The organism is Streptomyces jeddahensis, assembly GCF_001642995.1.
In the GTDB taxonomy this organism is placed as follows: domain Bacteria; phylum Actinomycetota; class Actinomycetes; order Streptomycetales; family Streptomycetaceae; genus Streptomyces; species Streptomyces jeddahensis.
In genome coordinates, this window is sequence record NZ_LOHS01000041.1 from 1 (window position 1) to 55,866 (window position 55,866).

The 55,866-nt window shown below is 71.5% G+C and carries 56 protein-coding genes and 1 riboswitch; of the genes, 25 read left to right on the forward strand and 31 right to left on the reverse strand.

What is annotated here, in order from left to right:
- Positions 1–103: 103 nt before the first annotated feature.
- On the forward strand, positions 104–511 hold the full coding sequence (locus tag STSP_RS05275; protein WP_067272711.1) for a CoA-binding protein: 408 nt from the start codon (positions 104–106) through the stop codon (positions 509–511).
- Positions 512–606: 95 nt separating this feature from the next.
- Here the strand turns inward: STSP_RS05275 and STSP_RS05280 are convergent, their stop codons facing one another.
- Positions 607–1,164 (reverse strand): YbaK/EbsC family protein, encoded by a 558-nt coding sequence (locus STSP_RS05280; RefSeq protein WP_067272713.1) that lies wholly within the window; start codon positions 1,162–1,164, stop codon positions 607–609.
- Positions 1,165–1,251: 87 nt separating this feature from the next.
- Positions 1,252–1,824, reverse strand: a complete 573-nt coding sequence (locus STSP_RS05285) for a helix-turn-helix domain-containing protein (protein WP_067272716.1) — start codon at positions 1,822–1,824, stop codon at positions 1,252–1,254.
- A gap of 92 nt (positions 1,825–1,916) precedes the next feature.
- Here STSP_RS05285 and STSP_RS05290 point away from each other — a divergent pair, with 92 nt between their 5' ends.
- On the forward strand, positions 1,917–2,783 hold the full coding sequence (locus STSP_RS05290; protein ID WP_067272718.1) for a DMT family transporter: 867 nt from the start codon (positions 1,917–1,919) through the stop codon (positions 2,781–2,783).
- A gap of 23 nt (positions 2,784–2,806) precedes the next feature.
- Here the strand turns inward: STSP_RS05290 and STSP_RS05295 are convergent, their stop codons facing one another.
- From STSP_RS05295 to STSP_RS05310, 4 genes are all read right to left on the reverse strand, one after another.
- A complete protein-coding gene (locus STSP_RS05295; RefSeq protein ID WP_232789527.1) occupies positions 2,807–3,712 on the reverse strand; it encodes an acyltransferase in 906 nt (301 codons plus the stop codon).
- A 74-nt stretch (positions 3,713–3,786) separates the two neighbouring features.
- Positions 3,787–4,371 carry a gamma carbonic anhydrase family protein gene (locus STSP_RS05300; protein ID WP_067272722.1) on the reverse strand — a complete coding sequence of 195 codons (585 nt, stop codon included), beginning with the start codon at positions 4,369–4,371 and terminating at the stop codon, positions 3,787–3,789.
- 133 nt (positions 4,372–4,504) lie between these two features.
- Positions 4,505–5,203, reverse strand: coding sequence for a DedA family protein (locus tag STSP_RS05305; RefSeq protein WP_067272725.1), 699 nt, complete (start codon positions 5,201–5,203; stop codon positions 4,505–4,507).
- 199 nt (positions 5,204–5,402) lie between these two features.
- Positions 5,403–5,855: a DUF4442 domain-containing protein gene (locus STSP_RS05310; protein ID WP_232789528.1), complete on the reverse strand. Its 453-nt coding sequence runs from the start codon at positions 5,853–5,855 to the stop codon at positions 5,403–5,405.
- A gap of 254 nt (positions 5,856–6,109) precedes the next feature.
- Here STSP_RS05310 and STSP_RS05315 point away from each other — a divergent pair, with 254 nt between their 5' ends.
- Positions 6,110–7,450 (forward strand): MFS transporter, encoded by a 1,341-nt coding sequence (locus STSP_RS05315; protein WP_408646230.1) that lies wholly within the window; start codon positions 6,110–6,112, stop codon positions 7,448–7,450.
- On the opposite strand, the gene STSP_RS05320 is transcribed toward STSP_RS05315, so the two are convergent.
- From STSP_RS05320 to STSP_RS05330, 3 genes are all read right to left on the reverse strand, one after another.
- Positions 7,437–8,282 (reverse strand): spermidine synthase, encoded by an 846-nt coding sequence (locus STSP_RS05320; RefSeq protein ID WP_067272733.1) that lies wholly within the window; start codon positions 8,280–8,282, stop codon positions 7,437–7,439. The genes STSP_RS05315 and STSP_RS05320 overlap by 14 nt on opposite strands.
- A gap of 375 nt (positions 8,283–8,657) precedes the next feature.
- Positions 8,658–9,863 (reverse strand): elongation factor Tu, encoded by a 1,206-nt coding sequence (tuf, locus tag STSP_RS05325; protein WP_067272735.1) that lies wholly within the window; start codon positions 9,861–9,863, stop codon positions 8,658–8,660.
- Positions 9,864–9,996: 133 nt separating this feature from the next.
- Positions 9,997–10,437 carry a hypothetical protein gene (locus tag STSP_RS05330; RefSeq protein WP_232789529.1) on the reverse strand — a complete coding sequence of 147 codons (441 nt, stop codon included), beginning with the start codon at positions 10,435–10,437 and terminating at the stop codon, positions 9,997–9,999.
- Between the two features lie 215 nt (positions 10,438–10,652).
- On the opposite strand from STSP_RS05330, the gene STSP_RS05335 reads away from it, so the two are divergent.
- From STSP_RS05335 to STSP_RS36645, 3 genes are all read left to right on the forward strand, one after another.
- A complete protein-coding gene (locus tag STSP_RS05335; protein ID WP_067272739.1) occupies positions 10,653–11,396 on the forward strand; it encodes a TVP38/TMEM64 family protein in 744 nt (247 codons plus the stop codon).
- 170 nt (positions 11,397–11,566) lie between these two features.
- Positions 11,567–12,484 (forward strand): cation transporter, encoded by a 918-nt coding sequence (locus STSP_RS05340; RefSeq protein WP_067272741.1) that lies wholly within the window; start codon positions 11,567–11,569, stop codon positions 12,482–12,484.
- A gap of 340 nt (positions 12,485–12,824) precedes the next feature.
- On the forward strand, positions 12,825–12,992 hold the full coding sequence (locus STSP_RS36645; RefSeq protein ID WP_332835348.1) for a class I tRNA ligase family protein: 168 nt from the start codon (positions 12,825–12,827) through the stop codon (positions 12,990–12,992).
- A 63-nt stretch (positions 12,993–13,055) separates the two neighbouring features.
- On the opposite strand, the gene STSP_RS05345 is transcribed toward STSP_RS36645, so the two are convergent.
- Positions 13,056–13,559, reverse strand: coding sequence for a class I SAM-dependent methyltransferase (locus tag STSP_RS05345; protein ID WP_232789530.1), 504 nt, complete (start codon positions 13,557–13,559; stop codon positions 13,056–13,058).
- A 138-nt stretch (positions 13,560–13,697) separates the two neighbouring features.
- Entirely contained in the window at positions 13,698–15,161 is a 1,464-nt protein-coding gene (locus tag STSP_RS05350) for a flavin-containing monooxygenase (RefSeq protein ID WP_067272744.1), read from the reverse strand.
- A gap of 418 nt (positions 15,162–15,579) precedes the next feature.
- Here STSP_RS05350 and STSP_RS05355 point away from each other — a divergent pair, with 418 nt between their 5' ends.
- A complete protein-coding gene (locus STSP_RS05355) occupies positions 15,580–18,537 on the forward strand; it encodes a SpoIIE family protein phosphatase (protein WP_232789531.1) in 2,958 nt (985 codons plus the stop codon).
- Between the two features lie 81 nt (positions 18,538–18,618).
- Here STSP_RS05355 and STSP_RS05360 read toward each other — a convergent pair whose 3' ends face one another.
- Positions 18,619–19,389 (reverse strand): hypothetical protein, encoded by a 771-nt coding sequence (locus STSP_RS05360; RefSeq protein ID WP_067272745.1) that lies wholly within the window; start codon positions 19,387–19,389, stop codon positions 18,619–18,621.
- Positions 19,390–19,539: 150 nt separating this feature from the next.
- On the opposite strand from STSP_RS05360, the gene STSP_RS05365 reads away from it, so the two are divergent.
- A complete protein-coding gene (locus tag STSP_RS05365; RefSeq protein WP_067272748.1) occupies positions 19,540–20,043 on the forward strand; it encodes a potassium channel family protein in 504 nt (167 codons plus the stop codon).
- 160 nt (positions 20,044–20,203) lie between these two features.
- On the opposite strand, the gene STSP_RS05370 is transcribed toward STSP_RS05365, so the two are convergent.
- Positions 20,204–21,130: a DMT family protein gene (locus tag STSP_RS05370; RefSeq protein WP_067272750.1), complete on the reverse strand. Its 927-nt coding sequence runs from the start codon at positions 21,128–21,130 to the stop codon at positions 20,204–20,206.
- 235 nt (positions 21,131–21,365) lie between these two features.
- Here STSP_RS05370 and STSP_RS05375 point away from each other — a divergent pair, with 235 nt between their 5' ends.
- From STSP_RS05375 to lnt, 4 genes are all read left to right on the forward strand, one after another.
- The gene (locus STSP_RS05375) at positions 21,366–22,502 is read left to right on the forward strand and encodes an MFS transporter (RefSeq protein ID WP_067272753.1); all 1,137 of its coding nucleotides are present in this window, start codon (positions 21,366–21,368) and stop codon (positions 22,500–22,502) included.
- A gap of 265 nt (positions 22,503–22,767) precedes the next feature.
- Positions 22,768–23,643: an undecaprenyl-diphosphate phosphatase gene (locus tag STSP_RS05380; protein WP_067272846.1), complete on the forward strand. Its 876-nt coding sequence runs from the start codon at positions 22,768–22,770 to the stop codon at positions 23,641–23,643.
- Between the two features lie 83 nt (positions 23,644–23,726).
- Entirely contained in the window at positions 23,727–24,233 is a 507-nt protein-coding gene (locus STSP_RS05385) for a nuclear transport factor 2 family protein (RefSeq protein WP_067272756.1), read from the forward strand.
- A 169-nt stretch (positions 24,234–24,402) separates the two neighbouring features.
- Entirely contained in the window at positions 24,403–26,040 is a 1,638-nt protein-coding gene (lnt, locus tag STSP_RS05390; protein ID WP_078066901.1) for an apolipoprotein N-acyltransferase, read from the forward strand.
- On the opposite strand, the gene STSP_RS05395 is transcribed toward lnt, so the two are convergent.
- Together STSP_RS05395 and STSP_RS05400 are read right to left on the reverse strand one after the other, a co-directional pair.
- Positions 25,964–26,869 carry a Gfo/Idh/MocA family protein gene (locus tag STSP_RS05395; RefSeq protein WP_067272760.1) on the reverse strand — a complete coding sequence of 302 codons (906 nt, stop codon included), beginning with the start codon at positions 26,867–26,869 and terminating at the stop codon, positions 25,964–25,966. The genes lnt and STSP_RS05395 overlap by 77 nt on opposite strands.
- Before the next feature lie 99 nt (positions 26,870–26,968).
- Positions 26,969–28,183, reverse strand: coding sequence for an FAD-dependent monooxygenase (locus STSP_RS05400; RefSeq protein WP_067272762.1), 1,215 nt, complete (start codon positions 28,181–28,183; stop codon positions 26,969–26,971).
- Between the two features lie 105 nt (positions 28,184–28,288).
- Here STSP_RS05400 and STSP_RS05405 point away from each other — a divergent pair, with 105 nt between their 5' ends.
- The 3 genes from STSP_RS05405 (at position 28,289) to STSP_RS05415 (ending at position 30,102) form a co-directional block, all read left to right on the forward strand.
- Positions 28,289–28,894, forward strand: coding sequence for a TetR/AcrR family transcriptional regulator (locus STSP_RS05405; protein ID WP_067272765.1), 606 nt, complete (start codon positions 28,289–28,291; stop codon positions 28,892–28,894).
- Positions 28,895–28,934: 40 nt separating this feature from the next.
- Positions 28,935–29,453: a DinB family protein gene (locus STSP_RS05410; RefSeq protein WP_067272768.1), complete on the forward strand. Its 519-nt coding sequence runs from the start codon at positions 28,935–28,937 to the stop codon at positions 29,451–29,453.
- Positions 29,454–29,634: 181 nt separating this feature from the next.
- Positions 29,635–30,102, forward strand: coding sequence for a hypothetical protein (locus tag STSP_RS05415; protein WP_078066902.1), 468 nt, complete (start codon positions 29,635–29,637; stop codon positions 30,100–30,102).
- 25 nt (positions 30,103–30,127) lie between these two features.
- Here STSP_RS05415 and STSP_RS05420 read toward each other — a convergent pair whose 3' ends face one another.
- From STSP_RS05420 to STSP_RS05450, 7 genes are all read right to left on the reverse strand, one after another.
- Positions 30,128–30,706, reverse strand: a complete 579-nt coding sequence (locus tag STSP_RS05420) for a tetratricopeptide repeat protein (protein WP_067272852.1) — start codon at positions 30,704–30,706, stop codon at positions 30,128–30,130.
- 190 nt (positions 30,707–30,896) lie between these two features.
- Complete coding sequence (gene ung / locus STSP_RS05425; RefSeq protein WP_067272773.1) at positions 30,897–31,580, reverse strand: uracil-DNA glycosylase; 684 nt, start codon at positions 31,578–31,580, stop codon at positions 30,897–30,899.
- Positions 31,581–31,784: 204 nt separating this feature from the next.
- Entirely contained in the window at positions 31,785–33,365 is a 1,581-nt protein-coding gene (locus STSP_RS05430; protein WP_067272775.1) for an ABC transporter substrate-binding protein, read from the reverse strand.
- 162 nt (positions 33,366–33,527) lie between these two features.
- On the reverse strand, positions 33,528–34,283 hold the full coding sequence (locus STSP_RS05435) for an SDR family oxidoreductase (protein WP_067272778.1): 756 nt from the start codon (positions 34,281–34,283) through the stop codon (positions 33,528–33,530).
- Positions 34,284–34,302: 19 nt separating this feature from the next.
- Positions 34,303–35,064 (reverse strand): 3-oxoacyl-ACP reductase FabG, encoded by a 762-nt coding sequence (gene fabG / locus STSP_RS05440; RefSeq protein WP_067272780.1) that lies wholly within the window; start codon positions 35,062–35,064, stop codon positions 34,303–34,305.
- Between the two features lie 224 nt (positions 35,065–35,288).
- Positions 35,289–35,681: a DUF3037 domain-containing protein gene (locus STSP_RS05445; RefSeq protein WP_067272782.1), complete on the reverse strand. Its 393-nt coding sequence runs from the start codon at positions 35,679–35,681 to the stop codon at positions 35,289–35,291.
- Positions 35,678–36,535 (reverse strand): HipA family kinase, encoded by an 858-nt coding sequence (locus STSP_RS05450; protein ID WP_067272785.1) that lies wholly within the window; start codon positions 36,533–36,535, stop codon positions 35,678–35,680. Before STSP_RS05450 ends, STSP_RS05445 begins: the two co-directional genes overlap by 4 nt.
- Positions 36,536–36,715: 180 nt before the next feature.
- Here STSP_RS05450 and STSP_RS05455 point away from each other — a divergent pair, with 180 nt between their 5' ends.
- Complete coding sequence (locus STSP_RS05455) at positions 36,716–37,195, forward strand: Rieske (2Fe-2S) protein (RefSeq protein WP_067272788.1); 480 nt, start codon at positions 36,716–36,718, stop codon at positions 37,193–37,195.
- 10 nt (positions 37,196–37,205) lie between these two features.
- Here the strand turns inward: STSP_RS05455 and STSP_RS05460 are convergent, their stop codons facing one another.
- Positions 37,206–37,850, reverse strand: a complete 645-nt coding sequence (locus tag STSP_RS05460; protein ID WP_067272790.1) for a cysteine hydrolase — start codon at positions 37,848–37,850, stop codon at positions 37,206–37,208.
- Positions 37,851–38,125: 275 nt separating this feature from the next.
- Between STSP_RS05460 and STSP_RS05465 the strand changes: the two genes are divergently transcribed.
- Positions 38,126–38,593 (forward strand): pyridoxamine 5'-phosphate oxidase family protein, encoded by a 468-nt coding sequence (locus STSP_RS05465; protein WP_067272793.1) that lies wholly within the window; start codon positions 38,126–38,128, stop codon positions 38,591–38,593.
- Between the two features lie 7 nt (positions 38,594–38,600).
- Here STSP_RS05465 and STSP_RS05470 read toward each other — a convergent pair whose 3' ends face one another.
- The gene (locus tag STSP_RS05470) at positions 38,601–39,503 is read right to left on the reverse strand and encodes a LysR family transcriptional regulator (protein WP_067272794.1); all 903 of its coding nucleotides are present in this window, start codon (positions 39,501–39,503) and stop codon (positions 38,601–38,603) included.
- 75 nt (positions 39,504–39,578) lie between these two features.
- Here STSP_RS05470 and STSP_RS05475 point away from each other — a divergent pair, with 75 nt between their 5' ends.
- Positions 39,579–40,574: a DMT family transporter gene (locus STSP_RS05475; protein WP_078066903.1), complete on the forward strand. Its 996-nt coding sequence runs from the start codon at positions 39,579–39,581 to the stop codon at positions 40,572–40,574.
- A 179-nt stretch (positions 40,575–40,753) separates the two neighbouring features.
- On the opposite strand, the gene STSP_RS05480 is transcribed toward STSP_RS05475, so the two are convergent.
- Positions 40,754–42,085, reverse strand: a complete 1,332-nt coding sequence (locus tag STSP_RS05480; protein WP_067272797.1) for an aminotransferase class I/II-fold pyridoxal phosphate-dependent enzyme — start codon at positions 42,083–42,085, stop codon at positions 40,754–40,756.
- A 136-nt stretch (positions 42,086–42,221) separates the two neighbouring features.
- Here STSP_RS05480 and STSP_RS05485 point away from each other — a divergent pair, with 136 nt between their 5' ends.
- Positions 42,222–42,884, forward strand: coding sequence for a pyridoxamine 5'-phosphate oxidase family protein (locus STSP_RS05485; RefSeq protein ID WP_067272799.1), 663 nt, complete (start codon positions 42,222–42,224; stop codon positions 42,882–42,884).
- A 142-nt stretch (positions 42,885–43,026) separates the two neighbouring features.
- Here STSP_RS05485 and STSP_RS05490 read toward each other — a convergent pair whose 3' ends face one another.
- Both STSP_RS05490 and STSP_RS05495 read right to left on the reverse strand, forming a co-directional pair.
- Entirely contained in the window at positions 43,027–44,100 is a 1,074-nt protein-coding gene (locus STSP_RS05490) for an EamA family transporter (protein WP_078066904.1), read from the reverse strand.
- 148 nt (positions 44,101–44,248) lie between these two features.
- Entirely contained in the window at positions 44,249–44,764 is a 516-nt protein-coding gene (locus STSP_RS05495) for a Clp protease N-terminal domain-containing protein (RefSeq protein WP_232789532.1), read from the reverse strand.
- 337 nt (positions 44,765–45,101) lie between these two features.
- On the opposite strand from STSP_RS05495, the gene STSP_RS05500 reads away from it, so the two are divergent.
- A complete protein-coding gene (locus tag STSP_RS05500; protein ID WP_067272802.1) occupies positions 45,102–45,530 on the forward strand; it encodes a type II toxin-antitoxin system Rv0910 family toxin in 429 nt (142 codons plus the stop codon).
- Between the two features lie 104 nt (positions 45,531–45,634).
- Here the strand turns inward: STSP_RS05500 and STSP_RS36650 are convergent, their stop codons facing one another.
- Positions 45,635–46,273, reverse strand: coding sequence for a PadR family transcriptional regulator (locus STSP_RS36650; protein WP_078066905.1), 639 nt, complete (start codon positions 46,271–46,273; stop codon positions 45,635–45,637).
- A gap of 203 nt (positions 46,274–46,476) precedes the next feature.
- On the opposite strand from STSP_RS36650, the gene STSP_RS05510 reads away from it, so the two are divergent.
- The gene (locus STSP_RS05510; protein ID WP_067272807.1) at positions 46,477–47,286 is read left to right on the forward strand and encodes a PhzF family phenazine biosynthesis protein; all 810 of its coding nucleotides are present in this window, start codon (positions 46,477–46,479) and stop codon (positions 47,284–47,286) included.
- A 158-nt stretch (positions 47,287–47,444) separates the two neighbouring features.
- On the opposite strand, the gene STSP_RS05515 is transcribed toward STSP_RS05510, so the two are convergent.
- The gene (locus STSP_RS05515) at positions 47,445–48,245 is read right to left on the reverse strand and encodes a CPBP family intramembrane glutamic endopeptidase (protein WP_067272809.1); all 801 of its coding nucleotides are present in this window, start codon (positions 48,243–48,245) and stop codon (positions 47,445–47,447) included.
- Between the two features lie 344 nt (positions 48,246–48,589).
- Here STSP_RS05515 and STSP_RS41125 point away from each other — a divergent pair, with 344 nt between their 5' ends.
- Positions 48,590–48,721, forward strand: a complete 132-nt coding sequence (locus tag STSP_RS41125) for a hypothetical protein (protein WP_408646231.1) — start codon at positions 48,590–48,592, stop codon at positions 48,719–48,721.
- Between the two features lie 112 nt (positions 48,722–48,833).
- On the opposite strand, the gene STSP_RS05520 is transcribed toward STSP_RS41125, so the two are convergent.
- Complete coding sequence (locus STSP_RS05520; RefSeq protein ID WP_067272810.1) at positions 48,834–50,351, reverse strand: glutamate--cysteine ligase; 1,518 nt, start codon at positions 50,349–50,351, stop codon at positions 48,834–48,836.
- A 482-nt stretch (positions 50,352–50,833) separates the two neighbouring features.
- Between STSP_RS05520 and STSP_RS05525 the strand changes: the two genes are divergently transcribed.
- A complete protein-coding gene (locus STSP_RS05525) occupies positions 50,834–51,451 on the forward strand; it encodes a hypothetical protein (RefSeq protein ID WP_067272812.1) in 618 nt (205 codons plus the stop codon).
- A 300-nt stretch (positions 51,452–51,751) separates the two neighbouring features.
- Positions 51,752–51,958, forward strand: a complete 207-nt coding sequence (locus STSP_RS05530) for a DUF5999 family protein (protein WP_067272814.1) — start codon at positions 51,752–51,754, stop codon at positions 51,956–51,958.
- Positions 51,959–52,098: 140 nt separating this feature from the next.
- Here STSP_RS05530 and gcvP read toward each other — a convergent pair whose 3' ends face one another.
- A complete protein-coding gene (gene gcvP, locus STSP_RS05535; RefSeq protein ID WP_067272816.1) occupies positions 52,099–54,984 on the reverse strand; it encodes an aminomethyl-transferring glycine dehydrogenase in 2,886 nt (961 codons plus the stop codon).
- A 175-nt stretch (positions 54,985–55,159) separates the two neighbouring features.
- A riboswitch (glycine riboswitch) is annotated at positions 55,160–55,255 on the reverse strand.
- A gap of 149 nt (positions 55,256–55,404) precedes the next feature.
- On the opposite strand from gcvP, the gene STSP_RS05540 reads away from it, so the two are divergent.
- Positions 55,405–55,782 carry a PRC-barrel domain-containing protein gene (locus STSP_RS05540; RefSeq protein WP_067272818.1) on the forward strand — a complete coding sequence of 126 codons (378 nt, stop codon included), beginning with the start codon at positions 55,405–55,407 and terminating at the stop codon, positions 55,780–55,782.
- Positions 55,783–55,866: the final 84 nt, after the last annotated feature.

Genomic DNA, 55,866 nt, shown 5'->3' on the forward strand with positions numbered 1-55,866 from the left:
CGTCAGAGTTGGATAACCGGCCGCCGACGGGGACCTCCAGGGAATCGCCCGCAGCATCCCCGTGTTCTCCTCACACGAGTGCCGGACCCACGGAAGGCGGAGCATGCACGGCGACACTGAGACCGTTCGCAGGATCCTTACCGAGCACGGTGACACCTGGGCCATCGTCGGCCTCTCCTCGAATCAGCGGCGCGCCGCATATGGAGTCGCAGCGGTCCTTCAGCGCTTCGGCAAGCGGATCGTCCCGGTGCATCCGAAGGCCGAGACGGTGCACGGCGAGAAGGGGTACGCCACTCTGGCGGACATCCCCTTCGACGTGGACGTCGTGGACGTGTTCGTGAACTCCCATCTCGCCGGCGCGGTCGCCGACGAGGCCGTGGCGAAGGGCGCGAAGGCGGTCTGGTTCCAGCTCGATGTGATCGACGAGGCGGCGTACGAGCGGACCCGCGCGGCTGGCCTCGACATGGTCATGGATCGCTGCCCCGCCATCGAGATTCCGCAGCTCGGCTGAGGTCACCGGCGCCGCTGAGGTCACGGCGGGGCTGGGGCCGCGGCGGGGCTGGGGCCGCGCCCCGGCCGGGGGTCCGCCCGTCGGGCCGTTCTGCGTCAGCCGACGCCGAGCCCCTCGAGCACCACCGCGCCCGGGAGCTCCGCGATCGCCTTGCCCGGCACGATGAGCTTGCCGCGGCGGCGGCCGCTGCCGATCAGGACATGCGGCAGGTCCACGACGGCCGCGTCGATGAGGAGCGGCCAGTCGGCGGGCAGGCCGATCGGGGTGATGCCGCCGTATTCCATGCCGGTCTCGCCGGTCGCGGTCTCCATGGGTGCGAACGAGGCCTTGCGGGCGCCCAGTTGGCGGCGTACCACGCCGTTGACGTCGACCCGGGTGCGGGAGAGCACGAGACAGGCGGCGAGGCTGGTCTCACCCGCGCGCTTACCGGCCACCACCACGCAGTTCGCGGACGTCTCCAGCAGGTCCTGGCCGTAGTGCTCGACGAAGACGGCGGTGTCGGCGACGGCCGGGTCGCTGTCCACGTAGAGCATCTGCTGCGCGGGCACGGAGCCGCGCCAGTGGCGTACGGCGTCTGCGACGGGCGAGGGCAGCAGTTCCAGGCTGTCGGGAGCGGTCCGGACGTCGTCGAAGTGGCCGATGGGTGCACGCATAGTGGCACGCTAACAGCCGCACCGGCGGCGGCGATCGGCCCATCGAGGCCGCGCGGCACGCCCACGCGACCCGGCATGCGATCCGTCTCAGCGCACGGCCGGCACCGACACCGTCATGGTCATCTCCAGCGGCTCGTCGCCCTCGTTGCGGTACGCGTGCGTGGCGTTGGCCTCGAAGGAGGCGCTCGTGCCCGCCGGTACGCGGTACTCCGTGCCGTCCACGACGAGGGTGAGTTCGCCCGCCGTGACGTGGATCAGCTCGACGGTGCCGGCCGGGTGCGGATCGGAGCTGCTGCCCTCGCCGGGCATCAGCCGCCACTGCCACATCTCCAGGGGGCCCGGCGCCTCCGTGCCGGCCAGCAGCCGGTTGAAGCTGCCCGCCTCGGTGTGCCACAGGCGCACGGCCTGCTCGGGCGGCACGATCCGGACCTTGGGTCCCTGCTCGTAGTCGAGCAGGGTCGTGATGCTCACGCCGAGGGCGTCCCCGATCTTGACGACCGTGCCGAGGCTGGGGTTGGTACGGGCCTGCTCTATCTGGATGAGCATGCCGCGGCTGACTCCGGCGCGGGCGGCGAGGGCCTCCAGGGTGAAGCCCCGCTCGCTGCGACAACGCTTGACGTTGCGCGCCAGGGACTGGGTCAGCAGGTCGAGGTCCGACACATTCCGTCCAATATCCTGGATGACAGAGTTCAATCTAATGAACTACGGTGTAGTGCACCCGATGTTCACTGCACTGTACTGCGAGGTCGACCATGACAGCACTCTTCGCCCTGGCCACAAGCCTCCTGTGGGGGCTGGCCGACTTCGGCGGCGGGCTGCTGACGCGGCGCCTTCCGGCTCTCACGGTGGTCGTCGCCTCGCAGGCGATCGCCGCGGTCGTCCTCGGCGCCATCGTGATCGCGACCGGGGGCTGGAGCGAGGCGGGTCCGCAGCTGTGGTTCGCCGCCGCCGCGGGCCTGGTCGGTCCGGTCGCCATGCTCTCCTTCTACAAGGCGCTCGCGCTGGGGCCGATGGGTGTCGTCTCTCCGCTCGGCACCCTGGGCGTCGCCGTTCCGGTGGGCATCGGGCTGATCCTCGGCGAACGGCCGGGGCTGCTGCAGTACGCGGGCATCGCCGTGGCCGTCGCCGGGGTCGTGCTCGCAGGCGGGCCGCAGTGGCGCGGGGCGCCGGTGCAGCGGCAGACGATCGCCCTGACCCTGGTCGCGGCCTTCGGCTTCGGCACGGTGATGGTGCTGATCGCCGAGGCGTCGACGACGATCACCGGTCTCTTCCTGGCGCTGTTCGTGCAGCGGCTGACGAATGTGCTCGCGGGCGGCGCGGCCCTGTACGCCTCTGTGCGGCGCGGCGGCAGGGCGCTCCCGGAGGGAGCCGGATGGGGAGCCCTGTGGCCGGCGGTCCCGGCGCTGGCCTTCGTCGGTCTGGCGGATGTCGCGGCCAACGGCACGTACTCGCTCGCGGCCCAGAACGGTCCGGTCACGGTGGCCGCGGTCCTCGCCTCGCTCTATCCCGTCGTCACCGCTCTTGCCGCGCGCGGTGTGCTCAGTGAGCGGCTGCGCGGCGTGCAGGCGGCGGGGGCGGGCCTTGCCCTGGTCGGTACGGTGCTGCTGGCGAGCGGCTGATCCGGCCGACACACCGGGGCCCCTCAAGCCGACGTGCCGCTGCCCGACTCCGCAGGCGACGCGCTGTCCGCCGACCGCGTGTCACGCCGCCCCTCGGCCGACCGCGCGTCTCGCGGATCCTCCGCCGACCGCGTCTCCGGAACACCGCCACCGAGCCCCGCCACCGTCTCGGTCTCCGCCGAGCCCTCCTCAGGACTCGTCTCCAAGTCCGCCAACGCCAGCAGTTGCTCCGGAGTGACCCCCTCCGGGATCGGCACGGGGGCGGGGGTGCGCAGCGGCGGCTGCCAGCCCTCGTCCGGGTACCAGCGGCGTACGACACGGGCCGGTGCGCCGGCCACGACCGCGTGGTCGGGGACGGACCCGCGTACGACCGCGCCCGCCGCGACCACGACGTTGCGGCCGATGCTCGCGCCCGGCAGGATCACCGCCCCGGTCCCGATCCAGCAGCCCGGACCGATCTCGACGGGCTCCATGCGCGGCCACTGCTTCCCGATGGGCTCGTGCGGGTCGTCGTACGAGTGGTTGGTGGACGTGACGTACACGTAGGGCCCGAAGTAGCAGTCGGAGCCGATGGTCACCGTCGTGTCGGCGATGACATGACTGCCGCGGCCGAGCACCACGCCGTCGCCGATACGCAGGATGGGGTCGGGCCCGAGGTCGAGGTCGGGCATCAACCCGGCCGTGAGGGTGACCTGTTCGCCGATGATGCAGTGGTCGCCGAGGTGGATCCAGGGTTCGCCGAAGACGGTTCCCTGCGGGAAGGCGAGCCTCGTGCCGTGTCCGAGCGCGCCGAAGCGGAGTCTGCCGGGGTGTTCGGCGGTGACGGCACCCGTCCGCTGTACCCACGCCCATCCCGCGTGGACGGCGCGCTGCGCGACGCGGCGCCGCCACGCGGTCAAGGACGAGAACATGTTCTTGTTGTTCGGCACTCGCACACGGTACTCAGCGCGGGGTACGGGCCAGGGGGCGAACGGCTGTGATCTTCACCCCATGACGCCGGTCTTCACACCGCGCCGCTCTCGTCGTCCGAGAAGGCCACTCGATGCCGCTTCGCCAGATCCACGTACACCGCGGCGTTCAGCTTGATGCCGTCGAGCTCCTCGTCGGTCAGGCTGCGCTTGACCTTGGCGGGCACGCCCGCGACCAGCGAGCCGGGCGGCACCTGCATGCCCTGGGGGACGAGCGCCTGGGCGGCGACCAGCGAACCCGTGCCGATGCGCGCGCCGTTGAGCACCGTGGCGCCCATGCCGATGAGGACGTCGTCCTCCACCGTGCAGCCGTGCAGGACCGCGTTGTGCCCGACGGACACGCGCTCCCCGATCGTGACCGGGAAGCCCGGGTCCACATGCACGGTCGAATTGTCTTGGATGTTGCTATCCGCCCCGAGAACGATCGGGCCGCCGTCGCCGCGGAGCACGGCCTGGTACCAGACGCTCGAGCCCGCCGCCATGACGACGTCGCCGAGCACGACGGAGGTCGGAGCGGCGAAGGCGTCCGCGGCGACCTTCGGCTCCTGTCCGCCGACTCCGCGAATCAGCGCCTGCGCTGCCTGGGGTCCATGCTCTGAGCGCCCTGCCCGACCTGTCATCTCCGACTCCTTACCGCTGGTACGCCTTACCTCTGGTGCGCCGCGCCCAGAGCACCGTAGGGGACATGGGCGCGTACCGGCGCCGGCTGGGGCGAAGATCACAAACGGGCCCGATTGATCGAGCGCGGGGCAGTCAGTCGCCGGCCGGAACCGGCTGCGGCTCGGTGGACTCCGGTGCCTGCGTCTGCGGCTCTCCCTGCCCCTGTGCCTGTGCCTGTGCAGTCCCCGACGCGGCCTCCTTCGTCTTCCGCTTGAGGATCAGCATCGAGACGAGGCCGATGAGCAGGGCCACGACGAGGCCGAGCCACGAGAACCGCTTCAGCCAGGACTCGGCGACGATCCCCACGTAGTAGATGACCGCGGTGGTCCCGCCGGCCCACAGGATCCCACCGAGCACGTTGGCGATCAGGAACTTCCAGTACGGCATACGCAGGACGCCGGCGAGCGGGCCGGCGAAGATGCGCAGCAGGGCGACGAAGCGGCCGAAGAACACGGCCCACATGCCCCACTTCTCGAAGGACCGCTCGGCGGTCGCGACGTGGGCCTCGCTGAAGTGCTTCGGGAACCTGCAGCCGAGCCAGGCCAGCAGGGGCCGGCCGCCCTTGCGCCCGATCGCGTAGCCGATGGAGTCGCCGATGATCGCGCCCGCGGTGGCACAGATGCCGAGGACGACCGGGTCGATGTCCCCGTGCTGGGAGGCGAGCAGCGCGGACGAGACGAGGATGATCTCGCCCGGCAGCGGGATGCCCAGGCTCTCCAGACCGATGACCACACCCACCAGGGTGTAGATGCTGACCGCCGGCACCGTCTCGAGCCATTCCTGGACGTGCAACGCCGGTCCCTCCCGTTCTGTGCGTCGACCCGGCAGACGCTCCCGCCTGTCCGGGGCGCGCGTGCGGGCAGCCTACCTGCTGACTCCGGTCACTCGACCGCAGCCCGGTCCCTGGAGACACCCGCACCACAGTCCCGTCGGCTGCGGTCCCTGGAGGCACCCGCAGCACAGTCCCGCCGCGCCACCGGCGCCGCGGACGTCAGCCGTTGGGACGGAGCGTCCAGACGACGGTCATCTCGCCCGTGACGGCGCCGTCCTCGCGCTGGATGGCGATGGACACCGGGAACTCGGGCCGCTGCCCGGCATCGAGCTCGGCGATCACGTCGGCGGCCGGACGGCCGAGGGACGCGGTCGCGGTCACGCGTCCCATGGCGAGCTTCTTGTACGCGATGTCGGCGCTGACGGCGAGCGGCACGGCCCGGGTGAGCTGGTCCCCGAAGGCCGCGAGGACGATCGCCCCGCTGGCGGACTCGCCCAGCGTGAACATCGCGCCAGCGTGCGGCCCGCCGACGTGGTTGTGGTAGTCGCTCTGGTCCGGCAGGGCCACCACGGCCTTCTCCGGCGAGGTCTCGAGGAACTCGAGGTTCAGGGTGCGGGCCATCGGCACCGTGGCGGCGAGCATCTCGCCGATCGACATCTGGTCAGCGCTCATGAGGCGGGATGTTACCCATGGGTAGCACGTCTTGGCCAGGGAAACGGCCAGGGAAGTGGCCGGGGAGGCGGCCAGGGAAGTGGCCGGGGAGGCGGCCAGGGAAGCGGCCGGGGACGCGCCGCCATCCGCTGCCGTCGCGGCGCCGCCGACGGACAGGCGGATCCGGCCACGCCCGTCGAGAATCTCCGGCCACGCCCCCGTATCGGCGAAAAATCGGTTTGGCAAGTCGACCCGGCGGCGGCGATAGTCCCCCGGTGAAGATTGCCGCCGCCTCTGCCTCTCGCAGACGTCTCCGCCGCCCCGACTGGGCGGGTCGCAACTACGCTCTGCTGACCGCCGCCGCGGTCGTGACGAACCTGGGCAGCCAGGGCGCGCTGATCGCGGCGGCGTTCGCGGTCCTCGACGCGGGCGGCGACGGCGGCGACGTGGGTCTGGTGGCGGCGGCCCGCACGCTCCCCCTCGTGGTGTTCCTGCTGATCGGCGGGGCCGTCGCGGACCGACTGCCGCGGCACCGGGTGATGGTCGCAGCCAACGCGCTCAACTTCGTGTCGCAGGGTGCCTTCGCCGTGCTCGTCCTCGCAGGCGATCCGCAGCTGTGGCAGATGATGCTGCTGACCGCGCTCGGCGGCACGGGCCAGGCCTTCTTCAACCCGGCGGCCGAGGGCATGCTGATGTCGTCCGTCAGCGGGGAGCAGGCAGGCCGGGCCTTCGCGCTGTTCCGCATGGCGATGCACGGTGCGGGTCTCGGCGGCGCGGCACTCGGGGGTGCGATGGTCGCGGCCGTCGGTCCCGGCTGGGTGCTCATGGTGGACGCGGCGGCGTTCGCCGTGGCCGGGGCGCTGCGGGCATTCCTGGACGTGAGTCACATTCCGCCGCGCGAGCCCGGCGGGGGCATGCTGGCGGATCTGCGGGAGGGCTGGCGGGAGTTCGTCGGACGGCCCTGGCTGTGGTCGATCGTGGCTCAGTTCTCGGTCGTGGTGGCGGTCGTCGGCGCCGCCGAGTCGGTCTTCGGTCCGCTGGTCGCCCGGGACGAGCTGGGCGGGGCGGGCCCGTGGGGCCTGGCGCTCGGCGCGTTCGGAGCGGGCACGGTCGGCGGTGCGCTGCTGATGATGCGGTGGAAGCCGCGGCGGCTGCTGCTCGCCGGGACCCTGTGCGTGTTCCCGCTGGCCGCGCCGTCCGCCGCGCTCGCGGTGCCGCTGCCGGTGGCCGGGCTGGCCGCGGTGATGTTCCTCAGCGGCGTGGCCATCGAGGTGTTCGGCGTCTCCTGGATGACGGCGCTGCACCAGGAGATCCCCGAGGAGAAGCTGTCCCGCGTCTCGGCCTACGACTGGTTCGGCTCGATCGCCATGGTCCCCCTGGCCACGGCCCTGGCGGGCCCGGCGGAGAGCGCCTTCGGCCGTACGGCGTCCCTGTGGGGCTGCGCGGCTCTGGTGGTCCTGGTCACGGCGGCGGTGCTGTTCGTACCGGACGTACGGAACCTGACGCGGCGTACGAAGGAGGTCGTGCAGGGTTCCGGCACGGGGTCCGGGAGCCGGGCCAGGGCCGAGGCGGAGGCTTCGGATGACGTGCCGGGAGCGCGGGTCAGCCCACGCTGAAGGCGCCGGCCGGTGGTTCGGGCGATGCCACCGCGTCCTCGTCGCGCACCGGTGTCGCGTCCCCGATGAAGGCGCGTAGCGCGGGCCCGTGTTCGACGCGTGCAGGGAAGGCGTCGGCGGCGGAACGCCGCGACAGTGACGCGATGTCGATCGGCTCCTGGGACGCCACGAGCACGGCGTTGCCGAAGCGGCGGCCGCGCAGGACGGCCGGCTCGGCGATCAGCGCCAGCTCCGCGAAGACCGCGGCGAAGGTCGCGAGTTGGGAGCGGAGGAAGGCGAAGGGCGCCCCGTCGGCGAGGTTCGCCGCGTAGACGCCGCCGCGCCGCAGCACCCGCTCGGCGGCTCGCGCGTACGCGAGCGAGGTGAGGTGCGCCGGGACGCGTGACCCGCCGAACACGTCCGCGACCAGGATGTCCGCGGAGGCGAGCGGGGCCCTTTCCAGCCATGCGCGGGCGTCCGCGCCGTGCACCGTGATGTCCGCGCCGTCGGGGAGGGGCAGGTGCTCGGTGACGAGCGCGAGCAGCCCGCGGTCTGCCTCCACGACGTGCTGACGTGAGCCGGGCCGGGTGGCGGCGAGGTAGCGGGGCAGGGTGAGCGCGCCGCCACCGAGGTGCAGTACGTCGAGGGGCTGACCCGGTTCCGCGGCCGTGTCCAGGACGTGCCCCAGCCGCTGTGCGTACTCGAACTCCAGGTGCTGCGGCTCGTCGAGGTCCACGTACGACTGGGGCGCCCCGCCGACCGTCAGCAGCCACGCCCGCTCCCGGTCCACGTCGGGCAGCAGCTTGGCTTCGCCGTGATCGACGGGGCGGGTGACGGGTATCGGCTCTTCCACGGGTTCATTGTGCCGCGCGGGCGGCGATGCGGGGGGCGCGTCGCCGCGCCGGGCGGCGTGCCCGCCGCCGCGCCGGGCGTGCCCGCCGCCGCTGCGGGCAGTCGTGCCTCCCCAGTGCCTTAAGGGCCTGGGAGGTGCCCCCAGGGCGGCACGGGTGGGCGCAGCGGCACCCCGACGGCGGGCAACGCCTGCACGCTTGGGCAACCCCGACGGCGGGCACCGCAGTCCGAAGGGCACCCGCCGTCGTGGGTTGTGCCCACCCTCCCCCACTGCCTTAAGGGCGTGGGAGGTGCCCCAGCCCTGCGGAACGCCTGCCCACAACGGCGGCCTGCGATGCGGCACGGCGGCGGGGCCGTCGAGCCGCGGCAACCGTCGTCAGAGCGTCGCCGGGGCCGTCACGACCGCGCCCGTGTCGCCGACCGCCGTGACCGTCCCTGCTCCGACCGTGCGTCCGCCCTCGCGGATGGCGAAGCCGAGGCCCGGCTCGAGCGGGATCTCGCGGCCCAGTTCGACCGTCATGGTGACGGTGTCGCCCGGGCGGGCGACCGCTGTCACGCCAAGGTCGATGTCGCCGACCACGTCCGCGGTACGGATGTAGAACTGCGGCCGGTATCCGGTCGCGACAGGCGTCGTACGGCCGCCCTCGCGCGCCGACAGGACGTACACCTGTGCGGTGAAGCGGCGGCTCGGTGTGACGCTGGCCGGCGCGGCGACGACGTGACCGCGGCGCACGGCGTCGCGCGGCACGCCGCGCAACAGCAGCGCCACGTTGTCCCCGGCCTGCGCCTCCGTCATGGGCTTGCCGAAGGTCTCGAGGCCGGTCACCACGCTCTCGGTGTCCGCGCCGATGACCTGCACGCGGTCGCCGACCCGCACGGTGCCCCGCTCGACGGCGCCGGTGACGACGGTGCCGCGGCCCGTGATGGTGAGGACGTTCTCCACGGGCAGCAGGAACGGCGCGTCCACGTACCGCTCGGGCATCGGGACGTACGTGTCCACGGCGTCGAGCAGCGCCTCGATCGCCGCCGTCCACTGCGGGTCGCCCTCCAGGGCGCGCAGGCCGGACACCCGCACGACGGGTAGCGAGTCGCCGCCGTACCCGTGCGCGGTGAGCAGCTCGCGGACCTCCAGCTCCACCAGGTCGGTGAGCTCGGGGTCGCCCGCGTCCGCCTTGTTCAGTGCGACGACGATGTGGTCGACGCCGACCTGGCGGGCCAGCAGCACGTGCTCCGCGGTCTGCGGCATGATCCCGTCGAGCGCGGAGACGACGAGGATCGCCCCGTCGAGCTGGGCCGCGCCGGTGACCATGTTCTTCACGTAGTCCGCGTGGCCGGGCATGTCGACGTGCGCGTAGTGACGGGTGTCCGTCTCGTACTCGACGTGCGCGATGTTGATGGTGATGCCGCGCTGCGCCTCCTCGGGCGCGCGGTCGATGCGGTCGAAGGGCACGAAGGTGCCGGTACCGCGCTCGGCCAGGACCTTGGTGATGGCGGCGGTCAGGGTGGTCTTGCCGTGGTCGACGTGGCCCATCGTGCCGATGTTGAGGTGCGGTTTGGTGCGTACGTATGCCGTCTTGGACATGGCTGGGTGTGTTCCTCTCCGGAACGCGAAAGCGGTGGCCCCAACCGGCCGTAGGCATGGCGGAGTTGGGACGTGGACCCCAGGGCCTTGCCGACCCTCCCCCTGCGGGGTCCGCCGGACTTTCCGGGAAGGGTCAGCTTCGGGCGCCGTCGAGGGGCGCCGCGGCGGTTGCGGCTGCGGCTGCGACAACGGCAGGCGCGGCAACAGCAGCCGCGGCTGCGGCGGTTGCGGCGATTGCCGCGGCGGTGACGGTGGCGACACCGGCCGGCGCGGATGCGGCCGCGGTGGCGGCGACGAGGGCAGCCTTCGGCGCGTCCGCGACTGCGGACGGCGCTGCGAGGAAGGCGTGCCGGAACATGTCGCCGATCATCGCCCAGTCGCCATCGGCACGTCGACCGAATTTCCGCGGGCGGGCGTTTTCCTGCCGTGCTTCGTCGTGGCGGGGGCCGTTGAAGTCCGAGGCCCGCACGGTCGCCCTCTGGGCGGCCGTCGGCAGCCGGGCGCCGGGAGCGCCGGTCGGCCGCACCGGGATGGCGGCGGCGAGGCTCGGCGGCACTGGTCTCGGCGAGTTCACTGCCGCCCACGGCGCTGAGCGTTTCCGAACCTGTGACGCTCGTGAGACGCAGCATACGGCGAATGCTCACCTGGGTCGGTTAGTCTCCCCGGATGCTCGACCCCGCCGCCGACCGACCAGCCGGCCTCGCCACGGCCCCTTCTGCGGGCCGGGACGCCGGCGATCCCGCAGGCCCGCACACCACGAGCGCATCGAGCGCGCCCGTCACGGGCCCGATGGAGCTCGCCGCCACCCGGCCGGCCGGCGCCGCCCGTCCCGCGCTCTTCGCCGCACCTGGCCTCGTGGCCCTGGCCACGCGCTCTGTCAGGGTGCTGCTGTCCCCGTGGTCACGGCTTTCCCTGCTCGTGATGCTGCTCGCGGCCGCTGCGACGGCCGTGCTGCTGTTCGAGCCGCAGCGGCTGCTGGCCGACGGCTGGCCGCCCCACCTGAACGGCGCGGCCGCCGTCGTCGTCTACGCGGTGGCGTACGGCGTCTGCACCGTCGCCTTCGTGCCGCGGCCCCTGCTCAACCTTGCGGCGGGCGCCCTCTTCGGCTCCCAGCTGGGGCTCGGCGCGGCGCTCGCCGGCACGGTGATCGGCGCCGGTGCCGCCTTCGGGCTCGGGCGCCTGCTGGGGCAGGATGCGCTGCGCCCGCTGCTGCGGGGCCGCTGGCTCAAGGCCGCGGACGGTCAGCTGAGCCGGCACGGATTCCGGTCGATGCTGGCGGCACGGCTCTTCCCCGGCGTGCCTTTCTGGGCCGCGAACTACTGCGCGGCCGTGTCCCGCATGGGCTGGCTGCCGTTCCTGCTCGCCACGGCGATCGGATCGATCCCCAACACGGCGGCGTACGTCGTGGCGGGCACCCGCGCCTCCACGCCGACCTCGCCCGTCTTCCTGATCGCGATGGGGTTCATCGCGGTGACAGGGCTGGCCGGGGCCGTGGTGGCGTGGTGCAAGCGTCATCGGCTGCGCGGACACTGAGTCGCGCCATCGCCCGTCCTGCGCTTCCGATGGCGGTGGCTGGGGCCGACGCCTGGCGACGGCCCAGAGCGCGGTCCTGGCTGGCGTACCGGTCGGGGCCGCGGGCACGGCCGAGGAGACGCGTGAGCGGTCCGGTTGGCGGAGCAGCCGAACGCCGTGATCATGGTGTGATGGCGGATGGAGAGCCGACCCGGTCGCTGCAGCACGAGCAGCGCGCCCTGAGGGTGTCGATGGCGGTCTCGGTTGCGCTCGCGGTCGTGGCCCTGGTGTGGGGGCTCGCAGCCGGCTCGCAGGTGATCCTGCTCGACGGCGTCTACGGCATCCTCGGCCTGGGGCTGTCGTGGCTCTCGCTGCGCGCCTCCGGCCTCGCCGCCGGCGGCCCGACGCCGCGATTCCCGTTCGGCCGGGAGTCGCTCGTACCGCTGGTCGTGGGCGTGCAGGGTCTTGCACTACTCGGAACGCTCATTTACGCCGCCGTGGAGGCCGTCCGGGTCATCCTCGACGGCGGGTCCGACGTGGCGGCCGGAGGCCTGGCCGCGTACGGCGCGGTGAGCGGACTCGCGTGCCTTGCGGCGTATGGCTACCTGGTGCGGCGCGGTCCGCGGTCGGACCTGATCCGGGCGGAGGCGGCGGTTTGGCTCGCGGGGGCCGTGACCAGCCTTGTCATCACGGTCGGAGGCGTCGTGGCGCTCCTGCTGGGTACGACGGCGTGGCGCGGTGCGCAGGCGTACGCCGACTCGGTGCTGGTCCTGTTGAGCTGTGTGATGCTCGCCCGGCTGCCCGTGCGCATGCTCCGCCAGGCCGCGTCCGAGCTGCTGGAGTCCGCGCCGGAGCCGGCCGTGCAGCAGCTGGTCCGCGACGTCGTCGAACGGGTGCGGGCCGCCGAAGACCTTCCCGAGCCGGTGCTGCGCACCAGCAAGGTGGGCCACAAGCTCTACGTCGAGGTCGGCTTCGTGGTGCCGCCGGGTCGCTGGGACGTCGCGGACGAGGACCGCGTGCGGCGGACGCTGCGCGACGGGCTCGCCGCCCTGCCCTACACCCCGTGGATCGTCGTCGAGCTCACCACGGACCCCGAGTTGGTGCTCTGACGCGGTACCGGACGAGCGCCTGCGACACGACGCGAGCCGCGGCGACGATCCGGGTCTGCAATGACCACTGTGCGGCATGGCCGCTGCCAGCTGACCGCCGTTCCTGATCCTGCCTCAGAAGCCCTGCACCGCACGCAGCCACCGTGAAGGGGCGGAAAAAGCGCGTGCTGCGTACGAAGCTCCGTTGCTACGATCAGGAACATGATCAGGCTTTCGCCTCAGCACCGGATGATGCCCCGCCGACGGGGCTGCTGAGAACGGACGCGTACCGAATCCGAGGCCCCGGGACGGGGCCTCGACTGCTGTGCGATCAGGCCTCGCTACCCCGGTAGGAGGACCGATGACCGCACGACGCCGCTACATCACCACGACCATTCCGTACGTCTACGCCCGCCCCCACCTGGGCTTCGCCCTGGAGCTCGTCCAAGCGGACACGTTGGCCCGTCACCACCGCCACCGGGGCGAGCAGGTCAGGCTGCTCAGCGGAACCGACAGGACGCTCAGGTAACGGCGTGGTACTCGGTCGCCCATCCGCGGGCAGATGCGCTCGGCGATGGCGTCGAGCAGGGGCTCACGGACATCGCGGTCGAGCCTCCGGTACAGCGACGTCGAGCGAAGGAGAGAGATCGGCTGTCTCGGGCGTACACCTCCGGCTCTCCCGGCCGGCGGACAACGACATTGCCGAGCAACGCCATCCAGCTTCGGGATGGAGCACATCGTGCGCGCGCTGCCAGCCGATCGACGGATCGATCCAGTGCCACGACGACGCAGCCACAAGGACATCGAAGCGCGCTCCGCGGTCGTCCCACTCCTCGAACGTCGACATCTCGACTTCGACGTTGCGGAAGGTAGCGAGCCGTTGGCGAGCAAGTGCGGCCATTCCCCCGCCCGGCTCGACGGCGGTCACCGAGCACCCGAGCGCTGCCAGCGAGCGCGTCGCCTGGCCGGTACCGCACCCCACCTCGAGCGCCGACGACCTTTCGCCCATGCGGGTAATGGCGACAAGATCCGCGAACAGCTCGTCGGGGTAGCTCGGCCGGACCCGGTCGTAGAGCTCCGGCACCTCGTTGAACACCCGACCGAGGTCACGTCCATCCGCGCCTGCCATCGCACCGGGAGGTGGGCGTCGATAGCCCTTGCCTCCCAGAACAGCCGCACCCTTCCTCGGCAGGTCAGCGGGCTCGCATAGCATCGGGCCGCTCATGCTCTGCCTTCAATTCGACGAACTCGATCGAGTCAGGCCCGCGTAGCGGTGTGCGACTCCGCCGGGAAGCAGGTACTCGGCCAGCAGGTTGCCGGCGCGGCGGGATGGTAACCCCATGTCGTGCAGGAGTTCGTCCGCGCAGTGGATGTCGTAGGGGCCGAAGTCGTAGCCGCCGGAGCCTGGCAGCACCTCCTCCTGCCAGGCCAGGCGAGCGTCGATGGCCTCCTTCATCTCCTGCTCGCCGGGGGTGGTGCGCAGCGTCGCCCGGAAATAACAGGTCAGCCAGTGCGCGGTGAGTTCCACGCCCATGATGTTGTTGAAGACCTGCCGGAAACCGACGAACCCCAGCCGGTCGGCGCCGGCTGGCACGATGCCTCGGTAGAGCCGCAACCGCCCGGCGGAATCGTGCACTCGCACTCTCGAATCCAGGAACGGGAAGACTTTGTGGTGCCCCGTGGCGAACACGATGACATCCGCCGCCACTTCCTCGCCGGTCGCCAGTCGCAGTCCCGTGTCGGTATACGCCTCGACAGCACTGACCTTGGGGGTGATCAGGCCGCGGCGGATGGCCCGCACGTAGCCGCGTGGCATCACTCCCGCGTGGGCCAGGTGGAAGGGGAGCGTGTGGGCGGGCCGCAGCTGCCTCGGCAGCCGGTACAGCCCGGTGGAAAACAGCACGTCGCGGGTGATGAGCCACCACAGAGCTCGCTTGACCCGCTCGTCGATTCGGTCGATCGGACGGATGCAGGCCGGATCGTGGTAGCGGGGCAGGAGCGCCTCACCGAGCCGGGTGAAGAGGATCCACTTGTAGCCGACCAGACCGAGCAGGAACCGCTCGGGGACCATCCAGTTCACCTTGCGCTGCACGAGGGTGGCCGAGGCCGCCTCGCGTGCGGCGCGGGTGACCAGGTCCAATGCGGACTTGCCGCCGCCCACGACGACCACGCGCCGGCCGCTGAATGTCCCGGCCCGCACCTCGTTGGAGTGCACCACGGTCCCGCGGAACAACTCACGCCCGGGCAGCTCGGGCATCTGGACATGATGATGAGCCCCACTGGCGACAACGACGTAGTCGAATGTCTCGCGATGAACCTCCGCCGCCTTGTCCCCAGTGGGCCGAGAGTCGATCAGCCAGCCGGAGGCGCCCACCCGCCCAGGACCGTCCACCGGCCGGATGGAGATCACCTCGGTGCCGGGTCGGACGCGGTCCAGCACGCCGAAGGTCTCGGCGTAGTTCTCCAGGTAGCGTTGCGTGTCCACCGCGCTGGCGAAGTGTAATCGGTTGGGCAGGTCCGCGAACTCGAAGATGCGGAGCGCGGACTGGTTGGCCAGCCCGTCGTAGCAGCCCTCTGATGACCAGATCCCGCCGACCTGCCGGTACTTGTCGAAGACCGTGACGTCGAAGCCGTTCTCCAGCAGCACCTTGGCGGTGACGATTCCCCCGGGGCCGGCCCCGACAACACACGCTCTCATCAGCTGCCACTCTCCCTGGGGATCGGCGCATCCGGATCGCTCATCATCCCAGTCGCGGACCCCCATGCCCAGGGCTTGGCAAGCGCGGCCCTCGTCGGCCGTGGGGCGTCAGACTCGCGGGCGTGAGCCGAAGATCGCCCGCAGGGTGGGCCCAGGGTCCCTGGACGCCCGCGACGCAGAGCCACCCCCGCACCGCCGCGACCCCGCCCCAGCGCCCCCAACCCACGAACGGACGAGCGCCCCCCACCGCCGGGAACCCGGACCCGCACGTCCGGGGATTCGGCGACGACCTGCAGGTCCGGGGCCCGGGGCCGGAGGTCCGCGCCGAATCCCGGGAGCAGCGGAGGTTCCCCCTTCGTCCTCGCGCAGCGCATAGTGATCCTGTGGTCATCGCGAGCCCGGAAAGGGCACCGGTCACGTGAGTGAGAGCGGGCCCCTGGGGATCCCGCAGGCTCCGCCGCGGGCGGCGTCGGCGCTGCCCGAGGCCGCCCGGATGCGGGTGCTGATGCGGGTGGGCGACGAGCACACCGGTGTCGAGATGCTGAGGCTGGTGCTGCACCATGCGGTCGCCGATCTCGGTGGGCTCGGCGGCATGGTCCACCTGCAGCGCGTTCCCGGCGAGAGCGAGCGCCTGGACCTGGTGACGGTGAGCGGGCTGCCCCGCGAGGTCACGAAGGCGTGGGAGGTCATCGGCCGTCAGGACGAGACCGTCCCGGCGCGAGCCCTGCGCGAAGGCGCTCTGGTGTGGCTTCCGACGCCGGGCGCTGGGGAGGACCTGGAGGACCCTGACCCCTTCCCCGGCGGCACCGGGATCGCTGCGGTGCCGCTGCCGGCACCCGGCGGCCCATTCGGCGTCCTGTCGGTCGTCACCACCGCGCCCGGGCCGCCTTCGGCCGTACAGCGGGAGTTCCTGGAGACGGCCGCAGGGTGGGTGTCGGAGCGGCTGCGGAATCCCGGCCCTCCGGCGGCACGCACGGTGACCCCGGCCTGGTCGGCGGACGAGGCGGCGTGGACGGGGCCGCGGTTCCGGCAGGCGCTGAAGACGGCCCAGGTCGGTACGTGGGACCTGGATCTCCGCACCGGGCGGCTGAGCTGGGACGAGATGACCATGCAGCTCTTCGGCTTCGACCCGGAGACCTTCCACGGGCAGCTCGACACGTTCATCGAGCTGCTGCACCCCGACGACCGTGCGCGGGTCCAGGCGGACCTCCAGGACGCCATCGACAAGCGCGGCTACTCGGTCACGGAGTACCGGGTCTGCCGTCCCGACGGCACGATCCGCTGGGTCGAGGCGCGCGGCCAGGTGCTGCTCGGCGACGACGGAGAGCCGACGGTCATGGCCGGCACGCTCTGGGACACCACCGACAGGCGAATCGCCATGGACTCCGTGGGGCGCGCCCTGCGGCACATGAGCGACGGGTTCCTGGCGATGGGCGACGACCTGCGCATCGCGTATGTGAACCTGCAGGCCGAGCGGTTGCTGGGCCCCTGGCGGAGCCTCATCGGGAAGCTGCTGTGGGCGCTGCCCGGAATTCCGGTCGCCTGGCTGGAGGCCCGCTGCCGGCAGGCCGTCGCCGACAGGATCCCGACCGGATTCGACGTCCGGTGGCCGACCGACCAGCGCTGGTACCACATGCGCCTCGTCCCGGTGCCGGACGGCCTGACGGTCTACTTCACGGACGTGACCGAGAAGCGCCTTGCGGAGGAGCGGCGCACGGCGGCCGAGCGCACCGCGGCCGAGCGCACCGCGCGCATCGAGCAGCTCAACGCCGCGCTAGCCGAAGCCGTCAGCGTCCAGGACGTGGTGACGGCCGTCGCGGAGCGGGTGCTGCCCCCCTTCCGCGCCAACGGACTGGTCGTGCAGCTCGTCGAGGGCGACTCCCTGCGGGTGGTGGGAGGCGTCGGGTACGACAGGCAGTTCCTGCTCCAAGTCCCCGACCGGATCGGTCTCAGGGAGATCACGCCGAACAATGACGCCATCCTTGCCGGCGCTCCGCAGTACATCTCCTCGAGGGCGGAGATGCGCCATCACTATCCCGCCTTCGCCCCGGCCGCCTTCGAAGGCGGGAAGCACGCATGGGCCTTCCTGCCGCTGATCGTCTCCGGGCGGCCCATCGGCTGCTGTGTGATCTCCTTCCCCCAGCCGCGCCTGTTCGGCGAGGAGGACAGAGCCCTGCTGACCGCGCTCAGCGGGCTCGTCGCCCAGGCACTGGAGCGGGCCAGGCTGTACGACGCGGAGCACGTCCGCGCTCAGGAGTTGCAGCGCGGTCTGCTGCCGCAGGAACTGCCGTTGCTGCCCGCCGTCACGGTGGCCGCACGTTATCTGCCCGCCACCGAGGGACTGGACGTGGGCGGCGACTGGTACGACGTGATACCGCTGTCGGCCGACCGGGTCTGCCTGGTGATCGGCGACGTGATGGGCCACGGGTTGTCGGAGGCCGCCACCATGGGGCGGCTGCGGACCGCCGTCCATACCCTGGCCGGTCTCGAGCTGCCCCCCGACGAGGTGCTGTCCCACCTCAACGACGTGGTCAGCGATCTGGGCGTCGACTTCTACGCCACCTGTCTGTACGCCGTGTACGACCCCGTCGCCCGCGTCTGCACCTTCGGCTGTGCGGGGCACCCGCCCCCGGCCCTCGTCCATCCGGACGGCAGCGTGCACTTCCCGGCCCTCGCGACGGACCCGCCGCTCGGCGCGGCGACGCCGCCCTTCGAGACCACCGAGGTGCCGATGCCGGACGGCAGCCTCCTGGTCATGTACACGGACGGGCTGGTCGAGTCGGCGCACCGCGACATCGACAGCGGGATGAGCCATCTCGCGCGCATCCTCGCCACCGCTGCCGATCGGCTGCCCGAAGGGGCCGAACGGACCGCCGCGCGCCCGTCACGTGACGCGCGGCATCTGGAGCAGCTGTGCGACACGCTCAGCTCGGCTCTCGTCCCCGCCCAGCAGCAGACAAGCGACGACACCGCCCTGCTCGTGGCCCGTACGCATGCCCTGCCGGCCGGCGATGTCGCGTCCTGGTGGCTGCCGGAGGCGCCGATCGCCGCCGGCCAGGCGCGGGACCACGTCCGGCAGCAGCTCATCGACTGGCGGCTCGACGGCCTCGTCGACACCACGGAACTGCTCGCCAGCGAACTGGTCGGCAACGTCGTCCGGCATGCGAGGGGCCCCATCCAGCTGCGGCTGCTGAAGAGCCGTTCCCTGATCTGCGAGGTCACCGACGGGAGCCCGACCACGCCCCGTATCCGCCGTGCCCGGGACACCGACGAGGGCGGCCGCGGCCTGCAACTGGTCGCGGCGCTCTCGCAGCGCTGGGGCACGCGCTACTTCGCGAAGGGCAAGAGCATCTGGACGGAGCAGCCTCTGCCATGACTGCTGGTCGGTACGGTGGGCAGCGGTCGGTCCCGTCGCCCGTCGCGTCGACCAATCGTCAGTCCAGCCTGTCGCTGCTGGTCAGTCCAGTTCGCCGGGTGTTTCCGCCGGTGACTTGCCCTCCATGACCTGCTGCAGTCGCTCGCTGCCCAGCTGCGCGGCCTGTTCGGTGGCGTCCCGCTCCGCGCCCTGCAGCCCGCCGTTGGTGAAGGTGATGCCGTTCGGGCCGTTGAGCACGGCCACGGAGTCGAGGGTGAGGGTGGCGTCCTCGCCCTCCACCTGCGTGGTGAGTGTCGTGTTCAGGCCGATGTGGTCGCCCGCCGCGTCCGGCAGCCCGAACTCGACGACCTGCACGGTCGCGTCCGTCTTGTCGGAGCCAACCTTGGCCGTGAACTGGTCACAGATCTGCGGCAGTGTCTTCAGCCAGTCCAGCTCCTTCTTCGCGTCCGCCTGGTCCTTGTACGCAGCGACCTCGTAGTCCAGATACGACTCGTTCGCATTGTTGTAGAACACACGGGAGGCGTCCGCCGAGGTCTTGTCGCCCAGCAGGTCGCCGTCCTCCAGCCGGTCCAGGAACTGCTGGCAGTCCTTGCTGCCGCCGTCCACCGTGCCCTCGAGGAGCCCGTCGTGGGCGGCGTCCTCGTCCGTCTGCTCCCACGGTGAGCCGAGATCGGAGGCGCCGATCAGCGCGGTGTCCGCCTGGTCGTCCGTCAGCGGGGCAGCGGTCGTCGGGGCGGTCGGGGCGGCCACCACCGAGGCGCCGCTTCCGCCCGAACACGCCGCCGTCGCCGTCAGTGCAGTCACGGCCAGCACCGCCCCCACGCCACGGGATACGCAGGCTGCGTGTCTCATCTCGGTGCCTCCTCGGTACGCGGTGTCTGCTCCCAACCCACCACCGGCGGCCTGTGCCCACCACTGCGGGGGTCCGTACGGGTGGCACCCGCCGCCCCGGAAGGCGCGCCTCGGGGGCTGCGCCGAGCCGCGTGCCGCAGGATCCCGGGCATGCTGCCCGGATTCCTCGCCAAAGCGGTCGAGTTGCTGCTCGGCCGGGAGGGCCGCTCGCTGCATCTCAAGGCGGCGGGCGGCGCCACCGTGATCCTGGCCGTCACCATGCTCACGGGGTCGTGGGCCGTGGTCGCCGCCGAGCGCGGCGCGCCGGGTGCAGGCATCACGACGTATCCGAAGGCCCTGTGGTGGTCCGTGGAGACGGCGACGACCGTCGGCTACGGCGACCTGTACCCGGTGACCGTCTGGGGCCGGATCATCGCCACCGTCGTGATGGCCGTCGGCATCACGACGTACGGCATGGTGACCGCGGCCATCGCCACCTGGTTCGTGGGGCGGGAGCAGAGACGCCAGGGCCATCTCGCGGCGGCGGCCGAGGCGGCCGAGCGTGCCGCACACCGCATGTGCGACGAGACCGCCCTGGCCCTGCACGAGCGCTTCGACCGTCTGGAGCGGGCTCTCGCCCGGCACGACGGCCCCGCGGACGACGGGCACGGCTGAGACCGGGCGACGAGCGTGCGGCGGGGCATGGGATGTGCCCCGCCTCGGCGCCCGTTGCGAGCGGCCCGGCGTCCGCAGCCTGCGCAGGCCGCCCTGCGTCCGCCGCCAGCGAGGCGACGGCCGCGTCCGCGTCCGGCGCAGGCTGCAGCCCCTGCTCCCCCTACTCGTCCTCGGTGTCTCCCCGCGGCCGCACCTGCCCCTGCTTCCCCGGCTCTCCGGAACCTTCCGGCCTGCCCGGCCCTTCCGGCCCCCCAGCCGCCCCCGCCCCCGTAGGCGCCACCTGCTCCGCCTCGCCGAACCGGGCCAGCGCCAGGGCGCCCGCGATGGAGACCATGAAGCCCGCGACACCCAGGGGGGCGAAGCCCGGCCGCGTCGTGTCCCCGAGCCACACCACGCCGAACACCCCGGGCCACACGGTCTGGCCGATCACCATCGCTCCCGTCGCCGCGGCGACCGATCCGGAGCGCAGCGCCTCGATCAGCAGCAGATACCCGCCGAGCCCGGAGACGGCCACGGCATAGGCCGTCGGCGCGGTGAGCACCCCCGTCACCGTGATGTCGTCGGGCAGAAGCCGCACCCCGATCCCGGTCAGCCCGAAGCTGAGCCCGGCGACGCCGCCGAGCACGGCGGCACGGGCGCGACGGAGGCAGCGGTTCACCACCCAGCCGAGCAGCACCAGACCCACGGACGTACCCAGCGTCACCCAGCGCAGCCGGGCGTCGCCGTCGCTCGCGCCCTCGTGCCCGGCGGCGACAGCCAGCACCGCGAGCCCGCAGCACACCGCGAACACGGCGCCCCACTCCGCCGGCCGCAGCCGTACGTGCAGCACGGCGGCCGCCACGGCCGCGGTGACCGCCAGCGACGACGCGAGTGCCGCCTCCACCAGGAACAACGGCACCGAGCGCAGCGCCACGACCTCGGCCAGGAATCCCATGGCGTCCACGCCGACACCGACCAGGAACGGCCACCGGAGCATCGCCCGCACCGGCCCGCCGACGGTCTCCATGCGCGCCCCCAGGGCCTGCAGCACCGTCGCCACGCCCATGAGAACCGCAGCGCAGAGCGCCAGCAGCACGCCGAATGCCATGTACGCACCGTAATCGCCGCGCGCACCTGTGGCCCTGCGACTCACGGTGTGTCACTCGGTCCCGCGCGCTCCGGACCAGAGACCGGGCAGCGGTTAGGGAGACCGGTCAGCCGTTCGGGCCGGTGCCTGCTGATGGCCGGCAACCGATACGTTGCCAGGCGTGAGCACGGACGAGGCACCCGGAGAACGGGCGACGAGCACGGCTTCACCCGGGCGGTCCGCGCCGGGACGGCAGATGTGGCCGCTGTACGCCGCCGGCTTCACCACCGCGTTCGGCGCACACGGCATCGCCGCGAACCTGGGCGGCTTCTCCGACGACGCCGTGACCTCGCTCCTCGTACTGGGCGGGCTGCTCGCCCTCTACGACGGCGCGGAAGTGCTGCTCAAGCCGCTGTTCGGGACGCTCGCCGACCGGATCGGTGCACGGCCGGTGCTGCTGGGCGGGCTCGTGGCGTTCGCCGCCGCGTCCGCCGCGTATGTGGTGGCGGACTCCCCCGGCTGGCTGTGGGCGGCCCGTCTCGGTCAGGGCGCGGCCGCCTCCGCGTTCTCGCCGTCGGCATCGGCGCTGGTGGCGCGGTTGAACCCGGCGGTCAGGCAGGGGCGGGCGTTCGGGAGTTACGGCTTCTACAAGTCGATCGGCTACACGCTCGGTCCGCTGCTCGGCGGCGTGCTGGTGTGGGCCGGCGGTCTGCGCCTGCTGTTCGCGGTACTGGCCGTGCTGGGCGCGGCCGTCGCCCTGTGGGCGGCGCTGTCCGTGCCACACGTACCGCCGCTCCCCAAGGCCCGGCAGACACTGCTCGACCTGGGTCGGCGGCTCGCCGATCCGGTCTTCCTCGGGCCGACGGCCGCACTGGCCGGGGCGACGGCCGCGCTGTCGGTGGGCGTGGGGTTCCTGCCGGTGTCCGGCGCCGCGGCGGGACTCGGCACCGTCGCCACCGGAGCGGCCGTGTCGGTGCTGGCGGCCTGCGCCGCGTTCGTCCAGCCGAAGGCGGGCCGCGCGCTGGACGACGGACGACTCACCGTGCGCGGCGGCCTCACGGCAGGTCTGCTGATCACGGCGGCAGGACTGGGCTGCGCGATGCTGCCCGGGCTGGCCGGCGTGTTGAGCGGCGCCGTGCTGATCGGGGCCGGCACCGGGCTGATCACACCCGTGGGCTTCGCGGCCCTGGCCACCGCCACGCCCACCGAACGGCTCGGCCAGACGATGGGCTCCGCCGAACTCGGCCGGGAACTCGGCGACGCAGGCGGCCCCCTCCTGGTCGCCGGCGTCGCCACACTGTCCACCCTCACCTACGGCTACGCGACCCTCGCGCTCCTACTGGCAACCGGCCCACTGCTGGCGCTCGCGGCGCGCCGCTCCACGGCGGCGTAGGCGCCCCAAAGGGGCGCGGGGCTGTATCAATATGCGGCTCCGCCGCGTGGGCGCGACCAGCCACGACGCCGCCGCAGCGAACCGGACAGCACATCGCGGCCCAACCAGCGGAGCGCCACGGCCCTCGCCACCCGCTCACACCTCCCTCACCCGGGGACGCTACGCTGCCCCACGGCAAGCGCTGGCACCGTCACGCCTGCCTCACGCCCGCCCCTGACCTGCACGTCCGCGGTCAGCCCTTGATCAGCACTTGGATCCGCACTTCATGTCTTGGTTTGAATCCTTCATCCTCGGACTCGTCCAGGGGCTGACCGAGTTCCTCCCCATCTCGTCCAGCGCCCATCTGCGGCTGACCGCGGCCTTCGCGGGGTGGCACGACCCGGGTGCCGCGTTCACGGCCATCACCCAGATCGGCACGGAGACGGCCGTGCTGATCTACTTCCGCAAGGACATCGCGCGGATCGTCTCGGCGTGGTTCCGGTCACTCGCCGACAAGACCATGCGCAGCGACCACGACGCGCAGATGGGCTGGCTGGTGATCGTCGGTTCGCTGCCGATCGGTGTGCTGGGTGTGACGTTCAAGGACCAGATCGAGGGTCCGTTCCGCGATCTCCGGCTGATCGCCACCACGCTCATCGTGATGGGCGTCGTCCTCGGCATAGCGGACCGTCTCGCGGCGCGCGACGAGAACGGCGGCAAGCACCGCGCGGTGAAGGAGCGCAAGACGCTCCGGGAACTGGGCGTACGGGACGGCCTGATCTACGGCGTGTGCCAGGCGATGGCACTGGTGCCCGGCGTCTCCCGGTCGGGCGCCACGATCAGCGGCGGCCTCCTCATGGGCTACAAGCGCGAGGCCGCGGCGCGCTACTCCTTCCTCCTGGCCATCCCCGCGGTGCTGGCCTCCGGACTCTTCGAACTCAAGGACGCGGGCGAGGGCGGCCATGTCTCCTGGGGCCCGACGATCTTCGCCACGCTCATCGCCTTCGCGGTCGGATACGCGGTCATCGCGTGGTTCATGAAGTTCATCTCGACCAAGAGCTTCATGCCCTTCGTGTACTACCGCGTCCTGCTGGGCATCGTTCTGTTCGCCCTGGTGGCGACCGGGGTCCTCAGCCCGCACGCGGGCGAGTCCGCCGGCTGAGGCAGACAGGCGCGAGGCCCCAGCACGCGGTGCAGCGTGCACGCCTCTTGGCGCGGCACGCCGTGTGCCCAAGACTGGGCCGAATGACGCAGCGCATGGAACTCGCGACCGTGATGGACCGGCTCGCCATCGATGCACTGATCACCGACTACGCGGTGGCCGTCGACGACGGTGACTGGGCGGCGTACCGAGGGCTGTTCACCCCTGACGGCCGGGCGGACTACCGTTCGGCCGGCGGTATCGAGGGGGACGCCGCGCAGGTCGCCGGGTGGCTGGCCGGCGCGATGGAGCTCTTCCCGATGCGGCAGCATCTGATCGTCAACCGCCGCCTGCGGTTCGCGGTCCTGGACCACGACACCGGCGACGCCGCGCGTGTTCAGGCCGACTACGTCAATCCGATGCGGTTCGCGGGAGGCGATGGGGGCGACGGGGCGTCCGCCACGGCGTCCCCGGCTCCGGACTTCGTCTGCGGCGGCCGTTACGCGTTCTCGCTCCTGCGTACCGACAGCGGCTGGCGACTGCGCCAGGTCGTCGTACAGGAGAAGTGGCGCCGCAGCCCGCAGACACAGCAGGCACCCGCCGTCACCTGAGCCCTGCCGGGCGGCAGCCGGCCCAGCCGGGCATGTTTCCTCGTACGGCCCGTTGGGGTGCCCTCATGCCCCCTGTCCGAGATCGTCGCGGACGCGCACACTGGACGCAGGAACCGGGCTGCGGGGATCTCGGAGGCGGCGCCGGGCTGCAGGGGATGGGAGGCGCGGCATGGACGTGGTCGGCGCACACCGCCTCGATGTGCGACGCGTGCGGCGACTCGACGCTCGGCTCGTCGGCGGGGGCGGGTGGCGCGCGCGCCTCGACTCGCCGTGGTGGCGCGGCGCGGCGGTCGTCGTGGCCGGTGCGCTGCCGGCGCTCGCCTTCCCGTCCCCGTCGTTGTGGTGGTTCGCCTACGTCGCGCTCGTGCCGTGGATCCTGCTGGCACGTTCGGCCGGTACGGAGCGCCGGGCGGTGCTCGACGGGTGGCTCGGCGGCCTCGGCTTCATGCTGGCCGTGCACCATTGGCTGCTGCCCAGCCTTCACGTGTTCACGTTCGTGCTCGCGGCGCTCCTCGCACTGCTGTGGGCGCCGTGGGGCTGGCTGGTGCGGCATGTGCTGGGCGGGCGGCCCACGCGGGGCCGGATTCTGGCCGCGCTGGTCGTCGTGCCGTCGGGCTGGCTGATGATCGAGCTGGTCAGGTCCTGGCAGGGACTGGGCGGCCCATGGGGTCTGCTCGGCTCCAGCCAGTGGCAGGTTGCACCGGCGCTGCGGCTCGCCTCGCTGGGCGGGGTGTGGCTGACCAGTCTGGCCGTCGTCGCCGTCAACACCGCGGTCGCGGCGCTCCTCTCGGTCCGTGCGGCGCGGGTTCCGGCCGTGGCCGGGCTGGTCGCCGTCGCGATCGCCGGCACCGCGGCCTGGGTCTGGGCGCCGCGGCCCGAGCCGGACGGAAGCACCCGTATCGCCGTCGTGCAGCCGGGGGTGATCAACGGCGTCGGTGGCCCGGAGAAGCGCTTCGCCCGCGAGGAGGCCCTCACCCGGACCCTGGCCGGCCAGGACCTGGACCTCGTCGTGTGGGGCGAGAGCAGTGTGGGCTACGACCTGTCCGCGCGCCCCGACCTGGCGGACCGCCTTGCGGTCCTGTCCCGGGAGGTCGGCGCCGACGTCCTGGTGAACGTGGACGCCCGCCGCGCCGACCGGCCCGGCATCTACAAGAGCTCGGTCCTCGTCGGACCGGACGGCCCGACCGGCGCCCGCTACGACAAGATGCGGCTGGTGCCCTTCGGCGAATACATACCGGCCCGCTCCCTCCTGGGCTGGGTCACGTCCGTGGGCAAGGCCGCGGGCGAGGACCGTATGCGCGGCACCCGCCAGGTGGTGATGCCGGTGAGCGGCGGCCCCTCGGTCGGGCCGCTGGTCTGCTTCGAGTCGGCCTTCCCCGACATGAGCCGCGCCCTCACCCGGGACGGCGCGCAGGTGCTGCTCGCCCAGTCGGCGACCTCCACCTTCCAGGACAGCTGGGCCCCGCAGCAGCACGCGTCACTGGCGGCGATCCGCGCCGCCGAGACGGGCCGCCCGATGGTGCACGCCACGCTCACCGGGGTTTCCGCCGTGTACGGCCCGAGCGGCGAGCGGATCGGCGCCCCGCTCGGCACGAACGCGAGCACCGCCGCGGTCTACGAGGTGCCGCTGGCCCAGGGCACGACCCCGTATGTCCGGTTCGGCGACTGGCCTGTGCACACCGCCCTCGCCGTACTGATCGCGCTGTGCGCCGCCGAGGTCGTACTGGCCCTCAGGCGCCCTGCTCCTCGACGGCCCGTACGACCCGCTCGCACAGCTCATGGGTCGCCAGCGCATCCCGCGCGCTGAGCACCTTGCCCGCGCGTACGGCGTCGAGGAACGCGAGCACGGCCTGCTCGATGCCGCGCTGACGGGCCACCGGGACCCAGTCCCCGCGCCGCCGGACGGTCGGCTGCCCCTTGTGGTCGACGACCTCGGCGAGGTTGAGCACCTGCCGCTTGGTGTCCTGCCCGGACACCTCGAGGATCTCCTCCGTGGAGCCGCTGAGCCGGTTCATGATGCCGATCGCGGTGAATCCGTCCCCGCCCAGTTGCAGGACGACGTGGTGCAGCAGCCCCTTCTCGAGGCGTGCCCGCACACCGAAGTGGTCGATCGGGCCGGGCGCCAGGAAGCGCAGGGTGTCGACGACGTGGATGAAGTCGTCGAGCACGAGCGAGCGGGGGCGTGAGGGCAGGCCGATGCGGTTCTTCTGCATCACGATCAGGTCGCGCGGGTGCTCGGTGCACTGGGCGTAGCCGGGCGCGAAGCGCCGGTTGAAGCCCACGGCGAGGCTGGTGTTCCGCTCCTCCGCGAGACCGACGAGCCGCTCGGAGTCCGCGAACTCGTACGCGAGCGGCTTGTCGACGTAGGTCGCGACGCCCGCCTCGAGGAGGCGCGCGGCGATCTCGGGGTGCACCTCGGTCGGCGCGTGCACGAAGGCCGCGTCGAGGTCCTGGGCGAGCAGTGCGTCCAGGTCGGCGTGGCAGCGCTCGGCGGGAATGTGGTGGATGGCGGCGGTCCGCTCGAGCGTCGCCGGCGTACGCGTCTGCAGATGCAGTTCGACGCCCGGCTGCGTGGTGAGCACGGGCAGATACGCCTTCTGCGCGATGTCACCGAGTCCGATGCAGCCGACCTTCACTGATGTTCTCCTCGCCTGGTGGGGGGACGCCCGGACGCCCCGGTGCGGGCCCGTTCAGGTGCGGGGACCCGTCCGGGTGCGGACAGGTGCAGGACGCGGTCAGGTGCGGGCCCGGTCGCGTGTTCCCGAAGCATACGGCTGTTGCGGCGGCCGCCAGTCGGCGATGCCGTCGAAGGTGCGCAGGACGACCCCGGGCCCGAGCCGGGAGACGGCGGACATGAGCGCGGTGCGTATCGCCACCCCGGGACGGCTGTCGACGGCCTGCAGCCGGGCGACCTGTGCGGCCTTGCGAACGATCGCGGAGGTACGCGGCAGGCGCTCGGCACTGTAGGTGGCGAGGCCGGCGCCCAGGTCGCCGCCGGGTGGTGCGTGGTGGGCGAGCACGATGGCGTCCTCGATGGCCTGGTTGCCGCCCTGGCCGAGGGTGGGCGCCATGGCGTGCGCCGCGTCGCCGACGAGGGCGGTCCTGCCCCGGTGGAAGGCGGGCAGCGGTGTGGCCATGTGGTGGATGTCGTTGCGCAGCACCGGTCCGCCCGCGGCCGCGGCGATGATCGCCGGGATCGGGTCGTGCCAGTCGCCGAACCGGCGCAGCAGTTCGGCCTGTTCGCCGTCCGGCGCGTGGTCGCCGACGGGCGCCGCGGCGGCGGCGTAGGCGTAGATCCGGCCGTCCTTGAGCGGCTGTGTGCCCCAGAGCGCGCCGCGGCCCCAGGTCTCGTGCGGCTCGAAGGGCTGCTCCGGTGCGTCCTCGGCAGCGATGAGCACCCGCCACGCGGTGAGTCCGGTGTACGACGGTCCCGGGTGGGACGGGAACAGGACGCCGCGTACGGCCGAATTGATGCCGTCGGCGCCGACGACGAGGTCGGCCTCCAGGTCCCCGTCCGGCGTGCTGACGACGGCGCGGCGGCCGCCCGCGACGCCGGGCTCGGCGACGGCGGCCGGGGCTCCTGTGCGGATGACGCCTTCGGGCAGCCGGGAGGCGATGCGGTCGACGAGGGTCGCGCGGTGGAGCATGACGATCGGCCCGCCGAACCGTTCCCGCGCGGCCTCGGCGCTCATGCGCGAGACCCAGCGGCCGTCGGGCGTGCGCATGCCCCCGTCGCCCTGCCAGGCGGCGAGCGAGCGGATCTCGTCGCCGAGGCCGATGACGTCCAGGGCGCGCTGCGCGTTGGGGGCGAGGGCGATCCCCGCCCCGACCGGCTCCAGCGAGACGGCACGCTCGAGCACGGTCACCTGCCAGCCGCGCTGATACAGGGCGACCGCGGCGGTGAGCCCGCCGATACCGCTGCCGATGACGACGGCGTGGGACGTGGTCATGTCTCCTCCAGGTCCAGGGTGCTCCGGTCGCCGCTTACTACACCTGTAGTGATGCGCCTCGCCTCGAAAGTACTACATCTGTAGTGAGCGCGATAGGTTGTCGCCATGCCCGTAAGCACCGCCCACGGCACCCCTCGCGCCGAACTGATCGCCGACACCGCCCTCGCGCTGCTCGCCGAACGCGGTCTGCGCGGCCTCACGCACCGGGCGGTGGACGAGGCGGCGGGGCTCCCTCAGGGCTCGACGTCCAATCTCGCCCGCACCCGTCAGGCGCTCCTCGAAGTGGCCGTACGGCGTCAGGCGGAGCGGGAGGCGCAGGTCCTCACGCCGGACGAACTGCCGGATCCCGCGGCGGGCCTGCGGTCGATGACCGACGGACTGGCGCTGGCGCTGCACCGCTATCTGACAGATCACCGCGATCTGCTGGTCTCCCGGTACGAGCTGGCGCTGGAGGCCACCCGCAGACCCGAGTTGCGCGCCTTCTACGACGCGACGGGCCGGCAGTTCCGGGAACCGCTCACCGCGCTGCTGCGCGCTGCGGGTTCCCCGGATCCCGAGCGCCACACCCTCTCGCTGGTGGCCTGGTGCGACGGCCTGCTGTTCTCGTGCGTGGCGGGGTCGTTCCATGCGTCGGTGCCGACCCTGGAGGAGCTGCGGGCAGGCTTCCGGGAACTGCTCAACGGGATGCTGAAGGGGAGGCTTGGCGAATAACTGCTGGTAACCCAGCGGCTGTTCCACCAGGATGGCGCCCATGACGACACAGTCCACGCACCGCACCGAGACGCCCACGACCGCCGGCGAACGCGCCATGCTGGAGGCATGGCTGGAGTTCCACCGCACGACCCTTGCCATGAAGTGCGAGGGCCTCGACGACGAGCAGCTCCGCCGCGCCTCCGTTCCTCCGTCGGACCTGACGCTGCTCGGGCTCGTCCGGCACATGGCCGAGGTCGAACGAGCGTGGTTCCGCAGGGTGCTGGCCAACGAGGACGCCCCGCCGATCTACTACACCGACGCCGACCGGGACGGCGACTTCCATCTCACCGAATCCGACACCCGCGAGGCGGCGTTCCCGGTCTGGCAGGCCGAGATCGAGGCGGCACGCGCCCTGGCGGCGCAGTACGAACTGGACGATCTCGCCACCGGTAAGCACCGCAGCGGTGAACCGTTCAACCTCCGGTGGATCTACGTGCACATGATCGAGGAGTACGCCCGCCACAACGGCCACGCGGACCTGCTGCGCGAATGCATCGACGGGACGACGGGCGACTGACGCCCACGGGCTGAGGCCGTGCCGACGGCACGCGACGGCGAGCGGCGGCGCGCGGCAGCGAGCGCGGGCGCGGGGGCACGGCCCGCCGGGAGAGTGGTCCGGGTAACGCGGAGTCACCCGTGCGGAGCAACCTCCGCTTGTCCGCTCCCCAAGAGACGTGGGACGCAGCAGAGTTGCGCAGGTGCATCGAACGACGACAGCGCTGCTGATGATGATGGCGGCCACAGCGGTCCCGGCGCTCTCCGGCTGCGTGACCGTGGAACGCTCCTCCGCCCCCCGCCTGCAGCCCTCGACGGCCCCTTCGCCCCTCGCCTCACCGGCACCGAAGAGCGGCGAAAAGGCCGAGCCCCAAATCGTGCAGGCGCCGGCCCGTGAAGCGCTGGAGCTCATCGAGTCGTCCCGCCGCGCCTCGCCGCCCTCCGGCCCGCACACCTCCGGCCCCGCGTCACCGCGACCGGCGCCCCGCCGCTCCCACCACCACCCGGAGCCGTCAACCCGCCCCAAGGTCCCTCGTTTCCAGCCCCGGCCCGCACAGCCCCTGCCGGACCACCACTCGGGCATGGACTTCTGCGACCTCGGCAGGGAGTACGGCCGCTGGCAGCCGAACAGCCCACAGGAGGCCGCCTGCCGGGACATGTACGGCCGTTGAGCCGCTCCGTGCTCCGCGTGCGTGCCTACGGCTCCTGGCGCGGCGGCCCCAGCGGCCCTTCCCGCGAAGGCCCCGAGCCGCCCTCGGCCTCTCCCCCGCCGACTCCCCCTCCCCCTTCTCCTTCCCCTTCGCCTTCGCCCAGCCTGAACTCCAGCCTCCCGATGGCAGCCCGGATGCCGTCCCCGTAGCTGTCGTCCCCCAGCGCACCCACCGCACCTCGCGCCCGGCTCAGATGGGTGCGCGCTGCCTCCGACCGTCCCAGCTTGATGTAGTCGGCCGCCAGGTTGAGATGCAGCGACGGATACAGGGCGCGCACCGCGAGGGACTGGTGGTGCCGGGCCAGCCGCCCGTCCGTCAGCTCCTCGGCCGCCGACAGTGCGCGCAGGTCCCAGGCCAGTTCGTCCGCCGGGTCGTCCTGGGTGTCCGCCATGTAGTGGGCGAGCGTGCAGCGGTGGAGGGGGTCGCCGTCCTCGCCGATCTCCGACCAGAGGCCCAGGAAGCGGTCCCGCGCCTCCGCGCGGTCGCCGCCCCGATGCAGCATGATCACTTGGCCGATGCGGGTCATCATGGCGTCGTCCGCCGCCTGCTCCTGCTGCTCCGCCACCGCGTCCTCCACGCCCGTACGACGATCGTTCTCACGCATCGCGACGGTATCGGCCGCGGCCGGGAATCCCGGTCAGGCGCGGCGCCTTGGCGCACTGTGGGCGGGTCCGGCGCGGCGCCTTGGCGCACTGTGGGCGGGTCCGGCGACGGCCCGGCCCACCGTGGACGCGTGCCCTGCCCGGCCCACGGCGTCAGCCGAGATCCGGGATCCGCCAGTCGATCGGGGCGTGCCCCTGCGCTGCCACCGCCTCGTTGATCTGCGTGAAGGGACGCGAGCCGAAGAACTTCCGGGCGGAGAGCGGTGAGGGGTGCGCTCCCTTCACCACCACATGCCGCGTCTCGTCGATCAGCGGGAGCTTCTTCTGTGCGTAGTTGCCCCACAGCACGAAGACGGCCGGGTCGGGCCGCTCGGCCACGGCGCGGATCACCGCGTCCGTGAACTTCTCCCAGCCCTTGCCCTTGTGCGAGTTGGCCTCCCCGGCGCGGACCGTCAGCACGGCGTTGAGCAGCAGCACGCCCTGCTTCGCCCACGGCATGAGGTACCCGTTGTCCGGTACGGGGTGGCCGAGCTCCTCCTGCATCTCCTTGTAGATGTTGCGCAGCGACGGAGGCGTCCGCACGCCGGGCCGGACGGAGAAGCACAGGCCGTGGCCCTGCCCCTCGCCGTGATACGGGTCCTGGCCGAGAATCAGCACCTTGACCTGGTCGTACGGCGTCGCGTCCAGCGCGGCGAAGACCTCTTCACGTGGCGGGTAGACGGGACCCTTCGCACGCTCCTCCTCGACGAAGTCGGCGAGCTCCTTGAAGTAGGGCTTCTGGAGCTCCTCGCCGAGAACGCCGCGCCAGGACTCGGGCAGCATGGCGGTGTCGGTCACGTCAACATCCTCCGTAGTGCGGTCAGTTCACGGCCGCATCGCATACGGCCGCTTCCACACCGCAGAACCTACCTGCGACCACTGACAATCGAGGATGGCTCCCCTCATGATCACGGGCATACACGGGAGCTCGTGACCATCACCTCATGATCACGAGTTCCCGGTCAACAGCGGAAGGGCCGGCCCCGCAGCCCCTGCCCCCGGCTACCAGCTCGTCTTGCGCTGCAGCTCCCACATCATCATGATCGTCGACGGATCCAGGGCGCGCTCGGCACCGGCGATCTCGTCGCTGGCCGCCACGTACTGCTTGCCCTGCCACAGCGGAAGCAGCCGCGCGTCGTCGACGAGGATCTCCTGTGCCCGCTCGAACTGCTTGACGACCGCACCCCGGTCGCTCTCCCTGCGGGACTCGGGCAGCAGCTCATCGGTGATCTCAGGAGCCGCGTAGGGCGTGCCGAGCGCGTTCTCCTGGCCCACGAAGGGCGCGATGAAGTTCTCCGCGTCGGGGAAGTCCGGGAACCAGCCGCGGCCGAACACCGGGTACTCGCCCTTGCTGTACCCCTCCACGTACGTCTTCCAGGGGCGGCCCTTGACCGTGACGTCGAACAGGCCGGAGGCGTTCAGCTGCCGCTTGATCTCCTGGAACTCAGGGGCGGTGGCGGAGCCGTAGCGGTCGGTGGTGTACCAGAGGGTCAGCGGAACCTTCTCGGTGATCCCTGCCGCGGTCAGGATGCCCTTGGCCTTCTCGACGCTCGGCTCGCCGAAGCGGTCGAAGAAGCCGGTCGTGTGCCCGGCGAGCCCGCGGGGCACCATCGAGTACAGCGGTTCGACCGTGTTCTTGTAGATCTTGTCCGCGATGGCGCCACGGTCGATGAGCTGGGCGATCGCCTTGCGGACGGCCGGCTTCCGCGCCCAGGGGTCCTTGGGGTTGAAGACCAGGTAGCTGATCTCCATGCCGGCGCCCTCGGTGAGCTGGAGGTCCTCCTGCGAAGCATGGCTCTGCAGTTCGACGACGTCCTCGGCGGCGAGCCCACGGAGGATCACATCGATCTGCTTCTCCTTGAGGGCGTCGAACATCTTGCCCGAGTCCTGGAAGTAGCGGATGGTGACGGCGCTGTTCTTCCGGTCGGCCAGCCCCTTGTAGGTGGGGTTGCCGGCCAGGTCGGCCTCCTTGCCGTCCTCGTACGCCTCGAGGGTGTACGGACCTGAGCCCGTGACCTGGCCGTCCTTGCGGAGCGCGTTCGCCGGGTACTCGGCGGGGTCGACGATCGACATGGCCGGGGTGGCCAGGACGAACGGGAAGGTGGTGTCGGGCTTGTTGAGGTGGAAGATGACGTCCAGGTCGCCCTTCGTCTCCACCTTGTCCAGGCTGCCGAGCAGACCGGCCGGGCCGCCCGCCAGATCGATGTTCAGGATCCGGTCTATGGAGTGCTTGACGGCCTCGGCGTCGAGGGTGTCCCCGTTGGAGAACTTCATGCCGGCGCGGAGCGTGCAGCGGTAGGTGCGGTTCGAGGTATCGGTGAACTCGCAGTTCTCGGCGGCGTCAGGCTCGGGCTCCGACGCCCCGGAGGGGTAGCTCAGCAGCGTTTGGTAGATGTTCCGGAAGAGTTCCCATGAGCCGTCCCAGGAGGCTGCCGGATCCAGCGTGCTGGGGGCACTGGTCGTTCCCACAACGATCTTCTGCTGGTCCTCGTCGTCTCCGGAGGACACCAGACCACACCCGGCGAGCAGGGATATGGAGGCCAGAGCCGCCACATACCGCAGAGATTTGATCCGGTAGAACACGCGCACGCTCCTCGATCAGCCATGCCATGAGTCGGCAGACCATACCGCAGTGCCCCGCCGGGCCATTCAGGCGTCCCAGCGGGGCACGAGAGTGCGACGTCACTGCTGAGGCGTCGCTCCGTTATACGGCCTTTGTGATGCGGCTGTGTTACGCGGCCCTCATCACCCGACGCCCGCGTTCAGGAAGATCCCGCCGTCGATCACGAGCGTCTGTCCGGTGATCCAGCCGGCCTGGTCGGAGGCGAGGAATGCGGCCGCGCCGGCGATGTCCTCGGGCACGCCGAGCCGGCCGAGCGGGTATGCGGCGGCCGCTTCCGCCTCGCGCCCCTCGTACAGGGCCGTGGCGAACTTGGTCTTCACCACGGCCGGGGCGATCGCGTTGACCCTCACCTGGGGCGCGAACTCGTGCGCCAGCTGCTGGGTCAGGTTCACCATGGCGGCCTTGCTCATGCCGTACGCCCCGATGAAGGGGGACGCCGAGATGCCGGCCACGGAGGCGATGTTGACGATCGCGCCGCCGTTGTCCTTCTGCCAGGCCTTCCAGGTCTGCTGGGCGAAGCCGAGCGCCGAGAGGACGTTGGTCTCGTATACCTTGCGCGCCACGTCGAGGTCGAGGTCGGCCATGGGCCCGAAGACCGGGTTCGTGCCGGCGTTGTTCACCAGGTAGTCGACCCGGCCGAAGGCCTCCATGGCGCGCGCCACGGCGTCGGCCTGGTGCGCCACGTCGTGGGCCTTGCCCGCGACGCCGATGACGCGGTCGGCGCCGAGCTTGTCGACGGCCTCCTTCAGCGCCTCCTCGCCCCGGCCGGTGATGCACACCCGGTCGCCGCGGGCGACAAGCGCCTCGGCGATGGCGTAGCCGATGCCGCGGCTGGCTCCCGTGACGAGGGCGACCTTGCCGCTGTCGTGCACAGTCATGATCGGTGGCTCTCCGTGGTCAGTTGAGCGGGCCGCCGGCCACGTACAGGACCTGGCCGGAGACGAAGCCGGCCGCCTCGCCCGTGAAGAAGGCGACGGCGTTGGCGATGTCCTCCGGCTCGCCCACCCGCTGCACCGGGATCTGCGTGGCGGCCGCGGCCTTGAACTCCTCGAAGCCCATCTTGACGCGCTCGGCGGTGGCCTTGGTCATCTCGGTGGCGATGAAGCCGGGGGCGACGGCGTTGGCGGTGATGCCGAACTTGCCGAGCTCGATCGCGAGGGTCTTGGTGAGACCCTGCAGGCCGGCCTTGGCGGCCGAGTAGTTGGCCTGGCCGCGGTTGCCCAGGGCCGAGGAGGAGGACAGGTTGACGATGCGGCCGAAGCCGGCGTCGACCATGTGCTTCTGGCAGGCCCGGGCCATCAGGAACGAGCCGCGCAGGTGCACGTTCATGACCGTGTCCCAGTCGGAGACGCTCATCTTGAACAGCAGGTTGTCGCGGAGCACGCCCGCGTTGTTGACCAGGATCGTCGGGGCGCCGAGCTCCTCGGCGATGCGCGCGACGGCGGCTTCCACCTGGGCCTCGTCGGAGACGTCGCAGCCGACCGCGATGGCCCTGCCGCCGGCGGCGGTGATCTGCTCCACGGTGTCCTTGCACGCGGCCTCGTCGAGATCGATCACGGCGACGGCACGGCCCTCGTCGGCCAGTCGTACGGCGGTCGCGGCGCCGATGCCGCGCGCGGCCCCCGTGACCACGGCAACACGCTGCTCGGTGGTGGACATGCTTGGTTCTCCTCGCCCTTGGAAAGCCTTGAGGCCTTTCGAGCCCGGAGGCTCGAAAGCCCGGACAGTGCTGATGGCGGCTCATGGCGGTACGCCCCTTTGGGTGAGCAACCGCTTAGTACCTTCAGCAGACGTGACGCTAGAAGCCCTGGCACTCGGTGTCAACGGCACCCCCGCCCCCTGTGACGGATTACCTCGCCGCCCCTGAAGTCAGCCGGCGGCGATCAGCGCACCAGCAGGTCGAGCAGCCGCTCCACCTCGGTCTGGGGGTCGGCCGTCAGCCCGGTGTGCACCGGGCCCGGCTGTACGACGGTGGAGCGCGGCGCGATCAGCCAGCGGAAACGCCGTCCGGCGTCGTCGCCGGCGGCCTGGCCCGCGGCCTCGCCTCCGCGGCAGACGCCCTCGACGGCGCGCAGCGCGGCCCGTATGCCGGTGACGTCCGCGTCGGGGTCCAGCGCCGCCAGTTTCCTCTCGTCAAGATGGGTGCGGGCGGCCACGAAGGACTTGGCGCGGCAGTAGACCACGACGCCCGCGTTGAACTGCTCTCCCCGTTCCACGCGCGGCACGACGCGCAGCACCGCGTACTCGAACACGTCCCAGCCGGTCGGATCCGTCATGCCGCCTCGCCTTTCCGTGCGGACGCATTGGGTGAGGATGCGCCGGAGGTGAACCAGCCCGGAGCCGGCGGGCGCGGATGCTCGGCGGGTGCGCCGAGGGTGATCCGCTCGTGCACCGACGCGGCGCGCGGCAGCAGGGCCGACACATAGGCGCGGCGCACCTCGTCCGCGCTGCCGAAGCCGGCCTCGCCGGTGAGCCACTCGTCGGGGACGTCGGCGACCACCTCGGTGAGGAGTTCTTCCGTGACGCGCGGGGCGAGCTCTGCGGCGGCGGTCGCGATGTCCGGCCCGAAGGGCGCGAGGGCGTGGTCGGACGCGTCGTACGGCCTGGCGGCCGCGGCCCCGGCCGCCGGCCAGTTGTGGTGCCAGATCATGGTCGCGCCATGGTCGATGAGCCAGAGGTCCCCGCGCCACACCAGGAGGTTGGGGTTGCGCCACGAGCGGTCCACGTTGCCCACCAGCGCGTCGAACCACACGACACGCCCGGCCTCGAACGGATCCACCCGGTACGCCAGGGAGTCGAAGCCGATGGCGCCCGGCAGATACTCCATGCCGAGGTTGAGGCCGCCGCTGGACTTCAGCAGGTCCTGCACCTCGGAGTCGGGCTCGCCCAGGCCGAGCACGGGGTCGAGCCGGATGCCCACAAGCCGCGGCACGCGCAGCCCGAGTCGCCGGGCCAGCGTTCCGCAGATCACTTCCGCGACGAGCGTCTTCCGGCCCTGTCCGGCGCCGGTGAACTTCATGACGTACGTGCCGAAGGTGCCGCGGCCACCGTCGGCTTCGACGAGACCGGGGAGCGATCCACCCTCCCGCAACGGAGTGATATATCGATTTGCTGTCACTTCTGTGAGCATTGCCCCAGGCTACTGCCGGGCACATAGGCTTTCGATCACCTTCTTGCCGCCACGTCCGGCCGCGGTTGCTCTGCGCCCGAAGAGACAGATGAAACAGTTGAACCACGTGCCGCTCCGGCGCGTATGAGATTCGGCAAGAGATCGCAGACCGCCCAGAACCACCATGGAAGGAACCCAGCAATGACCGTTTCGCAGGGGTCTGTCCCCAAGCCGTCCCGCCGGACCGTCGTCACGGCGGTGGGCGCAGCCGGACTGACCGCCGCGCTGGCCGCGTGCGGCAGCTCGGAGGAGTCCGGTAGCACGGATTCCGCCGAGTCGACGCCTGCCACCGAGTCGTCGGGGTCCTCCTCGGCGGCCGGCGGGGGTGCCGCGGGCACGGTCCTCGCCAAGACCTCGGACATCCCGGTGGGCGGCGGCAAGATCTTCAGTGACCAGAAGGTCGTGGTGACCCAGCCGACCGAGGGCAAGTTCAAGGCGTTCACGAACATCTGCTCCCATCAGCAGTGCCCGGTGACCAGTGTGTCCGACGGCACCATCAACTGCCCTTGCCACAACAGCAAGTTCTCCATCGACGACGGCAGTGTGAAGCAGGCGCCCGCCACGCAGCCGCTGGCCGCCATGGAGATCCAGGTGTCCGGCGAGGAGATCCGGCTGGTGTAGCCGGGCACGCTCAGCGAGCGCGGCGGGGGCGTTTCCAGCAGCCGATGATGTCCTCTGTCGTCGTGATCGTGGCGACCAGAGCGAGCGTGTTGCGGATCATCGCGGGGGTGTAGTCGGAGGGCACCCCCGCGATGGCGTCCGCCGGCACGACGGCCGTGTAGCCGAGATTGACCGCGTCGAAGACGGCGTTGGGGATTGCGACGTTCGCCGAGACGCCTGTCACGACCAGGGTGCGGCAGCCGAGGTTGCGCAGCAGGGCGTCCACGTCGGTGCCTGCCAGGGGCGACAGGCCGTGCAGCCGTCGTACGACGAGGTCCGCCTCGGCCACCCGGATGGGCTCGGCGACACGCACCGCGCGCGTGCCCGACAGCTGCTGTACGGGAAGCCGCTCCGCGGCACGGAAGAGCCGGGCGTTGCTGTTGGCGCCCCGTCCGTCGGGACGCCGCTCGGCGATGGCGTGCATCACCTGTACGCCGCTCTCGTGGGCGGCGGCGACAAGGCGTCTGATGGCAGCGAGGGCCCCCGACGTACGTGCCTCCTTGGCGAGTTCGGGCAGCGCGCTGTCCGTGCCCACGACACCCTGCTGGCACTCGACCGTGAGCAGCACGGTGTGCGCGGGTGCGAGGAGTGCGCTGAGCTCTGCGTACGACGGCATGGCCCTCCTGTGGTGGGCGATCTCCTATGGCGGGGCTTTCCTGTGGCCGGGGGCTTTCCCGTGGCCGGGGGCTTTCCCGTGGCCGGGGGCTTTCCCGTGGCCGGGGGCTTCCCCGTGGCCGGGGCTTTCCCGTGGTGGGCGTCCGGGCGGGCGAGAGTAGCCACCATTGCGTCGGGACGGAAGACGGCACATGCTTCTTTGACTCGATGTCAGGTCGTCGTCGAGTCGGCTCGAGGGTTCGGTGCGAGTCGACGCCGTAGAAGATGGGGAGTCGCATGGCCGTCACACAGCGCCGGGGCCGCAGGATCATGATGACACCGGCCGAGCTCGACGAGTTCCTGTCCACACAGCGGACCTGCCGGGTGGCCACCGTCTCGCCGGACGGCGCCCCGCACGTGAGCACGCTCTGGTTCGCGTGGGACGGCATGTCGCTGTGGCTGTACTCGATCACACGCAGCAAGCGCTGGACCGACCTCCGGCACGATCCGCGGGTCGCCGTCGTGGTCGACGCCGGAGAGGAGTACGGCGAACTGCGCGGCGTCGAACTGACCGGCAGCGTGGAGTTCGTCGGCGCGATACCCCGCACCGGCGAGGAGGAGGTCCCCGAACTCGAGGCCGTGGAGCGTCTCTTCGCCCGGAAGAACTTCGGCATGGACCAGATGCCCCACGACGGCAGACACGCGTGGCTCCGGCTGACACCAAAGGCGATCGCGTCCTGGGACTTCCGCAAGCTCGCGCTCTAGCCGGGCCTCAGCCGACTGCCGCCCCCGCGGCCTGCAACGCGCCCACCGACGCCCGGATCGACGGACGGCGGTCGGCGTCGGCGCGCCACACGGCGTAGACATGCCGCCGTACACGCTGGCGGACCGGCACCGTGCTGACGCCTTCGGGCACCGGGCCGCGGCCCAGCCGCGGTGCGACGCACACGCCAAGCCCGGCCGCCACGAGCGCGAGCTGCGTGTGGTGCTCCTCGGCCCGGTGGGCGATGCGCGGCTCTATGCCCTTGGCGCGCAGGGTGAACATCAGCCACTCGTGGCAGAACTCCCCTTCCATCCAGGTGATCCAGTCGTCCTCGGCGAACTCGTCGAGGTCCACCTCGTGGCGGTCGGCGAGGGGATGCGAGACGGGGACCGCGACATCGGCGGGGTCGTCGAGGAGCGACGCCTTGACAAGTCCTTCGGGGAGCGGCAGCGGCTTGTTGTACCAGTCGAGGACGACTGCCATGTCGATGTCGCCCCTGACCACCCCCGCCACCCCTTGCTCGGGCTCCAGCTCCTGGGTACGCACGCGCAGTCCGGGATGCTCGGCACGCAGCGCGGCGACGGCCGTGGGGAAGAGCCCTCGCGCGGCCGTCGGAAACGCCGACATGCGCAGCTCGCCCACGACCTGGCCGCGCTGCGCCTCCAGGTCGGACTGGGCGAGCTCCACCTGGGAGAGGATGCGCGCGGCATGGTCGGCGAGCAGGCGGCCGGCGTCGGTGAGGCGCACACCCCGGCCGTTCTTGGCGAGGAGCTGCTGCCCGACCTCGCGCTCGAGCTTGGACATCTGCTGGGAGACGGCCGAGGTCGTGACGTGCAGCCCGGCCGCGGCGCCGCTGACCGAGCCGTGCCGCGCCAGGGCGTCGAGGGTGCGCAGGCGCTCCAGGTTCAACATGTAAGAGATACTACGCGATACCCGGAAAGAAATTTCGCTTGTGCTAAGAGGTCGTGCTGCGACATCGTGACGGCCATGAGCACCGTCACTCCCCCTCACGGGTCCGGAACGACCGCGGCGACGACCGCCCCGCTGCCCGCGACAGCCCTGCCCGCGAGGGCCGCCTCGCCCGCCGCCCCGCCACGCCGCAGCGGGCTGGACTGGCGGATCCGCTTCGGCTTCCTGTCACTTGTCTGGGGCTTCAGCTTTCTGCTCATCAAGGTGGGCACGCATGGGTACACGCCTCTCCAGGTGACGCTGGGGCGCCTGTTCTTCGGCACCGCGGTGCTCGCGGTCGCACTCGTCGTCAAGCGGGAGCGACTGCCACGCGGAGCCCGCACCTGGGGGCACCTGATCGTGGCGGCGTTTCTTCTCAATGCTCTGCCGTTCTCCCTGTTCGCGTTCTCGGAGCTGACCATTTCTTCGACGCTCGCCGGGATCTGCAACGCCACGACACCGCTGTGGGGCATGGCGCTGTCGTTGGTGGCCCTCTCCGAGGACCGCCCGACGCGGCGCCGGGTCGCCGGGCTCGGGATCGGCTTCATCGGCGTGCTCACGGTGCTGGGCGCCTGGCAGGGCTTCAGCGGCCTGGACCTCGCCGGCACCGCGATGGCGCTCGTGGCGTCGCTGAGCTACGCGATCGGCTGGATCTACGTGCGCCGCACGCTCGCCGGATCGGGCCACTCGAACCTGTCGCTCACGGGTGCGCAGCTCCTGCTCGCGACCGTCCAACTGGCCGTCGTGACCCCTGTCTTCACGGCGCTGCCGACGCACATCGCGGTGGTGCCACTGCTCGCCATCACGGCACTCGGCATCCTCGGCACCGGCCTGGCCTTCCTCATCCAGTACGGCTTGGTCGCCGAGGTCGGCCCGACGACGGCCCAGATGGTCACGTACTTCGTTCCCGTCATCGCCACGGCGGCAGGCGTCGCCGCGCTCGGGGAGTCCCTGTCGTGGTCGACACCGGTCGGCGCGGTCATCGTCCTGGCGGGCGCGGCACTCACACAGCCGAGGGCCCGCATACGGACGTAGGGCGCAACCGTCGTCCCAGCCGGGGGCTCCCATACGGACGTAGGGCGACGCAACCGCCGTTCCAGACGCGCCTGCCCGACCGGAGCCGCGGTCCTACGTCCTACTGCCGGACCCGCGGTCCCACGTCCGCCTGCCGGGCCCGCGGTCCTACGTCGTACTGCGCGCTGAGACCAGCCCCCTCAGTCGTACCGCCGCGCCGGAGCCGGGCCGACGGCGGACGCGACGGCGTCGGCCACCGGCCCGATGTCCTCGGCGGCGAGCGCAGAGACGGTGATGCGTACGCCCGGTGGCGCGCTCATACGGAAGCGTGCTCCCGGCGCGACGGCCCACCCGGTGTGGAGCAGGCGCGCCACCACCGCCGTCTCGTCCGGCACCGGCACCCACACGTTCATACCGCTGCGTCCGTGCGCCTCGACGCCCCGCTCGGCAAGGGCGGTGATGAGCGCGTCGCGGCGCCGCCCGTAGGAGGCGGCCACCGCCGCCTCGTCCACCGCTCCCCCGGTCCACAACTGCACGACGGCACGCTGCAGCACATGGCTCACCCAGCCGGGGCCGAGCCGCTGCCTGCCCAGAACGCGGTCGACGCTGACGGGATCGCCGGTCAGCACGGCGAGGCGCAGATCGGGCCCGTACGCCTTGGCGGTGGAGCGGACGAACGCCCAGCTGTGCGTGGCACCGGCCAGCGGGTGGAGGGAAAGGTCGACGATCCCGTGGCCGTGGTCGTCCTCGATCAGCAGGACCTCTCGGTGATCCGCGAGGACTTTGCGCAGGGCACGCGCGCGTGCGGCACTCACGGCGGCGCCGGTGGGATTCTGCGCCCGGGCCGTGACGACGACGGCGCGCACACCGTCGAGCAGCGCCTGCTGTACCTCGGCGGGCAGCGGTCCCTCGTCGTCGACACCGATGGGCACCGTACGCAGGCCCAGTGCGGGGACGAGATCGAGCATGCTGCCCCAGCCGGGATCCTCCACGGCGACCGCGTCCCCGGGCTTGAGGTGTGCCGCGAGCACCCGCTCGATCGCGTCGAGGGCCCCGGAGGTGACGGCGAGCGGGCCGTCGGGGACGCCGTCCGCGTCGAAGGCCACGCGCGCGTGGCGGGCGAGTTCCGGGTCCACGGCAGCCTGCCCGTAGAGCACCGGCCGCTCGTCCCCCCGCGCCGCGGCCGCCGCGAACGCTTCGGCGAGCGGGGGCAGCAACGTGGGGTCGGGGTTGCCGTTGGACGCGTCCCGCACCCCTGGCGGCACGTCGACATGGTCCCGCCCGCGCGCGGTGGTGGCCGGCTTGGGGCGGATACGGCTGCCGCGCCGCCCGGCTGTCTCGATGACGCCGCGTTCACGCAACGTGCGATATGCGGCCGCGACCGTGTTCGGATTGACCCCCAGCTGCTGCGCCAACTCCCGCATGGACGGCAGGAGTTGACCAGGCTCCAGATCCCCGGAACCCACCGCGCGCTCGACACTGCCCGCAATCTCGGCTGCGCGCCGACCCGTGATCCGATACTCTCCTAGCACAAAGCCAAGTATGCACTAGTGCAATATGGAGAGGCAAGCGGGGCGAGCGGCAGGCCCGTTCACGGACCAGCCGGCACCGAACCCCGCACCGCAGCCCGGAGCACGGCTGCACCGCAGCACCGCAAGGAGACGAGCCATGCCGGACCAGACCGCGTACGCCCCGACCGAACGCACCGTCCCCACCCGGGGCCGCAAGCGCGCGTCATACGACCGCGCGCTGGTGCACTCGATACTCGACGAGGCCTACGTCTGCCATCTCGGATTCGTACGCGACGGTGCTCCCGTCGTCCTGCCGACCCTGTACGGCCGGGTGGGCGAGCGTCTGTACGTGCACGGTTCGACCGGCTCCCGGCCGCTGCGGATGGCCGGGCAGACCGATCCCGGGCTTCCGGTGTGCCTCACCGTCACCCATGTCGACGGGCTGGTCCTCGCGCGGTCCGCGTTCCACCATTCGATCAACTACCGCTCCGTGGTGGTGCACGGCGTGGCGCATCAGGTGACCGACCCCGAGGAGCTGCGTACCGCCCTGGACGCGCTCGTCGACCACGTCGTGCCCGGTCGCGCCGCCGACTCGCGCCCCGCCAACGCGAAGGAGCTCGCGGCGACCGCCGTGCTGCGCCTCGACCTCGAGGAGGTCTCGGCGAAGGTACGCACCGGCGGCCCCAACGACGAGCCGGAGGACCTGGCCCTTCCCCACTGGGCGGGCGTGGTTCCTGTGCGCAAGGGCTACGACGCCCTCATTCCGTCGGACGACCTGGACGGGTCCGTGCAGGTACCCGCCTACCTGTTCGGCCTGTGAGCTGATCCACCCCTGGCACGCGCACCGCGCGACGAGGTCGAGTGGCAACACTGGCTCGCGCCCATGACGTCGGGCAGCTCGCGGTCAACGGCCGGCCCGGCGGCCCGCTAGCCCGGCGTGACCCTGCCGTGCGGTAGTCCCCTTATGCGGGGCCACCACGCGCCGACAGTCCAGTGGCCACGTCGTGTTCGTCCTGGTCATGTCGTCCGCCAGGCTCGCCCTCACGAGCCGAGGCCCCCTCGGCACCCGGCAGCGCGCCCGCGACCGGCTCCGCCGAGCGCTTCGCCGGGGTCGACGCCTGGGCGATGAACGCGCCGACCAGGACCACGACTCCACCGAAGATCTGGGGCGCCGACAGGTGTTCGCCGAGCATGACCCAGGCGAAGAGGGTGGCGACGACCGCCTCGAGGCAGGCCACCACGCCCGCCACCTGCGGGGAGAGCCTTCGCACGGACAGCACGCCCGTGACGTAGGCGACGACGGTCGCGACGAGGACGAGCCAGCCGAGCAGCAGGAACGCCGCCACCGGCGTGCCGTCCATGTGCGCGCTTCCGGCCAGCACGGACCAGTCCATGCCCCAGGGACGCGCGACGACCGTCAACAGGGCGGCGCCGACCAGCAGTCCGTAGGCGATGACGCCGAGCGGATCCGGCGCCTCGTCGCCCGCGTCGCTGCCCTGGTCGGACAGGACGAAGTAGCCGACCTGGCAGCAGGCGGCCCCCAACGCGAGCAACAGGCCGACCGCGTCGAAGCCGAGGCCCGACCACACCTCGACGACGCAGGCCAGACCGCCGACCGCGAGGACGACACCGAGCGCGGCGGCCCGGGTCACCGGCCGCCGCTGCACGAAGCGCACCCACGCGAGGAGCAGCGCCGGTGCCAGATACTCGACGAGCAGCGCGACTCCGACGGGGATACGGGAGATCGCGGCGAAGTAGCAGGCCTGCACACCGGCGACACCGAGTAGTCCGAACCCGGCGAGCAGAGCGGGGCGCCGGCGCACCAGGGAGCGGTGGCGCCAGGCGACGGGCAGCATCACGAGGGCGGCACCCGCCGCCCTGAGCCAGACCACGTGCAACGGGTCGAGACCCGCTTCGATCAGCGGTTTGGCCGCCACCCCCGAACCGCCGAAGGCGAGCGCCGACGCGAGGGCGAGGCCCAGGCCGACGCCCCTTCCGTGGTTGACCTGAATCCCCTGAGACGCATGCACCGGCACATCATGGCAGGCGCCGTCATGACCGTCACCCCCATTGACACCTGTCTCAATCGATGGACCCGCCCGGTGTCTGCCGCCGCGGCCATCGCGGCTCGGACTCCCGTCCGGCGCCCGCCCTCAGCGCCCTGAACACCCACCCTCAGCGCCCTCAGCACCCGCCCTCGCCGCCGCCGACGCGCTCGCATCCCGACTCGATCCGCAGGAGCAGCCGCCCGGCGTCGACCCCGGCCCGCCCCAGCACTTCGACCGCGCGGCACTCGGGATCGGCGGCCAGCGCCGCCAGGAGATCGAGGCCGCGCGCCTGTGGCTCACCGCGGAGCCGGGCGCGCTCGCGGGCGGCGTCCATGGCGGTGGCCGCCGCAGGCGACCAACTGCCACCCGCCACGACGGGCAGGGCACCGGAGTCCTCGACGGTGCCCTGCCACCTCAGTCCGTACCCGATGCTGCGCTGCACGAGATAGCCCAGCAGCCGCGCGAGCTGCGCACCCCCTTCGAAGACCGCCCGCACGTCCGGGTCGGACTCCAGCAGGGTGTGCAGCAGATGCGCGGTATCGATCTGCCGGTCCCCGTCCCGCACCGCCCGCCGCCGCGCACCCGCGACCACCGACGCCAGCTCCGCGCTGAGTCCGGCGTCGGACTCGGCACGGTTCAGGCCTCGGTCCACGGCCTGCAGGGGGATTCGAGGTTGCACGATCCCACCCCATCAGCCTCTGCGACGCACGACATCCACGGTGGGAAGCATTTTCGCGTCCGACACAGGTTGGGCAAACATGAGCGGGTTCTCATCCTTGCGGATGAGATGGCGCCGTTTTCCCGGATGGGGGTGTGTTGCCTTGTCCGGCACCCACGGACGCGCCTTGGGGCCTCACGAGCGACACCGCGCCGAGACGTGTCCACATTTTCTGACGGTTCATCAGTATTGAATGTTCCAGGCCCTGCGGCTACGTTCCGCGACACCGTTGCTGCGCCGGGCGCAGCGCACGACGAGATGGGGTGGTCGCATGGCCGAAGTCAGCGCGGAAACACGCATCGAGGCGCCTGCCGAGAAGGTCTGGGCGCAGCTCACCGACTTCTCCTCGTACGGCGAGTGGAACGCCACACACACGAGCTTCCCGAAGGGCGGCCCGGCCGTACTTGAGGTGGGCGGCACGTTCGAGGAGAACATGAAGCTGATGGGCTTCCCCGCCGAGGTGATCTGGACCATCGAGGAGCTGGAGACGGCCCGGACGCTGGCCATCCGGGGCAAGGGACCGATGGCCGTCAACGTCGCCACGCGCTACTCGCTGACGCCGGACGGCGACGCCACGAAGGTCCGTATCGACGGGGAGTTCACCGGCGCGGCCGTGTCGCTGATGGCGGGCAAGCTGAAGGATTCCGCAACCGCCGCACTGAACGAGTCACTGCGCAAGCTGGGCGGGCTGGTGACCTGAGCCGAACCGGCACCGGCACCTACACGGCGGCGCCCCGCACTGCGAGGTGCGGGGCGCCGTCACGCCGTACGCCCGCCAGGCGTCGGCATCGGTGGTCCTCGAACTCAGTCCTCGTCGGCCAGGATCAGGTACAGCTTCTTGCGGGCCTCGTTGATCACGGAGAGCGCCTTCTCGCGCTGCTCCTTGCTGCCGGTCTTCCAGACCTGCCCGAACGCCTCCATCAGACCGAAGCCGGCCTGCCGGATCTCGTTCAACGCCTCCCAGTCGACCCCGCGCCCGGCCTCTTCCCAGGGCGCCTCGGGTCCCTCGTCGGCCGCGGCGCGACCCGACTCGGTGAGCGAGAACAGCTTCTTACCACCCTCACTCGTACTGGTGATCAGACCTTCGTCCTCGAGCAGCTGGAGCGTCGGGTACACCGACCCGGGGCTGGGCTTCCACGCCCCTCCACTCCGCTCGCCGATCTCGCGGATCATCTCGTAGCCGTGCATCGGGCGGTCCTTGAGCAGGGCGAGGATCGACGCGCGTACGTCGCCGCGCCGCGCCCTACCCCGTGGACCTCCCGGTCCGCCTCGGCCACCGCGCCCGCCCCAGGGTCCACCCGGGCCGAAGCCGGGGCCGAAACCGCCCGGACCGAACGGGCCGAAGGCGGCCCGACGCCCTTCGAAGCCGCCCCGACCGTGATGGCCGGGCCCGAACGGCCCCTGTCCGCGCTGGTGTCCATGTTCGTATCCATGGGAACGCATCGCAATCGCTCCTTCCATCGTTGATCGGTCGCGATGCTTCAACGATATATCGGGATCGCTCGGATAGCAATGCTCTTTCTCGCCCGATCCCCGACTGCCACACGGACTCGCTACACGGACTCGCGCACGAAGTGGCCGGAAGGGGCCAGGTTCCCGCGATTGGCCTTGGCCTCCGGCTCCAGGGCGCCCCTAACGTCGCCTCCATGCGGATTCGAATCGTCGATGCCTTCACCGACCGCCCCTTCGCGGGCAACCCGGCCGGGGTCGTCCTCCTGGAGGAGTTCCCGGACGAGGAGTGGCTCCAGCAGGTGGCCACCGAGGTCAACCACGCGGAGACGGCCTTCGCCCACCCGCTGCCCGAGGGCGGCGAGGCCGACTGGGCGCTGCGCTGGTTCACGCCCGCCACCGAGGTCGACCTGTGCGGCCATGCGACGCTGGCCACCGCCCATGTCCTGCGCACCACCGGCGCGGCCGACGGCACGGTGCGCTTCGCCACCCGCAGCGGCGTCCTCACCGCGACCACGCGCCCGGACGGCAGCATCACGCTGGACTTCCCGACCGCCCCGCTCACCCGGGTCGACATCCCTGACGGGGTGGCGGCCGCGCTGGGAGCACAGCCACTCTCCGCCCACGACACCGGCCCCCACATCGGCGACCTGCTCGTCGAGCTCACCGACGAAAAGGGCGTCCTCGCGCTCGACCCGGATCTGAAGGCCCTGGTCGAGCACTCGGAGCGCGGCATCATCGCGACGGCCCGCGCCGAAGACCCGGCCCGCGGCTACGACTTCGTCTCGCGCTGCTTCTTCCCACGCGTCGGCATCGACGAGGACCCGGTCACGGGCAGTGCACACACGGCACTCGCACCCTTCTGGTCCGAGCGCCTGGGCCGTACCGAGCTGACGGGCCTCCAGGCCTCGGCCCGCTCGGGCCTGGTCCGCACGGACGTACAGGGAGACCGCACACTGCTGACCGGCCGCGCGGTCACGGTCATCGACGGCGAGCTCCTCGCCTGACTGCACCTTCCTCACAGCACAGCACAGCACCTCACAGCGCTGACCGCACGGTGCGGCGGGGGCGTACGAGCAACGCCGTACGTCCCCACGGAGGTGATGCCGACGCGCAGCACGTGATGCCGTCACGCTGCACGTCGTGCCGGCATGCGGTCATGCGGTCACGCCGTAGGCAGCCACCCCACCTTCCCGGCCAGCAGCGCGTACCCGACGAACGCCCCGATGTCGAGCAGCGAGTGGGCGACCACCAGCGGTCCGACCCGGCCCCACCGCCGGTACAGGAGCACGAAGACGACGCCCATCGCCATGTTGCCGACGAACCCGCCGACACCCTGGTAGAGGTGGTACGAGCCGCGCAGCACCGAGCTGCCCGCCAGCGCGGCGACCGGCGTCCACCCCAGCTGGCCGAGCCGGCGCAGCAGATAGCCGACCACGATCACCTCCTCCAGGACGGCGTTCTGGATCGCCGCCAGGATGAGCACGGGGTACTTCCACCACACGTCGGGCAGCGCCTCCGGCACCACCGTCAGGTTGAAGCCCAGGCCGCGTGCCGCCAGGTAGAAGGCGATGCCCGTACTGCCGATCACCGCGGCGATCACGGCGCCGCGGCCCAGATCGGTCCAGGGCCGGGAGCGGTCGAAGCCGATCGTGCGCAGCCCAGCGCCCTCCCGCAGGAGGAAGTGCGCGACCAGCACGACGGGCACCAGCGCGGTCGCGATGCCGAACAGCTGCCATGCGAGATCAAGCCATGGACGGCCCGGAGCGGCCGAGGCGTTCATCGTGGCCGCCTGGTCCTTCAGGCCCCCGGGCTTGGTGACCGAACCGACAAAGCTGATCAGCGCGGACACACCGCTCGCACCGAGCGAAAGCCCCAGAACGAGCAGCGTCTCGTCCCGGAAGATCCGCCGTGACGGCCGTTCCACCGGACATGAACCGGCCATCGGCCCCGCCTCCGCCTGCACTCCTGCCTCCAGTTGACTAATCCCGCCTCATCCCCGCCGCCGTCCCGCTAGGGTCTCGAAAGCAGGTACGAAGATCGTGCGCGACCGGCCGGGGGGACGGACGCTGTGGAGGCGTACCTCCCCCTTTTCCTTGCTCTACCGCTCAAGGCTTATCAAGAGCTTTCAAGGAGGGGCACCACCGCCATGGGACGTCACAGCTTGCCCGACGAGTATGGGACACCCGGCATCGAGTCCCCTCCTCGCGCCCGCCGCCGTGCCGTGGCCATCGCCACGGTCCTGGTGCTGGGCGTCGCCGCGGGCACGGCGGCCTGCTGTGGTTCGGCAGCTCCTGCGACGACAACACGGTGCACCTGAACGTGGTCGCCTCCCCCGACGTCGCCCCCGCCCTGCGCTCGGCCGCCGGATACGTCCACGACAAGGACGTCACCTCCGACGGGAACTGCATGGACATCCGTGTGACCGCACGCGAGGCGTAGGGGGTCGCGGACGTGCAGTCAGGAAGAGCAGGCTGGGCTACGAAGAGCGGAGTCCGGCGCGGCAGCCCAGGTTCGGGAAGGGGCGGGTTGGGGGAGAAGCCCGCCGCAGGCGTCACCCCGTCGGCACCGCCGCAGCCAGCCCCACCGGCCAGGTGTGCACCGGCTCGCCGCCGCGCATCAGCTCGCAGTAGCGCCGTGTGGTGGCGGCGAGCGCGGCGTCCCGGTCGAGGCCGCGCTCCAGCGCGCGGTGGAACGTGGCCGCCTGCCAGCTCGCCCCGTTGACCCGCCGACGGCACCGCTCCTCGATCACGCCGAGGTAGAAGTCGCGGTCGGCGGCCTCGACGCCCCACGCGTCGAGACCCGCGGCGGCAAGCGGCAGCAGCTCATCACGTACGAGGGTCACCGCCGGCACCTTGGCGGTACCGCCGCGCCGACCGGGGCGCGGCCACTCCAGCTCCGCCTCGATGCCGTGGCGGCATGCCGTCTCGAAGTTGGCAGCCGCGGCCTCGAACGGCAGCCGGGTCCACACGGGCCGCGCGTCCGAGGCCAGCGCCCGTACGACGCCGTAGTAGAACGCGGCGTTGGCGACGACGTCGGTGACCGTGGGGCCCGCGGGCAGTACGCGGTTCTCCACACGCAGGTGGGGGACGCCGTCGGCGATGCCGTAGACCGGCCGGTTCCAGCGGTAGACGGTGCCGTTGTGCAGCACGAGCTCGGCGAGCCGCGGCACCCCGCCCTCGTCCAGGACGCTCAGGGGGTCCTCGTCATCGGGGAGGGGGAGCAGCGCGGGGAAGTACTTCAGGTTCTCCTCGAAGAGTTCGTACGCGTCGTTGATCCACCGTTCCCCGAACCAGGTACGCGGCCGCACGCCCTGGGCCTGCAGCTCGGGCGGGCGGGTGTCGGTGGACTGCAGGAACAGCGGGATGCGGGACTCCCGCCACAGCTCGCGCCCGAACAGGAACGGGGAATTCGCACCCACGGCGATCTGCGCCGCCGCCACGGCCTGCGCCGCGTTCCACACGTCCGCGAACCGCTGGGGTGTGACCTGCAGATGGAGCTGCACGGATGTGCAGGCCGCTTCCGGCGCTATGGAGGCCGAGCTGCATACGAGATGTTCCACGCCCTCGATATCGAGGGCGAAGTCCTCTCCGCGGGCCGCCACGATCTGCTGGTTGAGGAGCATGTAGCGATCGACGTCGGAGAGGTTTCCGGAGACGAGGTGATGGCGTCCGAGGGTCGGCAGAATGCCGATCAACGCGATGCCGGCATCGACCTCGTTGGCTTTGCGGTCGGCATATGCGAGTGCGGTCCGCAGCTCCTCGGCCAGCCGGTCGAGAACGCGGCTCTCCAATCGGTGCGGGGCTATGTTTACTTCCAGATTGAACATTCCCAGTTCGGTCTGGAAATCGCGACTGGCGATGCGCCTGAGAACTTCAGCATTCATCATTCTCGGCAGCCCGTCGGACCCGACGAGATTCAACTCGATCTCCAGACCCATCAGGTTCCTGGGCCGGTCGAACCGTTTCTCCTCCAGGAGACGCGCCAGCCCCGCCAGGCACTGCCGGAGCTTCCTCCGGTACTCTTGCCGATCGGCCAGGTCGAACGCGGCCGCCTCGACCTTCTCCCCCATGGAAGCATCCCTCCTCGCATGGGCAGCCGAAAGATCGGCCGCAGTGTCCCCGGGGATGATGCCCAGGCAATTGATCGATAACGCCCCTGGACCGGCCCATGACCCGGTACGCTCGGCGCAGATGTCCCGCGCGGCACATTCACGGGGCATGACACAGTCGCAGATACGCTCGCAGTTGTCTGGTGAAATAGCCGACGAGTTTCAGCCGTCCGCTTCCGCCAGAGAATGCGAGGTCAGGCACTCGACTACCCAGAGAATCGGGACGAACACCTCTTCAAAGCGGACCGAATACCGCCTTGCCCGCAATACGCCGGACGGCTAGGCGAAACACTGCGTGAACAACTGTCGTATAAACTCCGCTGGCGAGGCAGAGAGTTGGCGCTCACGGTCGATGCCCCGGCCCCCTCTGACCCCGCGAGCTCACAGCGCCGTTTGCACCTTCCCCGGCCCCACCATGCCTGTCGGATGAGAGGCGACCCACCATGCCGCTGCACGTTCCCCCGGCACCCGCGCCCGCGCTTCGCACCGTCCTCACGGCCCTCGGTTCCCCCACCGCGGTCCGCGAGGCCCACACCCCGTCCCTGCGCTCCGTCGAGGGACCCGTCACACCCGAACTGCCCCTGCCCGTACACGAGCTGGACCGGGACACGCCGGCCGGTTCCTCGCCCACCACCACCCTCACCGGCTGGCGGTTCCTGATCCGTGCGGGCGACCGTGCGGTGGCCGCGGCCGAGACGAGGCTGACACCCGATGGCTGGGCCTTCTCGCACTTCTTCGAGGGCCCCTACATCGCGGCCACCGAGCTGGCACTGCGCCAAGCGGAGGCCATGGCCACGCCGTACCAGCCCAGGCTGCTGTCCGTGCCCGAGCTGTACATGCTCACCCTGTGGCTGCACGGCGACTGCACGGCGGACGGCGCCACGGGCCACCCGGCCGCGACGGACGTCCTGGTGCCGATCGCGCCCGCACCTCCCGGCATCGCCGCACACCGTCCGCACCTCGTCGCGGATCTGCTGCCCGTCGTGGCCCACCGGCTGAACCGGGCTCCCCTGCTCGGCCAGCAGACCCAGCCGACGCAGCCTGCCCAGCCGGCCGCCTGAAGAGCTCCGCATCGCGCCCCGCTGCCGTAGTAGTCCGGCCGCGGGGCGCGCGCATGCCCACCGGCCCATCCGGACTAGTCCCGTGGGGTCAGGCCGAACCCCCCGAAGGGACAGTGCAGTTGGGGTGAACCGTCCGCACGGGTGATGCGTCATCAACCTGTAAGGAGAGGTGCTGCCAAATCCCTGCGGATTCTCGCCCGTGGGGCAACACTGGTTCCGGACCGAACTGAACGGGGGGCGGCCATGAACAACACATCGAGCCGCAGGACAGACATCACATCGCAGCGAAAGATCCCATCCATGTGCCAGCACCAGCCACCGTGCCCGACAGCAGACTCCGCCGACCGCGAGGCCGCGGTCCTCGTGGTGCACCACCCGGAGCAGGGGTGGAGCCTGCTCTGCAACGGCGTCCTGCTCTTCGAGGACACCGGTGAGCTGCTGCCGGACGGCCGGATCATCGCCCCGCACCGCCCGCTGGGCACGGGTCAGGTGGTCACGGCCGCCTGACGCGGTACGCAGACACCGTCGAGGACGGCCGTTCAGGGCCGTCCGGACAGATGAGGGGCCGGCCCGGAGACACTCTCCGAACCGGCCCCGACGCATGTCATCGTCGCCGTGCCGCGGCGTGCGCGGCTCGGTCCCCGCACTCAGTCCTCGTACGCGTCCAGCGGCGGGCACGAGCAGACGAGATTCCGGTCGCCGTACGCCTGGTCGATCCGGCGCACCGGCGGCCAGTACTTGTCCGCGGCCGAGACGCCCACGGGGAAGACGGCTTCCTCGCGGGAGTACGCGTGCTTCCACTCACAGGCCAGCGCGCCCGCGGTGTGCGGCGCGTTCCTGAGCGGGTTGTCGTCCGCGGGCCACTCGCCCGAGCCGACCTTCTCGATCTCCGCGCGGATGGCGATCATCGCCTCGCAGAACCGGTCGAGCTCGCCGAGGTCCTCGCTCTCGGTCGGCTCGATCATCAGCGTCCCGGCCACCGGGAACGACATGGTCGGCGCGTGGAAGCCGTAGTCGATGAGGCGCTTGGCCACGTCGTCGACGGTCACTCCGGTCGTCTTGGTGAGCGGGCGCAGATCGATGATGCACTCGTGTGCGACGAGCCCGCCGGGGCCCGTGTAGAGCACGGGGTAGTGCGGCTCGAGCCGCTTGGCGATGTAGTTGGCGGACAGCACGGCGACCTGCGTCGCGCGCTTCAGCCCCTCGTCGCCCATGAGCCGCACATACGCCCAGGAGATCGGCAGGATCCCGGCGGAGCCCCACGGCGCCGCGGAGATCGGGCCGACACCGGTCGCGGGGCCCGCGGCGGGCTGCAGCGGGTGGTTCGGAAGATACGGCGCGAGGTGCGCGCGGACGCCGACCGGGCCGACGCCGGGGCCGCCGCCGCCGTGCGGGATGCAGAACGTCTTGTGCAGGTTCAGGTGCGACACGTCACCGCCGAAGTGGCCCGGCTTCGCCAGCCCCACCAGCGCGTTGAGGTTCGCTCCGTCCACGTACACCTGGCCGCCCGCGTCGTGCACCGCCGCGCAGATGTCGGCGACGTGCTCCTCGAACACGCCGTGCGTCGACGGGTACGTGATCATGAGTACGGAGAGCTCGTCGCGGTACTGCTCGATCTTGGCGCGCAGGTCCTCGACGTCGATCTCGCCGTCGTCCGCGGTCTTCACGACCACGACCTTCATGCCCGCCATCACGGCGCTCGCCGCGTTGGTGCCGTGCGCCGACGACGGGATGAGGCAGACGGTGCGCTGGTCGTCGCCGTTGGCCCGGTGGTAGCCGCGTACGGCCAGCAGACCGGCCAGCTCGCCCTGCGAACCGGCGTTCGGCTGCAGCGACACCTTGTCGTAGCCGGTGACCTCGGCGAGCCGCTCCTCCAGCTCCGTGATCAGCGTGAGATAGCCCTGTGCCTGGTCGGCCGGGGCGAATGGGTGCAGCTGGCCGAACTCGGGCCAGGTGACCGGCTCCATCTCGGTGGTCGCGTTGAGCTTCATCGTGCAGGAGCCCAGCGGGATCATGCCGCGGTCGAGCGCGTAGTCGCGGTCGGCGAGCCTGCGCAGGTAGCGCAGCATCGCGGTCTCGGAACGGTGCTGGTGGAAGACGGGGTGCGCAAGGAAGTCGTCGGTGCGCAGCAGCGACTCCGGCAGCGCCTCGGCGGCGGTCTCGTCGAGCGCCTCGATGTCCGCCTCGACACCGAAGGCCGTCCAGACGGCGCCCACCTGCGCACGCTTGGTGGTCTCGTCGCAGGCGATGCCCACATGGTCCGCGTCGACCAGGCGCAGGTTGACTCCGCGCTCACGGGCCGCGGAGACGATCTCGGCGGCCTTGCCCGGCACCCGCGCGGTCAGCGTGTCGAAGTACGCACCGTGCACGATCTCGACACCGCCCGCCCGCAGCCCCTCGGCGAGGATCGTGGCGTAGCGGTGGGTGCGCTGCGCGATCGCCTTCAGGCCGTCCGGGCCGTGGTAGACGGCGTACATGCCCGCCATCACGGCGAGCAGCACCTGCGCCGTGCAGATGTTGCTGGTGGCCTTCTCGCGGCGGATGTGCTGCTCGCGGGTCTGCAGGGCGAGGCGGTACGCCCTGTTGCCGTCGGCGTCGACCGAGACGCCGACCAGACGGCCGGGCAGGCTGCGGGCGAACTTCTCGCGGACCGCCATGTAACCGGCGTGCGGGCCGCCGAAGCCCATCGGCACACCGAAGCGCTGCGTTGTGCCGACGGCGATGTCGGCACCCAGCTCGCCGGGCGATGTCAGCAGCGTCAGAGCCAGCAGGTCGGCGGCGACGGTGACGATCGCGCCGAGCTCGTGCGCCTGGTCGATGACGGGCTTCAGGTCGCGTACGGCACCGGAGGCGCCCGGGTACTGCAGCAGCACGCCGACGACTCCGCGCTCGGCGACATCGGCCGGGATGCCGTCGGACAGATCGGCGACGACGACCTCGACACCCGTCGGCTCGGCGCGCGTCTCGATCACGGCGATGGTCTGCGGCAGCGCGTCGGCGTCGACCAGGTAGACACCGTTCTTTACCTTGCCGACGCGACGCGAGAGCGCCATGGCCTCAGCCGCCGCCGTGCCCTCGTCCAGCAGCGAGGCACCAGAGGTCGGCAGGCCGGTCAGCTCGGCCACCATCGTCTGGAAGTTCAGCAGCGCCTCGAGCCGGCCCTGCGAGATCTCCGGCTGGTACGGCGTGTAGGCGGTGTACCAGGCCGGGTTCTCCATGACGTTCCGCAGGATCACCGGCGGGGTGAACGTGCCGTAGTAGCCGAGCCCGATCATCGAGTCGAGGACCTGGTTGCCAGCGGCGAGAGAGCGCAGCTCGGCCAGCACCTCGGCCTCGGTCCGCGCACCGGGCAGCTCCAGCGCATCGGCGCTCTTGATCACATCGGGTACGGCGGCTGCCGTGAGCTCGTCGAGCGAGCCGTACCCGACCTGGGCGAGCATCTTGGCCCGTTCCCCGGCGTCGGGCCCGATGTGCCGCTGCTCGAACGGGATGCCCTGCTCCAGCTGGGAGAGCGGAATGCGGTTGGCGGTCATTGTGCGGAGGCCTCCTGGTCTGACGCGACCTTCGTGGGCACCACGCGCGGGTGCCCGGACGGCCTCCCCCTCTGTCATCTCAACCTGAGAGTTTCACCGGCACGCACATGTCAGCCGGCTTTCACCGTCGGTGAGAGCGGAAGCCGTCGACGCCCGCCCTGCTTTCCAGAGTGACCTCGTCCGTGCGGTACAGGGGCCTGAGAGATTCCGGGGAGGATTTGCTCCTTCGGCGCCTCCGGTCGGGACCGGAGGACTCTCCCGCACGGGGTCAGCAGCCGATGTCAGCCTACCAGCGAGGGCCTTGCCCGGGACCTGGCCGCGGCCCATGCCGGTGCCGCCGCCCGAGGCCTCGAGTGGCCGCCTAGCCCGATGTGCTCTTTCGTAGTGCTTACGGATGAGTTGCGAGCAGCTGGAGGGCCCGTGCAGACCGACATCGATCCGCGCACTTTGATAGGCCGAAAGGCGTTCGATCGCAACGGACACAAGATCGGCACCGTCGACGAGGTCTATCTCGACGACGCGACCGGCATCCCGGAGTGGGCCGCCATCCGCACGGGCTTGTTCAGCAGGGACGCCTTCGTGCCCCTGGAGCCGAGCGAGCTGGTCGAGGGCACCCTGCGGGTCCCCTTCGAACGCGCTCTCATCAAGGACGCCCCCGATTTCGGAGTGGGCCGCCATCTCTCCCCCGAACAGGAGCTGCAGCTCTACCACCACTACGGCCTGGACGTCTCGGACTCCGGTGCCGCCCCGCCCCCTGACCGCGACTTCGGCCGCCTGGCGGACTCGGAGGACACCTGACCTTCGCCGCTCGCCGGTCCCACTCGCGCGGACCCCGCCCCTTCCCCTGCGGGGTCCGCCGGCCTGTCCGGGGCAGGATCCGAG

Excerpts from the sequence above, each read along its gene's own strand:
- STSP_RS05460 (WP_067272790.1), bottom strand. The coding sequence starts at position 37,850 with ATGCCGTCGTACGCAGAGCTCAGCGCACTCCTCGCACCCGCGCACACC.
- STSP_RS05335 (WP_067272739.1), top strand. The coding sequence starts at position 10,653 with ATGGAGCTCGCCGCCACCCGGCCGGCCGGCGCCGCCCGTCCCGCGCTC.
- STSP_RS05455 (WP_067272788.1), top strand. The coding sequence starts at position 36,716 with ATGACCGTTTCGCAGGGGTCTGTCCCCAAGCCGTCCCGCCGGACCGTC.
- STSP_RS05435 (WP_067272778.1), bottom strand. The coding sequence starts at position 34,283 with ATGACTGTGCACGACAGCGGCAAGGTCGCCCTCGTCACGGGAGCCAGC.
- STSP_RS05510 (WP_067272807.1), top strand. The coding sequence starts at position 46,477 with ATGCGGATTCGAATCGTCGATGCCTTCACCGACCGCCCCTTCGCGGGC.
- STSP_RS05275 (WP_067272711.1), top strand. The coding sequence starts at position 104 with ATGCACGGCGACACTGAGACCGTTCGCAGGATCCTTACCGAGCACGGT.
- STSP_RS36650 (WP_078066905.1), bottom strand. The coding sequence starts at position 46,273 with ATGCGTTCCCATGGATACGAACATGGACACCAGCGCGGACAGGGGCCG.
- STSP_RS05465 (WP_067272793.1), top strand. The coding sequence starts at position 38,126 with ATGGCCGTCACACAGCGCCGGGGCCGCAGGATCATGATGACACCGGCC.
- tuf (WP_067272735.1), bottom strand. The coding sequence starts at position 9,863 with ATGTCCAAGACGGCATACGTACGCACCAAACCGCACCTCAACATCGGC.
- gcvP (WP_067272816.1), bottom strand. The coding sequence starts at position 54,984 with ATGACCGCCAACCGCATTCCGCTCTCCCAGCTGGAGCAGGGCATCCCG.
- STSP_RS05340 (WP_067272741.1), top strand. The coding sequence starts at position 11,567 with ATGGCGGATGGAGAGCCGACCCGGTCGCTGCAGCACGAGCAGCGCGCC.
- STSP_RS05365 (WP_067272748.1), top strand. The coding sequence starts at position 19,540 with ATGCTGCCCGGATTCCTCGCCAAAGCGGTCGAGTTGCTGCTCGGCCGG.
- lnt (WP_078066901.1), top strand. The coding sequence starts at position 24,403 with ATGGACGTGGTCGGCGCACACCGCCTCGATGTGCGACGCGTGCGGCGA.
- STSP_RS05380 (WP_067272846.1), top strand. The coding sequence starts at position 22,768 with ATGTCTTGGTTTGAATCCTTCATCCTCGGACTCGTCCAGGGGCTGACC.
- STSP_RS05370 (WP_067272750.1), bottom strand. The coding sequence starts at position 21,130 with ATGGCATTCGGCGTGCTGCTGGCGCTCTGCGCTGCGGTTCTCATGGGC.
- STSP_RS05405 (WP_067272765.1), top strand. The coding sequence starts at position 28,289 with ATGCCCGTAAGCACCGCCCACGGCACCCCTCGCGCCGAACTGATCGCC.
- STSP_RS05445 (WP_067272782.1), bottom strand. The coding sequence starts at position 35,681 with ATGACGGATCCGACCGGCTGGGACGTGTTCGAGTACGCGGTGCTGCGC.
- STSP_RS05520 (WP_067272810.1), bottom strand. The coding sequence starts at position 50,351 with ATGGGGGAGAAGGTCGAGGCGGCCGCGTTCGACCTGGCCGATCGGCAA.
- STSP_RS05310 (WP_232789528.1), bottom strand. The coding sequence starts at position 5,855 with ATGAGCGCTGACCAGATGTCGATCGGCGAGATGCTCGCCGCCACGGTG.
- STSP_RS05500 (WP_067272802.1), top strand. The coding sequence starts at position 45,102 with ATGGCCGAAGTCAGCGCGGAAACACGCATCGAGGCGCCTGCCGAGAAG.
- STSP_RS36645 (WP_332835348.1), top strand. The coding sequence starts at position 12,825 with ATGACCGCACGACGCCGCTACATCACCACGACCATTCCGTACGTCTAC.
- STSP_RS05470 (WP_067272794.1), bottom strand. The coding sequence starts at position 39,503 with ATGTTGAACCTGGAGCGCCTGCGCACCCTCGACGCCCTGGCGCGGCAC.
- STSP_RS05485 (WP_067272799.1), top strand. The coding sequence starts at position 42,222 with ATGCCGGACCAGACCGCGTACGCCCCGACCGAACGCACCGTCCCCACC.
- STSP_RS05450 (WP_067272785.1), bottom strand. The coding sequence starts at position 36,535 with ATGCTCACAGAAGTGACAGCAAATCGATATATCACTCCGTTGCGGGAG.
- STSP_RS05410 (WP_067272768.1), top strand. The coding sequence starts at position 28,935 with ATGACGACACAGTCCACGCACCGCACCGAGACGCCCACGACCGCCGGC.
- STSP_RS05375 (WP_067272753.1), top strand. The coding sequence starts at position 21,366 with ATGTGGCCGCTGTACGCCGCCGGCTTCACCACCGCGTTCGGCGCACAC.
- STSP_RS05290 (WP_067272718.1), top strand. The coding sequence starts at position 1,917 with ATGACAGCACTCTTCGCCCTGGCCACAAGCCTCCTGTGGGGGCTGGCC.
- STSP_RS05530 (WP_067272814.1), top strand. The coding sequence starts at position 51,752 with ATGTGCCAGCACCAGCCACCGTGCCCGACAGCAGACTCCGCCGACCGC.
- STSP_RS05360 (WP_067272745.1), bottom strand. The coding sequence starts at position 19,389 with ATGAGACACGCAGCCTGCGTATCCCGTGGCGTGGGGGCGGTGCTGGCC.
- STSP_RS05400 (WP_067272762.1), bottom strand. The coding sequence starts at position 28,183 with ATGACCACGTCCCACGCCGTCGTCATCGGCAGCGGTATCGGCGGGCTC.
- STSP_RS05280 (WP_067272713.1), bottom strand. The coding sequence starts at position 1,164 with ATGCGTGCACCCATCGGCCACTTCGACGACGTCCGGACCGCTCCCGAC.
- STSP_RS05385 (WP_067272756.1), top strand. The coding sequence starts at position 23,727 with ATGACGCAGCGCATGGAACTCGCGACCGTGATGGACCGGCTCGCCATC.
- STSP_RS05475 (WP_078066903.1), top strand. The coding sequence starts at position 39,579 with ATGAGCACCGTCACTCCCCCTCACGGGTCCGGAACGACCGCGGCGACG.
- STSP_RS05300 (WP_067272722.1), bottom strand. The coding sequence starts at position 4,371 with ATGACAGGTCGGGCAGGGCGCTCAGAGCATGGACCCCAGGCAGCGCAG.
- fabG (WP_067272780.1), bottom strand. The coding sequence starts at position 35,064 with ATGTCCACCACCGAGCAGCGTGTTGCCGTGGTCACGGGGGCCGCGCGC.
- STSP_RS05525 (WP_067272812.1), top strand. The coding sequence starts at position 50,834 with ATGCCGCTGCACGTTCCCCCGGCACCCGCGCCCGCGCTTCGCACCGTC.
- STSP_RS05350 (WP_067272744.1), bottom strand. The coding sequence starts at position 15,161 with ATGAGAGCGTGTGTTGTCGGGGCCGGCCCCGGGGGAATCGTCACCGCC.